This is a genomic window from Gracilibacillus oryzae, assembly GCF_009498735.1.
GTDB classification, from domain to species: domain Bacteria; phylum Bacillota; class Bacilli; order Bacillales; family Amphibacillaceae; genus Gracilibacillus; species Gracilibacillus oryzae.
In genome coordinates, this window is record NZ_ML762441.1 from 27,885 (window position 1) to 74,659 (window position 46,775).

A 46,775-nucleotide genomic window follows, 5' to 3' on the forward strand; every position below is an offset into this window, starting at 1 on the left:
TTGCACACACGCATTGCTGTACAGCATTCTACATTAAATAAAGCAACATTTACTGAGGAACAACAAGGCAAATTACTGATTACAACAGTAGGGAAACTGATCTTTAATAACATGTTACCTGAATCATTCCCATATATGAATGAACCAACTCAAAAGAACTTAGAAGAAGTAACACCAGATAAATACTTTGTTGAAAAAGGTGTGAATATCAAAGAAGAAATCACTAGTCGTGAACTTATTCCGCCATTCAAGAAAGGTATTCTTGGAGATATCATTGCAGAAGTATTCAAGAAGTTTAAAATCAGCGAAACTTCCAAAATGCTTGACCGTATGAAAGATCTAGGATTCGCTTATTCAACGAAAGCCGGTATTACAGTAGGTGTAGCTGACATCGTGGTTCTTGCTGAGAAGGAAGAAATCCTGACTGCATCACAGGCGAAAGTTGATAAGGTTCTGCAACAATTCCGCCGTGGTTTAATTACGGATGAAGAACGTTATGATCGAGTTATTTCTATCTGGTCACAAGCGAAAGATGATATCCAAGAACGACTCATGAAAACATTAAATCCGCGAAACCCAATCTTTATGATGAGTGATTCCGGTGCCCGTGGTAATGCTTCCAACTTTACTCAGTTAGCGGGTATGCGTGGTCTAATGGCCAACCCGGCTGGTAGAATTATTGAGTTACCGATCAAATCAAGTTTCCGTGAAGGTTTAACAGTACTAGAGTACTTTATTTCCACACACGGTGCGCGTAAAGGTCTTGCCGATACGGCACTTAAGACTGCTGACTCTGGTTACTTAACGAGACGTCTGGTTGATGTTGCACAAGATGTTATCATCCGTGAAGAAGACTGTGGTACAGACCGTGGATTGACAGTTTCATCTATAACAGAAGGTACTGAATTAATCGAACCATTAATTGACCGATTAATCGGAAGAACAGCATTCCAAAATGTCTACCATCCGGAGACGAAGCAATTAATGGTCGAGAAAAATGAAGTTATTACAGAAGATATTGCCAAAGAGATTGAAGAAGCGGGTATTGAAGAAGTTACCATCAGAACAGTATTTACATGTAACACAAAACATGGAGCATGTAAAAAATGTTATGGCCGTAACTTGGCAACTGGTGAAGAGGTTGAAGTTGGTGAAGCTGTCGGTATTATTGCAGCACAATCAATCGGTGAGCCAGGTACACAGTTGACAATGCGTACATTCCACACTGGTGGGGTAGCAGGTAGCGATATCACACAAGGTTTACCGCGTATTCAAGAGATCTTCGAAGCGAGAAATCCAAAAGGTCAGGCAGTTATCTCTGAAATCTTCGGTATTGTTAAAGATATTACGGAAGTAAAAGACAAACAGGAAATTGTCATTCAAGGTGCTATTGAAACAAAAGCCTACACTGCGCCATACGGTTCCCGTCTGAAAGTTGCGATCGGGGATGACGTAGAAGCTGGTCAGCCTTTAACAGAAGGTTCAATCGATCCGAAAGAACTGTTGAAAATTAAAGGTATTGATGGAGTGCAGTCTTACTTGCTGAAGGAAGTACAAAAAGTATACCGTATGCAAGGGGTAGAAATTGGTGACAAGCACGTTGAGGTAATGGTTCGTCAAATGTTACGTAAAGTTCGTGTAGCAGACGCTGGAGATACAGAAGTATTACCAGGTTCATTACTTGAAATTCACCAATTCAGGGAATCAAACAAGCAAGCACTATATACAGGTGGTCAGCCTGCTGTTGGTCGCCCGGTATTATTAGGTATTACAAAAGCGTCACTGGAAACAGATTCATTCTTATCTGCCGCATCATTCCAGGAAACAACAAGAGTTCTGACAGATGCTGCGATCAAAGGTAAGCGAGATGAGTTACTGGGACTTAAGGAAAATGTTATTATTGGTAAGCTTGTTCCAGCTGGTACTGGTATGCAGCGTTATCGCCGTATTAAAGAGAAAATGGCTGAAGAAGCAATTGCCAAAGAAACAATAACTGACGAAGTAACACCATAAGATAATTAAAATAATATTGGATAAGTGCTCAATCTTTGGGCACTTATCCATATAGTTAAAATTCACTTGATATTCAACAAGGTGATCATACGGAAGAACTTGAATGAAAAAATGTTGATTTTTCAAAATAAAAGTTGACATTGAATTTATAGGATGATAGTATATTTAAGGTGCTTCCGTTATCCTTGTGACTTTGGAGGATATAATCGATGTCTTATGAAAAAGTGGCACAGGTAAATATCGAGAAGATTATCGGAACAAAACAAGTTTTAAAAGCCATTAAGAATGGTGAAGCAACAGAAGTGATTATTGCAAGTGATGCAGATACTCAACTCATGGGAAAAGTATCGCAAGCTGCAAAGAATCACAATATCCCTATCTCATATGTTGATTCTATGAAAAAACTAGGAAAGACATGTGGTATTGACGTAGGGGCTGCAACGGTAGCAATCAAACAGTAAAGTTTTGGCAAACATCAGAAGTTTGTGAAAACTTTGTTTTTTGCTTTAATATGAACCACCTGGATGTGTGGTATTACATTTCATTTTTGAGAGGAGGAAATATTCATGCCAACTATTAATCAGTTAGTACGTAAAGGTCGTGTTTCTAAAACAAAGAAATCAGATTCACCAGCACTTAACAAAGGTTATAACAGCCGTAAAAAAGTTGCTACTGATCAGTCTTCACCACAGAAACGTGGAGTTTGTACTCGTGTAGGTACACTTACTCCAAAGAAACCGAACTCTGCATTACGTAAATATGCCCGTGTTCGTTTATCTAACCAGATCGAGGTAACTGCGTACATTCCTGGTATTGGTCATAACTTACAAGAGCACAGCGTTGTATTAATCCGCGGTGGACGTGTAAAAGACTTACCAGGGGTTCGTTATCACATTGTTCGTGGTGCACTTGATACATCAGGTGTAGAAGGACGTATGCAAGGCCGTTCAAAATACGGTGCAAAAAGACCTAAAAAATAATTGAATTGATAAAATGAAGGGAAGGAGGGAAAGATATGCCACGTAAAGGACCAGTAGCAAAACGTGATGTCTTACCAGATCCGTTATATAATTCTAAACTTGTAACACGTTTGATTAACCAAATTATGGTTGATGGAAAAAGAGGGAAAGCTCAAAAAATTCTTTATAGCGCGTTTGAATTAGTTCAACAACGCAGTGGACAAAATGCGATGGAAGTATTTGAACAAGCAATGAAGAATGTAATGCCTGTACTTGAAGTACGTGCTCGCCGTGTAGGGGGTTCAAACTACCAAGTGCCTGTCGAAGTTCGCCCTGAACGCCGTCAAGCGTTAGGTCTTCGTTATGTTGTGAATTATTCTCGCTTACGCGGAGAAAAAACAATGGAAGAACGTTTAGCGAATGAAATCTTAGATGCTTCTAACAACACAGGAGCAGCTGTTAAGAAACGCGAAGATATGCATAAAATGGCAGAAGCTAACAAAGCATTTGCTCATTATCGTTGGTAAAATAGTCTATGCCTTGTTCAGCCCCAAAAAAGTGTGTAACTCTGGAGGGGCTAAGCAGGTGCTGCAGGCAGCCAGCAAATAAACCAAACTATACTTAATATAGGAAGGAGAAAGAATCATGCCTAGAGAGTTCTCCTTGGAGAAAACACGTAATATCGGTATCATGGCCCACATTGATGCTGGTAAAACAACTGCAACAGAGCGTATTTTATTCTATACTGGTCGTATCCACAAGATTGGGGAAACACACGAAGGTGCTTCTCAAATGGACTGGATGGAACAAGAGCAGGAACGTGGAATCACGATTACATCTGCTGCAACAACTGCACAATGGAAAGGTCACCGTATTAATATCATTGATACACCAGGACACGTAGACTTCACAGTAGAGGTTGAGCGTTCATTGCGTGTACTTGATGGTGCGGTAACTGTACTTGATGCACAATCAGGTGTTGAGCCACAAACAGAAACAGTATGGCGCCAGGCAACAACATATGGTGTACCTAGAATCGTGTTCGTTAACAAAATGGACAAAACAGGTGCTGACTTCCTATACTCTGTAGGTACTCTAGGGGATCGCCTGGGAGCAAATGCGCACCCAGTACAACTTCCTATCGGTGCTGAAGACGAGTTTGAAGGAATCATTGACCTTATCAACATGGAAGCATACTTTTACTTAGATGATCTAGGAACTCGTGCTGAAGCGAAACCAATCCCTGATGAATACAAAGAACAGGCAGAGGAATATCGTACAGCATTAATTGAAGCTGTAGCAGAATTAGATGAAGAGATGATGGAACGTTATCTAGAGGGAGAAGAATTTTCTAACGAAGAACTTAAAGCAGCTGTACGTAATGCTACATTAAGTGTAGAATTCTATCCTGTATTCTGTGGTTCAGCCTTCAAAAACAAAGGTGTTCAGTTATTGATTGATGGTGTAGTAGATTACTTACCAGCTCCAACTGATATCCCGCCAATCCAAGGTATTGTTCCACAAACTGAAGAAGAGGTTGTTCGTAAGGCAGATGACAACGAACCATTCTCTGCGCTTGCATTTAAAGTTGCAACAGACCCGTTTGTTGGTAAACTTACATTCTTCCGTGTATATTCCGGGACATTAAAATCAGGTTCTTATGTTAAGAACTCTACAAAAGATAAACGTGAACGTGTAGGACGTATCCTGCAGATGCACGCAAACTCTCGTGAAGAGATTGATGAAGTATTTGCTGGAGATATCGCTGGCGCTGTTGGTTTGAAAGATACTAGTACTGGAGACACTTTATGTGACGAAAAGAGCTTAGTTATCTTAGAATCAATGGAATTCCCAGAACCAGTTATCTCTGTAGCGATTGAGCCTAAATCAAAAGCTGATCAGGATAAAATGGGTATTGCATTAGGTAAGCTAGCTGAAGAGGATCCTACTTTCAGAACTGAAACAAACCAGGAGACTGGTCAAACAATCATCTCTGGTATGGGTGAACTTCACCTTGATATCATTGTGGATCGTATGAAACGTGAGTTTAAAGTAGAAGCAAACGTTGGTGCACCACAAGTATCTTACCGTGAAACATTCCGTGCTTCAGCGGAAGTGGAAGGTAAATTCGTTCGTCAATCTGGTGGTCGTGGTCAATATGGTCACGTTTGGATTAAATTTGAGCCAAACGAAGAAGGCGCTGGATTTGAGTTTGTTAACAAGATTGTTGGTGGGGTTGTACCGCGTGAATACATTCCATCTGTTGAGGCTGGTATTAAAGACTCGATGGAAAATGGTGTATTAGCAGGTTATCCACTTATCGATGTGAAAGCTTCATTATATGATGGAAGCTACCATGATGTTGACTCGAACGAGACTGCGTTTAGAGTAGCTGCTTCTATGGCACTTAAAGCTGCGAAAAACAAATGTAACCCAGTACTATTGGAACCTATGATGAAAGTAGAAGTAGTAATTCCAGAAGAATACATGGGTGATATCATGGGTGATGTAACTTCTAGACGTGGACGTGTAGAAGGTATGGAAGCTCGTGGTAACGCACAGGTTGTTAAAGCCTTTGTTCCACTTGCAGAAATGTTCGGATATGCAACAGCACTTCGTTCAAACACGCAAGGTCGTGGAACATACACTATGCACTTCGATCACTATGAAGAAGTACCGAAGAGTGTTGGTGAAGAAATTATCAAGAAAAATGCAGGGGAATAATTGATTTTTCTTGCAATCTAAAGTATAACTTGTATTATAGGCTTAGAAAAGATTTTCGGATCTTTTCTAGCTGAGATACATTTAAATATAATAATACATTTCATTTAATTTAAAGGAGGAAATACACATGGCTAAGGAAAAATTTGACCGTTCCAAAGACCACGTTAATATTGGTACTATTGGACACGTTGACCATGGTAAAACTACATTAACTGCTGCAATTACTAATGTACTTTTCAACAAATTTGGTAGAGGGGAAGCTCGTGCATACGATCAAATCGATGGAGCTCCTGAAGAAAGAGAACGTGGTATCACTATCTCAACTGCACACGTTGAGTATGAAACAGATACTCGTCACTATGCACACGTTGACTGCCCTGGACACGCTGACTATGTTAAAAACATGATCACTGGTGCTGCACAAATGGATGGTGCGATCCTTGTAGTATCTGCTGCTGATGGTCCAATGCCACAAACTCGTGAGCACATCTTACTTTCTCGTCAAGTAGGTGTTCCTGCGATCGTTGTATTCTTAAACAAATGTGATATGGTAGATGACGAAGAGCTTCTTGAATTAGTAGAAATGGAAGTGCGTGATCTATTATCTGAATATGATTTCCCTGGTGACGATGTACCAGTAATCAAAGGTTCTGCACTTAAAGCTCTTGAAGGTGAAGAGCAATATGTAAATGCAATCCTTGAACTTATGGATGCTGTTGATGAGTATATCCCTCGTCCAGACCGTGATACTGAAAAACCATTCATGATGCCAGTTGAGGATGTATTCTCAATCACTGGTCGTGGTACTGTTGCAACAGGACGTGTTGAGCGTGGTGTTGTAAAAGTTGGTGACGAAATCGAAATCATCGGTCTTGCTGAAGAAGCTGCTAAAACAACTGTAACAGGTGTTGAAATGTTCCGTAAGCTTCTTGACTATGCTGAAGCTGGTGACAACATTGGTGCACTTCTTCGTGGGGTTTCTCGTGAAGAAATCAACCGTGGTCAAGTATTAGCTAAGCCAGGTACAATTACTCCTCACACTAACTTCAAAGCTGAGGTTTATGTACTATCTAAAGAAGAAGGTGGACGTCACACTCCATTCTTCACAAACTACCGCCCACAGTTCTACTTCCGTACTACGGATGTAACTGGTGTTGTTCAACTTCCAGAAGGTGTTGAAATGGTAATGCCTGGAGACAACGTTGAAATGACTGTTGAACTTATCTCTCCAATCGCGATTGAAGAAGGTACTAAATTCTCAATCCGTGAAGGTGGACGTACAGTAGGCGCTGGCGTTGTTGCTACAATCACTAAATAATTAGTTTTATAAAAAAAGGCAGATAGTCTCTACTATCTGCCTTTTAATTTTAAATATGCCACTTTGACAACTGTTGGCATAGGCAGTTATTTAGTGTCATAATCTTTTGGCTTCATCACTATTTTGCTACGGACATTATCAGGGAAGAAGGACAGACAATGGGAAAGAAAATAATCAAATATTTATTTCTTAGTATAGCGGTGCTACTGGTTGTCGGAATAGCAGGTTTTTATATTTGGTCCCAACAAACCTATCAGGCATCAGAAAATCTAGAAAAATTAGTTGATAATAATCCAAAAGAAGAAGATTGGCTGCTGTTTGAGCCGAACGTCGAAACTGAAACAGGGATTATCATTTATCCTGGTGCAAAGGTTGAACCTGAAGCATATAGTTATCTGGCACAGGAGTTGAGCAAACAAGGTTATTTAGTTGGTATTCCAGAAGTCATGCTTAATTTTGCAATTCTGGACAGCAACAAGGCAGATGAATTAATTAAGGAGAGAACAGATATAAGCCGGTGGTATATTGGAGGGCATTCTTTAGGTGGAGTTTCGGCGTCCAGTTATGCTATAGAGCAAATTGATAATATTGATGGACTTTTCTTTTTAGCTTCCTACCCAACTGCAAATAGTGATCTCTCTGCAACAGAATTGCCGATCCTTTCGATATATGCAGAAAATGATGGGTTAAGTACAGTAAATGAGATAAAAAAGAATGAAGTCTACTTATCAAGTAATGCAACATTGTATAAGATAGATGGGGGAAACCATGCACAGTTTGGTTTATACGGAAAACAAAAAGGTGATAATGATGCCACTATCTCCCCGAAACAACAGCAAGATGAAATTATCAAAGTACTCAATGATTGGCTGGATAAACAGTCAAGTTATTAACATTGAAAACAGTTCTGACAGCAGCTATATTGCCTTCCTTATACAAGATTTTATAAAAACAAAAAAAATTCATAGAATATCTTATTTTACCTTGCAATTTATTGCCTAATTATATATAATAAACAATGTTGGTCATAAAACAGGCGATGATGCGGAAGGTTGTTGGCACACCCGGCCCCTTTGCCATGGCTAGTGTGTTAAGGAATTTCCGCGGAGAAAGTCTATTATAAAATGGGCGAAAAGGAGGGAAAATAATGGCAAAAGAAAAAATTAGAATTCGTTTAAAAGCGTATGATCACCGTATTTTAGATCAATCTGCAGAGAAAATTGTAGATACAGCAAAAAGATCTGGTGCAGGGGTATCTGGACCAATCCCGTTACCGACTGAAAAATCAGTTTACACGATCCTTCGTGCGGTACACAAATACAAAGATTCTCGTGAGCAGTTCGAAATGCGCACACACAAACGTCTAATCGACATTGTAAGTCCAACACCAAAAACGGTTGATGCATTAATGCGTCTTGATTTACCGTCAGGTGTAGACATTGAAATCAAATTATAATATATATAACATTCTAGGAGGTGTTACGGATGACGAAAGGAATCTTAGGTCGCAAAATCGGCATGACTCAGCTTTTCTCAGAAGAGGGCGAATTAATCCCTGTAACAGTAATCGAAGCTGAACCAAACGTTGTGCTGCAAAAGCGTACACAAGAAAATGACGGATATGAAGCAATCCAGATTGGTTTTGCTGATCAGAAGAAAAACCGCACAAACAAACCTGAACAAGGGCATGCTGAAAAAGCAAGCACTACCCCTAAGCGCTTCATTCGTGAAGTCCGTGGCGTTAATCTTGATGAGTATGATTTAGGTCAAGAAATTAGCGTAGAGGTATTTCAAGCAGGAGATGTAATTGATGTAACAGGAACTTCTAAAGGGAAAGGTTTCCAGGGTGCTATCAAGCGCCATAACCAATCACGCGGACCAATGAGTCACGGTTCTCGTTACCATAGACGACCTGGTACAATGGGTCCAATTGATCCTATGCATGTTTTCAAAGGTAAAAAATTACCAGGGCAAATGGGTGGAGAGCAAATCACTATCCAAAACCTTGAAATTGTAAAAGTTGACGCGGAACGCAATCTTCTTTTAATCAAAGGAAATGTTCCAGGTGCAAAAAAATCATTCGTTAAAATTACGAGTGCATTAAAGGCTAACTAATTATTAACTGAAGGGAGGATATGTCATGCCTAAAGTAGCACTATTTAATCAAAGTGGATCACAAGTAGGTGATGTGGAAATCAGCGATGCAGTGTTTGGAATTGAACCAAACGAACATGTACTACATGATGCTGTATTAATGCAACGCGCATCACTTCGTCAAGGAACACATGCTGTAAAGAATCGCTCGGAAGTACGTGGTGGTGGACGTAAACCATGGCGTCAAAAAGGAACTGGACGCGCGCGTCAAGGTTCAATCAGATCACCACAATGGGTAGGCGGTGGAACAGTTTTCGGTCCTACTCCAAGAAGCTACAGCTATAAACTACCTAAGAAAGTTCGTAGATTAGCGCTTAAATCTGCTCTTTCTTCAAAGGTTAAAGAAGATAGCTTAGTTGTTTTAGAAGGTATCGCATTTGATGCGCCTAAAACGAAAGAAGTAGTAGCAATTCTTTCTTCATTAAATGCAGACACAAAAGCATTGATCGTTACTGCGGATACGGATGCTGTATTAGTGAAATCAGCAAACAACCTACAAAATGTAAAAGTTTTATCTGTAAGTGAAGTTAATGTATTAGACTTGCTTACGCATGACAAGCTGGTTATTACAAAAGAAGCAGCTGAAAAAGCAGGGGAGGTGCTTGCATAATGAAGGATCCTCGTGATATTATTAAGCGCCCTATCATTACTGAAAACACTGCAGATTTAATGGCTGACAAAAAGTATACTTTTGAAGTGACAAAAGAAGCTAACAAATCTCAGATCAAAGATGCTATTGAAGAAATTTTCGGTGTTAAAGTAGTTAATGTAAATACTTTAAGCCGTAAAGGTAAATTCAAGCGTATGGGACGTTACGGTGGATATCGTCCAAACCGTAAAAGAGCTATTGTACAATTATCAGAAGACAGCAAAGAACTAGATTTCTTTGAATCATTATAATCTTATTTAAAAAGGAGGGAAAAAGATGGCGATTAAAAAATACAAACCAACCACTAACGGTCGTAGAGGTATGACAGTATCTGATTTCTCTGAGATCACAACAGATCAACCGGAAAAATCGTTACTAGCACCTTTAAGCAAAAGAGGTGGACGTAACAATCAGGGTAAATTAACTGTTCGTCATCAAGGCGGTGGACACAAGCGTAAATATCGTATCATCGATTTCAAACGCGACAAAGATGGAATACCAGGAAACGTTGCTACAATCGAGTACGATCCAAACCGCTCTGCAAACATTGCATTAATCCATTATGCTGATGGAGAAAAACGTTATATTCTTGCACCAAAAGGATTACAAGTTGGGCAACAAGTATTCTCAGGAGCAGATGCTGATATTAAAGCAGGTAACGCATTACCACTTATCAACATTCCTGTAGGTACTGTTATCCATAACATCGAGCTTAAACCAGGTCGTGGTGGCCAATTGGCAAGATCAGCTGGTGCTCAAGCGCAAATCCTTGGTCGTGAAGATAAATATGTACTTGTTCGTTTATCATCAGGAGAAGTTCGTTTAGTTCTTGCAACTTGCCGTGCTACAGTAGGTCAAGTAGGAAACTTAGAACACGAACTAATCAATATTGGTAAAGCAGGACGTTCTCGCTGGTTAGGCAAGCGCCCTACTGTTCGTGGTTCTGTAATGAACCCTAACGATCACCCGCACGGTGGTGGTGAAGGACGCGCACCAATCGGTCGTAAATCACCAATGTCACCATGGGGTAAACCAACACTTGGTTACAAAACGCGTAAACGCAACAAACCATCAGATAAATTTATTGTACGTAAACGTAAAAAATAACGGGGTTGAACGACGGGAGATAACACCCGTCCGCCAATCGCGAAGGGAGGCTTATCCATGGGTCGTAGCTTAAAAAAAGGACCTTTCGCAGATGACCATTTGATGAAAAAAATCGACGCTTTGAACGAAGGAGATAAGAAATCAGTTGTGAAAACTTGGTCTCGTCGTTCTACAATCTTTCCAAACTTTGTCGGTCATACGATTGCGGTATATGATGGTCGTAAACATGTGCCAGTATATGTAACAGAAGATATGGTTGGACACAAATTAGGCGAATTCGCTCCAACACGCACGTATAAAGGGCATGCTGGGGACGACAAGAAAACAAAACGTTAATTGAGAGGAGGTACTCCTAATGCAAGCTAAAGCTGTTGCGAAATCAGTTCGTATTGCTCCTCGTAAAGTCCGCTTAGTCGTTGATTTAGTTCGCGGTAAGAATGTCGGAGAAGCAATTGCGATTTTAAAACACACACAACGCGGTGCATCACCAGTTGTAGAAAAATTAATCAACTCTGCTGTTGCGAATGCAGAGCATAATTATGAAATGAACCCAGATAATTTAGTGATTTCTGAAGCATTTGTGAACGAAGGGGTTACATTGAAACGTTTCCGCCCGCGCGCACAAGGTCGTGCAACACAAATCAATAAACGCACGAGCCATATTACAGTGGTTCTATCTGAGAAAAAGGAGGGATAATCTGTGGGTCAAAAAGTAAATCCAACGGGTCTTCGTGTCGGAGTTATCCGTGATTGGGAATCTAAATGGTATGCTGGTAAAGATTATGCGGACCTTTTACATGAAGATATTAAAATCCGTGAATATATCGAAGGACGTTTGAAAGACGGAGCTGTATCTAAAGTTGAGATTGAAAGAGCGGCAAACCGTGTAAACATCTCTATCTCTACAGCTAAACCTGGTATGGTAATTGGTAAAGGTGGTTCTGAAGTAGAAGCACTTCGTAAAGCACTAAATGACTTAACAGGTAAAAGAGTACACATCAACATCGTTGAAGTGAAAAAAGCTGATTTAGACGCGAAATTAGTTGCAGAAAACATCGCTCGTCAATTAGAAAACCGTGTTTCATTCCGTCGTGCACAAAAGCAGACAATTCAACGTGCAATGCGTGCTGGAGCTAAGGGTATTAAAACTCAGGTTTCTGGTCGTCTTGGCGGTGCTGATATGGCAAGAGCTGAACACTACAGTGAAGGAACTGTTCCACTTCATACTTTACGCGCTGATATCGATTATGGTACAGCAGAAGCAGACACCACTTACGGTAAACTAGGTGTTAAAGTATGGATCTATCGTGGTGAAGTCCTTCCAACAAAAAACAATAAGTAAGGAAGGGGGAAGACGCATTATGTTAATGCCTAAACGTGTAAAACATCGTAAACAACATCGTGGTAATATGAAAGGTAAAGCGAAAGGCGGTACTACTGTTGCATTTGGTGAGTTCGGTCTTCAAGCAACAGAAGCCTCTTGGATTACTAGTCGTCAAATCGAATCTGCTCGTATAGCGATGACTCGTTATATGAAGCGTGGTGGTAAAGTCTGGATTAAAATTTTCCCTGATAAGCCATATACGAAGAAACCTCTAGAGGTACGTATGGGTTCTGGTAAAGGTGCTCCTGAAGGATGGGTAGCAGTAGTAAAACCAGGTAAGATAATGTTTGAGATTGCAGGTGTATCTGAAGAGGTGGCTCGTGAAGCACTTCGTCTTGCTGCTCACAAATTACCTGTTAAAACGAAATTCGTAAAACGAGAAGAAATTGGTGGTGAAATCAATGAAGGCTAATGAAATTAGAGAACTAACCACTGCCGAAATTGAACAAAAGATTAAGTCTTTAAAAGAAGAGCTTTTCAATTTGCGTTTCCAACTTGCAACAGGTCAATTGGAAAACACTGCACGTCTTCGTGAAGTGCGCAAATCAATTGCACGTATGAAAACTGTTGTTCGCGAAAGAGAGCTAAGCGTAAATAACGGATAAATAAAGGAGGTTAGCCTCAGATGAGTGAGCGTAATAATCGTAAAGTTTATACTGGACGTGTCGTATCTGACAAAATGGATAAGACCATTACAGTTTTAGTTGAGACATATAAGTTTCATAAATTGTATGGCAAACGTGTTAAGTATTCTAAGAAATTTAAAGCTCATGATGAAAACAACCAAGCTAAAATCGGCGATATTGTTAACATCATGGAAACTCGTCCGCTTTCGGCTACAAAACGTTTCCGTTTAGTAGAAGTTGTGGAAGAAGCTGTAATTATCTAATATAAAGTTCGCTCGGAGAAGTTCCGAAGGGAGGTACACGAATATGATTCAACAGGAATCTCGGTTAAAAGTAGCAGATAACTCTGGTGCGCGTGAGGTACTTACTATTAAAGTATTAGGTGGATCAGGTCGTAAAACAGCGAATATCGGTGATGTAATTGTTTGTACGGTGAAGCAAGCAACACCAGGAGGCGTTGTTAAAAAAGGTGAAGTAGTAAAAGCTGTTATTGTACGCTCTAAAAGTGGTGTAAGACGTAAAGACGGTTCTTACATCAAATTTGATGAGAATGCAGCTGTTATTATTCGTGACGATCAAAGTCCAAGAGGTACTCGTATTTTTGGTCCAGTAGCACGTGAATTACGTGATGCTAAGTTTATGAAAATCGTATCTCTAGCTCCAGAAGTACTATAAGGCACGTAACGGAAAATACCGTGTAAGGAGGTGCGAATAGCATGCATGTAAAAAAAGGTGATAAAGTTCAAGTTCTTTCTGGTAAAGATAAAGGAAAGCAAGGGGTAATCCTGGCTGCATTCCCTAAGAAGGATCGTGTACTTGTAGAAGGTGTAAATATCGTTAAGAAACACGCAAAACCGTCTCAAGACAATCCACAAGGTGGTATTATTAATCAAGAGGCATCGATTCATGTTTCTAATGTATTGCCAGTTGATCCTAAATCTGGCGAACCAACTCGTGTGGGATATGAAGTTCGTGATGGAAATAAAGTACGAATCGCTAAAAAATCTGGTGAAGCTTTAGATAAATAGGATTAGCGATGAAAGGAGGTTTACGTGATGAACGCATTAAAAACAAAGTACAATAAAGAAATTGTTTCTTCATTAGTAGAGAAATTTAATTATAAATCCGTAATGGAAGTACCTAAAGTTGAGAAAATCGTGATTAACATGGGTGTTGGTGATGCTGTGCAAAACTCTAAAGCACTAGACGCTGCAGTAGAAGAATTAGCACAAATCTCTGGACAACAGCCTGTAATTACAAAAGCGAAAAAATCAATCGCAGGTTTCCGTTTGCGTGAAGGAATGCCAATTGGTGCGAAGGTAACTCTTCGTGGTGAGCGTATGTACGATTTCCTTCAAAAATTAATTGATGTATCTTTACCACGTGTTCGTGACTTCCGTGGTATCTCTAAAAAGGCATTCGATGGTCGTGGAAATTACACTTTAGGTGTTAAGGAACAATTAATCTTCCCTGAGATTAACTATGACAAAGTAAGTAAAGTTAGAGGGATGGATATTGTTATTGTTACAACAGCGAATTCCGACGAAGAAGCTGCTGAACTCTTAACTCAACTTGGCATGCCTTTCCAAAAATAAGCGAGAAAGCTAAGATAAGGAGGGAAAAGAGTGGCTAAAAAATCAATGATCGCAAAACAAAAACGCCCTGCAAAATTTAAAGTGCAAGAATATACTCGTTGTGAGCGTTGCGGACGTCCACATTCAGTAATCCGTAAATTTAAACTTTGCCGTATTTGTTTCCGTGAACTTGCATATAAAGGTCAAATTCCTGGTGTTAAAAAAGCAAGCTGGTAAATCCCCGAATAGGGAAGGAGGTAATGAGAAATGGTTATGACAGATCCAATTGCAGATATGCTAACTCGTATTCGTAACGCTAACATGGTGCGCCATGAGAAATTAGAATTTCCAGCGTCGAATCTTAAAAAGGAAATTGCAGATATTTTAAAACGTGAAGGTTTTATCCGTGATTACGAATATGTTGAAGATAACAAACAAGGAATCTTACGTGTATTCTTAAAATACGGTACAAATGAAGAACGTGTAATTACTGGTCTTAAGAGAATCAGTAAACCAGGACTTCGTGTTTATGCAAAAGCTGATGAGTTACCTAAAGTATTAAATGGTTTAGGTATTGCAATCGTATCTACTTCTAAAGGTCTTCTTTCAGATAAAGAAGCACGTACGCAAGCAATCGGCGGAGAAGTACTTGCATATATTTGGTAATATATTTTCAGATGACAGGAGGTGTAAAGCATGTCTCGTATAGGTTTAAAACATTTAGAAATTCCACAAGGTGTGGAAATTAAAATTGATGGTGGTCATGTAACAGTTAAAGGCCCTAAAGGTGAATTGAGCCGACAATTTAGCGAAGATATGACTATCAAAATTGAAGATAACATTTTAACTGTAGCGCGTCCAAGCGAAAGCAAAAAGCACAAAGCTTTACATGGTACTACTCGCAGCTTAATCGGAAACATGGTGGAAGGAGTCCACAAAGGTTACGAAAGAGCACTTGAAATTCAAGGGGTAGGTTACCGTGCGCAAAAGCAAGGTCAAAAGCTTGTTGTGAATGCAGGATACTCTCACCCAGTTGAAATCGAACAAGAGGACGGAATCGAAATCGAAGTACCGGCAAATACAAAAGTAATTGTAAAAGGTATCGATAAAGAAAGAGTTGGAGCTGTAGCTGCTAACATTCGCGCCATCCGCCCGCCTGAGCCGTACAAAGGTAAAGGTATCCGTTATGAAGGCGAATATGTACGTCGTAAAGAAGGTAAAACTGCTAAGTAAGGTTAGGTAGGGAACAGAAAGGAGTGACCTAGATGATCACAAAGCCTGATAAAAATAATGTTCGTAAAAAAAGACATTTCCGTATCCGTAAAAATTTATTCGGTACTGCTGAGCGTCCACGTTTAAATGTATTTCGTTCAAACAAACACATCTATGCTCAAATTATTGATGATGTAAACAATGTAACAATTGCTAGTGCATCAACAGTTGACAAAGATTTTAACTTAGAAGGTACTGGTAACGTGGAAGCTGCGAAACAAGTTGGAGAACTTGTAGCAAACCGTGCGAAAGAAAAAGGAATTACAAATGTAGTATTTGATCGTGGTGGATATTTATATCATGGTCGTGTTAAATCATTAGCAGATGCTGCTCGCGAAGCAGGTCTTGAATTTTAATAAAAAAGGAGGGACATATGTTGCGTACTAACATCGACCCAAATAAATTAGATTTAGAAGAACGCGTTGTAACGATAAACCGTGTAGCTAAAGTAGTAAAAGGTGGACGTCGTTTTCGCTTTGCTGCACTTGTAGTAGTTGGAGACAAAAATGGTCATGTAGGCTTTGGTACTGGTAAAGCACAAGAGGTACCAGATGCGATTAAAAAGGCTATTGACGATGCTAAGAAAAACTTAATCAATGTACCGATCAGTGGTACTACTATTCCACACCAGATCCATGGTCAATTCGGTGCTGGTAATATTCTTTTAAAACCAGCTGCTGAAGGTAGTGGGGTTATCGCTGGTGGACCAGTGCGTGCGGTATTAGAGCTTGCTGGTGTAGGTGATATTTCATCTAAATCATTAGGTTCAAATACGCCAATCAACATGGTTCGTGCAACTATCAATGGACTTAGCGAATTAAAACGTGCTGAAGAAGTAGCGAAACTTCGTGGTAAGTCTGTAGAAGAATTGTTAGGATAGGGAGGGAAAAGATATGTCTAATCAGATAGAAATTACCCTCAAACGCAGTGTAATCGGTAGATCAGAAGTACAAAAAGCTACTGTTCAAACACTAGGTCTTAAAAAGATTCATCAATCAGTAGTCCGTGAAGATACTCCTGTCGTGCGAGGCATGATCAACAAGGTATCACATTTAGTAGAAGTTAAAGAAGTTTAATTAAATTCACTGTAAAGAGGAGGTGCTCGCATGAAACTTCATGAATTAAAACCATCACAAGCGAAAAAGAAGAGAAATCGTGTAGGTCGTGGTATGTCTTCTGGTAATGGTAAGACTTCTGGACGTGGACACAAAGGTCAAAAAGCTCGTTCCGGTGGTGGCGTACGCCCAGGTTTTGAAGGTGGTCAAATGCCTTTATTCCAACGTTTACCTAAACGAGGATTCACAAACATCAACCGTAAAGAATATGCGATTGTGAACTTAGAAACACTAAATAATTTTGATGAAGGTACTGAAGTAACACCTGAACTTTTACTTGAAACAGGTACGATCAGCAAGGTAAAAGCTGGAGTTAAGATTCTTGGTAACGGCAAGGTTGAGAAGAAACTAACAGTAAAAGCTCATAAGTTCTCTGCTTCTGCACAAGAAGCAATCACTGCCGTGGGCGGTAAAACTGAGGTGATCTAATGTTTCGTACAATCTCCAATTTTGTGCGTGTGGCTGATATCAGACAAAAAATTATATTCACACTTCTAATGTTAGTTGTATTTCGAATTGGGACTTTTATTCCTGTACCTTTTACAGATCGAAGTGCAATTAACTTTATGAATGAACAGAATGTTTTTGGATTACTGAATACCTTTGGTGGTGGAGCATTACAAAACTTCTCCATCTTCGCAATGGGGATTATGCCTTACATTACTGCATCCATTATCATGCAATTATTGCAGATGGATGTAGTACAGAAATTTTCCGAATGGAAAAAGCAAGGTGAGATGGGCCGTAAAAAGTTAGCACAAGTTACGCGTTATGCGACAATTGTGCTTGCTTTTATCCAAGGATGTGCTATGGCAATCGGTTTTAATGCAATGTCCGGAGGTATGTTAATTAGTGATCCAGGAGTTGGCAAGGTTCTGGTAATTGCTATTATATTAACTGGTGGTACAGCATTTTTGATGTGGTTAGGGGAGCAAATTACAGCACATGGTGTCGGTAATGGAATCTCTATCCTTATTTTTGCGGGTATCGCAGCAGCAATTCCGAATGGTGTGAATCAAATTTACGCACAGTACTTTGGTTCAGGTGCTGATGATCAATTATTTATTAATATCATTATTGTACTGCTAATTGTTTTACTGATTATTGCTGTTACAGTAGGAGTAATCTTCATTCAGCAAGCACTTCGTAAAATCCCAGTACAATATGCAAAGCGTCTAGTAAACCGTTCACCAGTTGGCGGGCATTCAACGCATTTGCCTCTTAAGGTTAATGCTGCAGGAGTTATTCCGGTTATCTTCGCAGTATCATTTATTCTTGCACCTAGAAGTATCGCTGGATTCTTTGAGGATAATCAGGTTGCAACAACTATTTCCAATATCTTTGATTACACGCAGCCTGTTGGTATGATTATCTATGTTGCCTTAATTATTGCCTTTACGTATTTCTATACGTTTGTTCAAGTAAATCCTGAACAAATGGCAGATAATTTGAAGAAGCAAGGTGGTTATATACCAGGTATACGTCCAGGTCAAAATACGGAAACTTATTTAACTCGTGTAATGTACCGTTTAACTTTTGTTGGAGCACTGTTCCTAGCAGCAGTATCCGTATTACCTATCGCGATTGGTAGTGTAGCTGGCTTGCCTGATGCAGTCCAAATTGGCGGTACTAGCTTGCTAATTGTAGTCGGTGTAGCTTTACAAACGATGAAACAATTAGAAGGACAATTAGTGAAACGTAATTACAAAGGCTTTATTAAGTAAGGATTGTAGCGGAATAGATAGAGAGCGAGGGGAAAATCGTTGAATCTTATCCTAATGGGCTTGCCTGGTGCTGGTAAAGGAACACAGGCAGAAAAAATTGTAGAGAAGTACCAAATCCCTCATATTTCAACTGGAGATATGTTCAGATCAGCAATAAAAGAAGGAACAGAGCTAGGACAAAAAGCGAAAAGCTTTATGGATGAAGGCTCACTAGTTCCAGATGAAGTTACTATTGGCATTGTTGAGGAGAGATTAGGCAAATCTGACTGTGAAACAGGATTTTTGCTTGATGGTTTCCCAAGAACAATCGCGCAAGCTGAAGCTTTAGATCAACTGCTTTCTAAGATGAATAAAAGTTTAGATTATGTGCTGTATGTTGATGTTGATAAAAACGAACTAGTCGAGAGATTAACTGGCCGTCGCATATGCCCAACTTGCGGAGCAACATACCATGTTAAGTTCAATCCCCCTAAACAGGAAGGGATTTGCGATAAAGATGGTACGGAGCTTATTCAACGCGAGGATGACCAACCAGGCACAGTTAAAAACAGACTAGAAGTTAATATTGAACAAACACAGCCTATGCTGGATTTTTATTCAGATAAAGGAAGTTTAGTTACAATCGATGGTTCTCAGCAAATTGATAAAGTATTCCAGGATATTGATGAAAAATTAAAGAACATTTTATGATTTTTTATTGATATTGTTGGTATAATGATAAGGTACACGAATCGTAAGCAGGCTAAACTTAAAACCTAAAGTGTTGGTGATGTTAGTTGAGCGAATCCGAGAGGTATCCGGAATTAGGTCAAGTTGTTCAAATCCTACAAGGACGAGAAGCAGGTCAGTTTGCAATTGTTATAAAAAAGCTAGACAGTCGTTTTGTGTTATTGGCAGATGGAGATAAGCGTAAATATGATCGGCCTAAGAAGAAAAATGTCCAACATATTGCGCCTGCAAATTTTACATCTCCTGAAGTACAAAAGAGCCTTCTCGAAACAGGGCGCGTAACCAATGGAAAATTGCGTTATGCTATTAATAAGTTTGTCACTGAATTCCTGACAGATTTGAAGAAGGGAGATCAACTCGATGGCGAAAGACGATGCAATTGAAGTCGAAGGTACTGTAATTGATACATTACCAAATGCAATGTTTAAAGTAGAATTAGAGAATGGTCATACCGTTCTTGCTCATGTCTCTGGTAAAATCAGAATGCACTTTATCCGCATTCTTCCAGGTGATAAAGTAACGGTTGAACTTTCTCCATATGATTTAACAAGAGGTCGTATTACGTACCGCTATAAATAAAATGCTCCGATACTAGAGGAGGTATGGAAGATGAAGGTAAGACCATCTGTAAAACCTATTTGTGAAAAATGTAAGGTTATTCGTCGTAAAGGAAAAGTAATGGTAATTTGCGAAAACCCTAAACATAAACAAAAACAAGGATAATATTGAAGGAGGTGCACGCATAATATGGCACGTATTGCTGGTGTAGATGTTCCGCGTGATAAGCGTGTAGTAATTGCATTAACTTATATATACGGAATCGGAAAAACAACTGCTCAAAAAGTGTTAGAAGAAACTGGTGTAGATCAGAACACTCGTGTTCGTGACTTAACAGAAGAAGAATTAGGTCAAATCCGCCAAAAAGTCGACAGTTATACAGTGGAAGGTGATCTTCGCCGTGAAGTATCGCTTAACATTAAACGTCTAATTGAAATTGGTTCTTATCGTGGTGTACGTCATCGCCGTGGGTTACCTGTTCGTGGTCAAAAAACGAAAAACAACTCACGTACACGTAAAGGCCCAAGAAAAACTATGGCTAACAAAAAGAAATAAAATAAAGGAGGTATGCTAATTTATGGCTCGTAAAACTAATACACGTAAGCGTCGTGTGAAAAAGAATATCGACACAGGTGTTGCTCATATTCGTTCTACTTTTAACAACACAATAGTAACAATCACTGATGTGCAAGGTAATGCGGTTAGCTGGAGCAGCGCTGGTGCACTTGGTTTTAAAGGTTCACGTAAATCAACACCATTTGCTGCACAAATGGCTGCAGAAGCTGCTGCTAAAGCTGCGCAAGACCATGGTATGAAGTCATTAGAGGTTACAGTGAAAGGACCTGGTGCTGGACGTGAAGCAGCAATCCGTTCACTTCAAGCAGCAGGTTTAGAAGTAACTGCCATTGTTGATGTAACACCAGTTCCTCACAATGGTTGTCGCCCGCCAAAACGTCGTCGAGTATAATATTTGTTAATCTGTCTATAATGGTTTATGATAGCTGAATAGAATGAGAATCTTTCAATTGACACCATTGCAGTCGACAGACGCTAAAAAACAATTGCAGAGTGCAGAAACGGGAACTGCCTACCTGGGGAATGTCGGTTAGACTATTGTCTAACCGGGGTTTCGACGTTTTGAAGGAGGGTTTATGAATGATCGAAATTGAAAAACCAAGAATAGAAACAGTAGAAATCAGCGATGATGCTACTTACGGAAAGTTCGTTGTAGAACCACTAGAACGTGGATATGGTACTACACTCGGTAACTCCTTGCGTCGTATCCTATTATCTTCACTTCCTGGCGCTGCGGTAACATCTGTGCAAATAGATGGAGCACTTCATGAGTTTTCAACGGTAGATGGCGTTGTAGAAGATGTCACTAGTATTATCTTGAATCTTAAGAGGCTTGCCCTTAAGATTTACTCTGATGAAGAAAAGACGCTAGAAGTAGATGTACAGGGAGAAGGAAAAGTTACGGCTGCGGATATCATTTTTGATAGTGATGTCGAAATTTTAAATCCGGATCTTCATATTGCTACATTAGGTGATAATGGTCATCTGAAGATGCGTATTTCAGCAAAAGGCGGCAGAGGTTATCGCCCAGCTGACTCTAATAATCATGACGATCGCCCAATTGGTGTGATTCCAGTTGACTCTATCTTCACACCTGTTCAAAAAGTGACTTATCAAGTGGAGAATACAAGAATCGGGCAGGATTCTAACTTTGATAAACTTACTTTTGATGTAACGACAGATGGAAGTATCCGTCCTGAAGAAGCAGTTTCTTTGGGTGCGAAGATATTTATGGAACATATCAATATTTTTGTCGGATTAACAGATGAAGCAAAAAATGCTGAAATTATGATCGAGAAGGAAGAAGACCAGAAAGAGAAAGTACTTGAGATGACAATTGAAGAGCTTGATTTATCTGTCCGCTCTTATAATTGTTTGAAACGTGCAGGTATTAATACTGTTCAGGAACTTGCTCATAAATCTGAAGAAGATATGATGAAGGTTCGTAACCTTGGTCGTAAATCTTTAGAAGAAGTGAAGCACAAATTAGAAGATCTAGGTCTTGGTTTAAGAAACGAAGACTAATGGAGACATCTTGAAGAACTTTAACGAAGGAGGGGAATTTCCATGGCTAGAAAGTTAGGACGTACAACAGATCAACGTAAAGCTTTACTACGTGGTTTAGCTACTGATCTTATCATTCACGAACGTTTAGAAACAACAGAAGCAAAAGCGAAAGAATTGCGTTCAGTTGTTGATAAAATGATCACTTTAGGCAAACGTGGAGACATCCATGCTCGCCGACAAGCTGCGGCATTCTTATACAAAGCAGAAGCAAATGAAAATGAAGATGCTGTTCAAAAGCTATTAAATGACATTGCTACTCGTTATGAAGAGCGTCAAGGTGGATACACAAGAGTGTTGAAATTAGGACCTCGTCGTGGTGATGGGGCTGAAATGGCGATCAGTGAGCTTGTTTAATTAAATGAGTGAAGCAGGAAGGGGGCAGGGGCCAATCTCAATATGAGGTGCATCCAAGCCCTTTTTTTGTTGTGTTACAATCTTTATAGACACACACTCAGATGGAAGATAGCCAAGTTTTCTTGGCTTTTTTTATTGCTTCCTGTTTCTATGATATGTAATTCAAAAGTATTACTTCTAATAAAATCATTGGTTTTTTTGATACTTTTCTCTCATTTATCGGAAATTTTGAAACATTCTCATTTCCAGACCGGTATATTTCTATATAATATGGAATAGATGAGGAGTGACAAATGTGAAAAAAGTTATTATATTTTTATTCTTAATTTTGTTAATGGCTTGCTCTAATGATGTAGTTGGAGATTCAGCAGGCGAAAAGCAGGAAACAGAAGACAAAGCAGTTGAAGAAAGCAGTGAAGAAACTCAATCGAAATCAGGGATAACCGACGAGATTGTTGAGATATCTTTAGCAACTGACTTTGAGACTATTCAACAATTACCAGCTGGTGTCCTTACAAAAGACATTCCCTATGAAAAAGACACTGCCCAAATATTATTTGGTTTAGACGAACTGGATGAATCTTATCAAAAGGAATTAAAAAATGCTGTTGCTCCAATTGCCGATGAAACCGATGATCCAGAGACAATTGCAAAGTCTTTGATTTATTATGCAGGCAGTCCCAGTCTTGCTAAAATAGCAACAGATCTGGAGAACTTTGAACCGAGTTTCAAAGAACCCCTGCTGCCGCGCCCTGAAAAGGTGCAAAACGGTGGCAAAATAGAAGGGGAAAGCCATGCTTACATATTATTGGATGCAAGTTCAAGTATGCTGTTGGAATCAGAAGGAACGCAAAGAATGCATATTGCTCGTCAGGCTGTCTCAAGTTTTGCTCAGACAATAGGAGAATCCAGCCAAGTTTCATTGGTAGCTTTCGGCCATAAAGGTGATGATAGTGATCAAGGGAAAGCAACATCCTGCTCAGGAATCGAAGAGGTTTATTCACTCGCTGACTATGATGATGAAGCGTTCACTCAGTCAGTTAATACTATCGAAGCAAAGGGCTGGACACCATTGGCAGCAGCAATTGAAAAAGTAAGTGAATTAAGCAGTAACATAGAAGGTCATATCACTATATATATTGTCAGTGATGGTGTGGAAACGTGTGACGGTGATCCGGTTAAAGCTGCAGAGACATTTGCAGGCAATGCAGACAATAAAACAGTGAATATTATTGGTTTCCAAGTGGATCAGGAGGCAGAGGCGCAACTGACCAAGGTTGCTGATGCAGGCAAAGGGGAATACTATGCTGCCAATAATGAAGAAGATCTGCTGTCAACAATAGAGTATGAATGGTTACCATCGACACTTGACTTGGTTTGGGCACCGGTAAATAAGACACCAGACGGTTTTGACATTACCTATGAAAGACAGGAAGTTGATGAGCTTAGTTATGGCTTGAGGGATTCGATGAAACGAGAAAATCACCGGTTTGAAACAGTACTTGATCTCTTGCTGGAAGACGAAATGATTACAGAATCAGTCAAACAGCAAATTGAAGAAATTCTTAGTAAGCGAGAAGAAGAGATAAAAGCCTGGAATGAAGACCTTCGAGAAACCAAAAGAGATGCAGTAGTTAATAAAGCAGATGAGATAAAAGCAAAGGTAGACGCATGGGTGAAAGAGATGGAGGCAATAAAAGAATCAGTTCAATAATCAATCTGCTTCACACTTCATGTAGTGTGAAGTATTTTTTTGTGAAAGGGTAAGTTGATTGAAGGCATGGATTGTGGACATAACTCTTTTTAATATCTTCTTCTATTGGAGTTATACTTTTATATCATCCCCTAATTTTTTTAAAAACTCCCAAACTGGAGTAAAGTAATTCCACTATCTTTTATGATAAAATAAAGGGGTGATTTCCCGGGAAATAATGACTGAGGAGTACAAGAAATGACAAAAATAGAGTTTCGAGATGTATATTTTCGATATAATGAAGACGAAAACTGGGTGCTGAGAAATATCAATCTTTCTATTAATGCTGATGAATCAATAGCGATAATTGGACATAATGGTTCGGGAAAGTCCACGATTGCCAAATTAATCAATGGTCTCCTTATTCCACAAGCAGGGGATATTCTTATAGATGGTGAAAAGATAACAGAACGAAATCTATGGGAAGTACGAAGAAAGGTAGGAATGGTGTTTCAAAATCCAGAGAATCAGTTTGTCGGTACAACTGTAATGGATGATGTAGCATTCGGCCTGGAGAATCGAGGAATTCCCAGAGACGAGATGGTTCACAGGATTGACGAAAGCTTGAGAGAAGTTGGCATGCAGGACTTCTTCCTTCATGAAGCCCACCATCTATCAGGGGGGCAGAAACAAAGAGTAGCGATTGCGTCTGTCATGGCTGTTCAACCTGAGGTTTTAATATTGGATGAAGCAACATCCATGTTAGATCCTTTAGGAAGAAGGGAAATCATCCAAACAATACAACATGTAAGGCAGCAACACGGATTCACAATACTGACGATCACCCATGATTTGGATGAAATCAGTTCTTCGGATAGATTATTGGTGCTTCAAAACGGTAAATTAGTGATTGATACAAAGCCAAGAGATTGGTTTGCACAAACGGAAGATTGGGAAAGCTTAGGTTTAATTGCGCCATTCACGACAAAACTTGCCAATATATTAAAAGATCATGGGTACAGATTCCCCTCACATCCACTAAATCATGAGGAGTTAATAGAAGCGATATGGACATACAATTTGAAAGAGTAAGCTATATATATCAGCCTAATACACCATTTTCCCATCAAGCTTTACATGAGATTGATTTAACGATTGATTCAGGAGAATTTATCGCCATAGTCGGACATACTGGATCAGGGAAATCAACTTTATTACAGCATCTCAATGGACTGCTAATCCCAACAATGGGAACAGTAAAAATAGGTGAGTATGTGTTAAATAAAGATAACAAAAAGCAGGACCTTAAAGCATTAAGGCGAAATGTCGGGATTGTGTTCCAATATCCGGAACATCAGTTGTTTGAAGAAACAGTGGAAAAAGATATTGCCTTTGGACCAAAAAACTTTGGTATTCCAGAAGAGGAGATAAGTCAGCGAATTACTGGTGCGATTCAGGAAGTTGGTTTACAGGAAGCCATTTTAGCAAAATCCCCCTTTGAATTAAGTGGCGGACAGATGAGAAGGGTTGCGATTGCCGGTGTTTTAGCAACAATGCCGCAAGTCCTTGTTCTGGATGAACCTACTGCCGGACTGGACCCATATGGTCAGAAAGAAATGATGGAGTTATTTTTTCGCCTGCACAAGGAGAGAAACCTGACGACGATCTTAGTCACACACAAAATGGAAGATGCTTTTACATATGCTGATCGAATGATTGTTTTAGAGAAGGGGAAGAAATACTTGGTGGGGCCGCCTGCTGAGGTATTCCGGGATCGTTCGCTGCTTAACAATGTCCAGCTTGAGCTGCCGGAAGTTTTATTGTTTTTAGAAAAGATCAAATCAAGTTTTCCTTTTTCCATTGATTATAATGGGCAATCAGTTGAGGAATTAGCGATAGAGCTTGGCCAGCGATTAAAGGAGTTAAAGAGAGAATGAAGTCATGGTTAGTTATTGGCCAATATGTTCCAGGTAACTCTATTTTACATCGTCTCGATCCACGGACAAAATTGTTGTTGATCTTTAGTTATGTCATTATTGTCTTCTTTGCGAATAATCCAGCTAGTTATGCTGTTTTAACATTTTTTGCAATCGGCGCGATCTTTTTATCGAAATTATCCATTTCCTATATTTTAAAAGGTATTACACCAATCTGGTTTTTTATTATATTTTCATTTCTCATCCATTTGTTTTTCACAAGAGATGGTGAGGTGTTATGGCAGTTCCAGCAGATTACCATATACTATGGCGGTTTGATTCAAGGTTTGACTATTTCTTTACGTTTCTTATTGTTAATAATGGTCACCTCACTGCTTACGTTAACTACTTCTCCGATGGAAATAACGGATGCACTGGAAAATCTGTTAGCACCATTGCAAAAATGGAAGGTTCCTGTCCATGAGCTGGCCTTGATGCTCTCCATTTCGTTAAGGTTTATCCCAACATTGATGGATGAACTCGATAAAATATCGAAAGCACAGGCATCCAGAGGTGTTGATTTAAAAACAGGCTCACTTAAAAGCAGGATTTATGCTGTTGTGCCGCTGCTTGTTCCACTATTTATCAGTGCGTTTCGAAGGGCTGAAGATTTAGCAATGGCGATGGAAGCCCGTGGCTATCGCGGTGGAGAAGGGCGGACAAAGTTAAGGCAATTAAAATACACCATGCTGGATTATCAGGCGGCAATCATATATCTAGTGATAATAATCATATTCTTCTATTTGCGGAATTAATGAAAAGGAAGTGAAGGCAATGCGAATGAAAGCAATCATAAGTTATGATGGCACGCAATTCTCCGGTTATCAAGTCCAGCCGAATAAGCGAACAGTACAAGCTGCAATAGAGAGTGTGCTGCAGAAAATGCATAAAGGAGAATTAGTACGCGTGACAGCATCAGGCCGGACGGATCAAGGAGTACATGCGGTTGGACAAGTCCTTCATTTTGATACACCTTTAGAGATTCCGAGTGATGGATGGAAAAGGGCTTTAAACACGATGCTGCCTGCAGATATTGAAGTGAGATATGTAGAACAAGTTTCCGATCAGTTTCACGCCCGTTTTGATGTAGACGGAAAAGAATATCGTTATTTTCTTTCAAATGAGCCTGAACGTGATCTTTTTAAGCGCCATTATCAGCATCATGTACGTGAGCGGCTGGATACAGATGCAATGGAGAAGGCATGTCAACTGCTGATAGGGACACACGATTTCACTTCTTTTTGTGCTGCCAATAGTAATGTCAAAGGGGATAAGATCCGCACCATACACCATGCTAGTTTAATAAAAGATGGAGCTCAGATTGCTTTTCAAGTCAGAGGGAACGGTTTTCTTTATAACATGGTACGGATCATTGTTGGGACATTAATCGAAATTGGGACAGGGAAAAGAGCGGCAGAAGATATAGTGACAATTATTGATGCAAAGGATCGCGGCAATGCAGGGCACACAGCACCGGCACAAGGGCTGTATCTTTGGAAAGTAGATTATAAAACGAATGTTGACAAATTACCAAATCACCCTTGACCTTGACGTTGCGTAAAGGTATATGATGAGTACAGTCAAGGAGGAAATGCGATGGAATACACAGTAAGCCAACTGGCAAAGTTATCTGGTGTGAGCGGCCGCACATTAAGATATTATGACCAGATCGGATTATTAAAGCCTGCATATGTTAATGATTCTGGTTACCGGATTTATGGAGAAAAAGAGACAGATTTGCTGCAGCAGATCCTCTTTTTCCGTGAATTAGAGATTAGTCTGGAAGATATCAATAAGATTATCAACCAGCCGGACTTTGATCAAACTGAGGCTCTGAGAAACCATTATGATGAGTTACAGAAAAAGCGTGATCGCCTTGACAGTATCATCAGTACAGTTGCAAAAACACTTGCAGCTAGAGAGGGTGGAATGGAAATGTCGAATAAAGATAAGTTTGATGCATTTAAAGAGAAATTAATAGAAGAAAACGAACAAAAATATGGGGAAGAGATCCGGGAGAAATACGGTGATAAAACGATCAATGAGAGTAACGCCAAATTGAGAGGGATGTCGGAAGAAGACTTTGAGGTTATGAATAAATTAGAAGGTGAGATCATCACTCTGCTGGAGAAGTCATATAAGACTGGAGACCCGGCATCGGATTTAGCACAAGAGCTTGCTCATAAGCATAAGGAATGGTTAATGTATTCATGGCCATCATATTCCGAAGAAGCACATGCTGGATTAGTGGATATGTTTGTTGCGGATGAGAGGTATACTGCTTATTATGATAAGCATGTAAAAGGCGGGACAGCTTTTTTGCGTGATGCTGTCCTGAATTATCTTGATAAGAAGTAAATGGTGACAGAGCGGCTCAAAATATTTCCATTGAGCACTCTGTTTTTTTGCTTATAGCCTTGACATTTAGGCTAAATTGTTATAATATGATCTATGGCATTTTATTTCTAAACCACGAATAGCCCCGGAAAGTTACTCGTGTTAGAATATAAATCGGATTAGATAAGCGTTATCGCTTAATAAAAATTAGACAATGGAATTACAGATACAGGAGGTAAACCAATCATGCGTACAACTTTCATGGCAAATGAAGCAAATATCGAACGTAAATGGCTTGTTGTAGACGCTGAAGGTCAAACGTTAGGTCGTTTAGCTAGTGAAGTAGCATCAATCCTTCGCGGTAAGCACAAACCAACATATACACCGCATGCAGATACTGGTGATTATGTAATCATCATCAATGCAAGCAAGATCCATTTAACAGGTAAAAAATTAAGTGACAAGCTATACCGTCGTCACTCTAACCACCCAGGTGGATTAAAAGAACGTACTGCAGGCGAAATGCGTGAAAAATATCCTGAGCAAATGTTAGAACTAACAATCAAAGGGATGTTACCTAAAGGAAGCCTTGGCCGTAAAATGGGTAAAAAATTACACGTATACAGAGGCGCAGAGCACAAACATGAAGCACAAAAACCAGAAGTTTACGAACTTCGCGGATAATTAAAAGGAGGTCTATATAGTGGCACAAGTACAATACTACGGTACCGGACGCCGTAAAAGTTCAACTGCTCGTGTACGTTTAGTACCAGGTACTGGACGTATCGTTGTAAATAACCGTGATGCGGAAGATTACTTCCCATACGAAACACTTCGTACAATCATTAAGCAACCTTTAGCTGCAACTGAAACTGAAGGCAGCTATGATGTATTAGTAAACGTTGATGGTGGAGGTTTCACTGGTCAAGCTGGTGCAATCCGTCATGGTGTTTCTCGTGCATTATTAGAAGCTGATCCAGAATACCGTTCAACTTTAAAACGTGCTGGATTCTTAACTCGTGACGCTCGTATGAAAGAACGTAAGAAATACGGTCTTAAAGGCGCTCGTCGTGCACCACAGTTCTCAAAACGTTAATATTTCAACATATAAAGCACCTTTTCCAATTTGGATTAGGTGCTTTTTTCATGCGGAAAATTAGTTTATGACTCCATTTTTTCTTCCAGATAGATATTCAAATATATAACTTTCAAGTAAACATAATAAATACTAATAGGTGGCTAACAGTTATTTGTGATTTTTTATTTTTAAAATGAACGATTTCCCCCAGTTAGTCGTATTACATATAAATCATTATTGTATGGAGTAGATCTCATGGATGAAAAGGAATTAATTCGAAAGGCGAAAAAAGGAGATACATTGGCGCTTTCGAAACTGCTGCAACAGAATTATTCGTTCCTCGTAAAGTATTTAATGAAAGTTACCCTTCATCCACAAATCGCTGAGGATTTAACACAAGAGACGATGATGAAGTGTATTGAAAAAATCCAGCTGTATAATGGTGAATCCAAGTTTTCCTCATGGCTCATTACGATTGCAACGAACCTTTTTATCGATCAACAGCGCAGAAAGAAGCGGGAGAAAAACTGGCTGAAGCAGGAACAAGCCCTCCGAAAAATGAAATGGAATACAGCCAATAGGAACGAAGAATGGACGGATGTCATTGATGTACTTGCTCGAATTAATGAAGAAATACGTATGCCAATCGTGTTAAAGCATTATTACGGATATTCATATAAGGAAATTGGAAAAATGATGGGTATTGCAGAAGGGACAGTAAAATCCCGAGTTTCAAATGGTCTAAAAAGTGTACGAAAGGAGTTGGGTGAAATTGAAGAAGCAGGATCCTGAAAAAAGTAATTCTATGTTGGATGATGAAGATGAAGTAACGGTTAAGCAATTAATAGATGGTTTAGAAAAACTGGAACAAATAAATCCAGTATCTGCTCCAAACTTACAATGGTTCCAGCAGCATGTTGAATTAGAGAAAAAGAGAATACGAAAAAAACAATGGAAAGACCTCCTTGCGTTTATCTCTTTTGCCGTATTTATGCTTTCGGTTGTGATTGCTGTCGTTTATCGTCAGCCAATTCTATTTCTTTATTTTCAGCTTGTGGGGATTATCTTATTGCCATTAGCTCTTAATAACACTAGAAAGAAGGTCAGTAATGAATGAACTCAACTGAACTAAGCAGCATACCGCTTTTGTTATGGATCGTGATTGCATTCATTCTGATTTGCCAGGGTTCATGGTTGTTTTGGGATGCTCGGAAGAGGGGACACAATGCTTGGCTATGGGGATTTTTAGGCCTTATTCAATTTCCTACGTATCTTATTATCTATCTTATTTTTATAAGAAAAATATTAAAAAGAAAAATCTCAGGAGCAGATTCCTGAGATTTTTTTTGCAGTAAAGAAAGTATAAACGGAAATGTCTAGCTCCAAGCGCCTGCCCCTCGAGATCTTAAGCGATCCTGCTATGTGGCAAAGATCGCCACGTCGCAGTTTCGCTTAAGCTTGTCGGGGCAGAACGGGCGCTTTGCGCTTTTCTAACGTAAGTGAACGATTAGACAAACGTAATCGTATTAAGAGTAAATAAACAATTAGGAGGGGAAAAAATGAATGTATCGTTAAATGAAATCCCTTGGGGAGCGATTGCGCCAATTATTGTCTTACAGTTAATTCTTATGATAACCGCATTAGTCTCTTGTATTAGAGAAGAAAAAACGAACGGCCCCAAATGGATGTGGATTCTTGTTATTCTCTTTATCAGTTTACTAGGACCGGTGATTTACTTTGTTGTTGGGAGGAGAAATGATTAATGGAATTATTAAAGGCATGCGATTTAGCAAAAAGCTTTGGAAATACCCATGCTGTGAAAGGAATCAATTTTCATATTGAAGAAGGCAGGTGTGTTTCATTACTTGGACCAAATGGGGCAGGAAAAACAACGACATTAAAAATGTTATCTGGGTTGTTGGAACCGACTTCAGGCAGTATTGATTTTAAAGGGGAAAAAGCAAAGGATTTAAGGGAGTTTATCGGATATTTACCTCAGTACCCTGCTTTCTATAATTGGATGAGCGGAAAGGAGTTTCTTGTTTTTGCGGGACAATTGGCAAAGCTCAATCGTAAAGAAGCAGAAATAAGAAGTGAAGAATTACTGGAACGAGTGGGTCTGACGAATGCGAAGAAAAGAAAGATAGCGGGTTATTCTGGTGGAATGAGACAGCGCCTCGGATTGGCACAGGCACTGATTCATCGCCCGAAATTACTAATGTTAGATGAACCTGTTTCAGCACTCGATCCACTTGGCAGACGGGAAGTGCTGGACATGATGAGAGAGATTAAAGAGGAAACAACGATTCTCTTCTCCACTCATGTCCTTCACGATGCAGAAGAAATAAGTGATGACATTCTTATTATAAATGCCGGGGAAATTGCGGTATCAGGCAGCCTGGGAAGTGTAATGGAAAAGTATCGACAACCTATTCTACACATTGAATTCGAATCACAGGCTGCCGATTGGCTTAAGAGTATAACAAGTTATAGCGTTGTATCGGAAGTAGACATTCAAGGTAATAAAGTCAGCATCGTATTAAACGATATGGTAAATGGGAAGCAAACAATATTACAAGATATCGTCGATAGAAAACTTCCGATTCTTAAGTTCGAGACTTCTCAAACAACATTGGAAGATTTATTTATGAAGGTGGTGAAGGCATGACACAATGGACTGTTCTTTATCGAAAAGAAATGACAGAAATGGTGCGGAATTATAAAATTTTATGGGTTCCAATTGTCTTTATTCTGCTAGGCGTCATGCAGCCGGTTAGCTCGTATTATATGCCGGAAATTCTGGACACTTTTGGCGGGCTACCAGAAGGGACAATCCTTGAAATGCCTACTCCAACTGGGGAAGATGTATTAATGCAGGTTCTTTCTAATTATGGGATGCTCGGTGTACTTATCCTTGTTTTGAGTGCAATGGGTGTCGTATCCGCAGAAAGACAGAGTGGAGTAGCAGGGATGGTGATGATTAAACCAGTGCCATATTCCTCGTATATATTATCGAAATGGGCTGGGTTACTGACAATTACACTTATTACATTGTTTATTGGATATGCAGCTTCCTGGTATTATACCAGTTTACTTATTGAAACAGTCGATTTTGAGCGCATTTTTCAAAGTGTATTGATCTATAGCATATGGTTAGTTTTTGTTGTTACATTGACGCTCTTTTTTAGTACGATAATGAAAGGAAATGGCGGTGTTGCTTTTGTTACCATTTTTGTGGTCTTTGGCCTTTCGGCGGTTACATCCATTCTGGGGGAGAATATGAAATGGAGTCCGGCTGCAATGACGGAGCACACAGGACAGGTCTTGTTGTCAGGAGAACCAGGTTCTGGTTTCTTGCTAGGTTTTATTACAACTATTGCTATTATCATTGTCGTTCTCATCGCATCCATACAAATCTTTAAGCAAAAAGAGCTATTGGAATAAAGAAGGTATCCTGCCTTTTGTATTCTCTTTTGTAAATTTTTCCAGGAGGACCTTAAAGGCATGATATGAATAGTCGTAGAAAGAATCCTTTAATATAATTGAAGTAAAGAGAATATGGAGGATAATAATGGATAAAGACAAAGTATTGCAAGAGACAGAAAAAATGGTGAAAACAGCACTGATAGATGAGAAATCTGGTCATGACTGGTTACATATTAAGCGAGTGAAGGGAACGGCAATAGAAATTGCACAAAAGGAAGGGGCAGATGTCTTTGTTGTGACGCTTGCTGCATTATTGCATGATTTAGCTGATGAAAAGATTGTAGAGAGCGAAGAAAAGGCTTTATCTGAGATTAGAGACTTTCTTCTTGAATTAGGTGTAGATGGAGAAGACATCGAACATATTCTAACTATTATTACCACAATGTCCTTTAAGGGAGGAAATAATCGGCCAGTTGAGAGTCTCGAAGCCCAAGTTGTCCAGGATGCTGACAGGCTGGATGCTATCGGAGCAATAGGTATTGCGCGCTGTTTTACTTATTCAGGCAAAGTTGGTCAACCAATCTATAATCCTGATTTGGGAGTTAGAGACCAAATGACTATCGAGGAATATAGAAATAATAAGTCCAGTGCCATTAATCACTTTTACGAGAAGCTGTTGAAACTAAAGGATCTGATGAACACGGAAACAGCCAAAGAGTTAGCAGCCTCCCGCCATGATTTTATGGAAAAGTTTTTGGAGCAATTTTATCAGGAAACCAGGGAGCAAAGACCTTAGATCAATGGTGGAAATCACCTTTTAACGAAACCATTCTGTCAAAAGAATCATGGTGATAAAGCCAAAAATAAAGGCAATGGTAGCCATCCGCTCATTTCCGTCACCATGACTTTCTGGAATTAACTCCTTATAGACAACAAAAAGCATCGAACCTGCTGCAAATGCTAAGCCAAAAGGTACAATATTCTCAAAAGCACTCCCAAAGAAGATGCCGATAAAGCCTGAGCACATCTCAATCAATCCGGTTAAACTGGAAAGAACAACGGCTTTTAATGGCTTTACATTTTGTGTTACTAAAAATAATGCTACTAAAAATCCATCAGGTATATTCTGCAGTCCAATCGCAAAGGCAACAAGGGAGCCGATGCCTTCCTCATTATTATAATTACTAATGCCAACAGATAACCCTTCAGGTAAGTTATGGATGGACATGGCAATCAGAAACAAAAATACGATTCTGGGATTGGCTGATGACTGATTAGCAGAATGGTCTAAATCGGTATGCGGGAGCAGGCTTTCGATAAGTGTAAGCACAAAGGTACCTATTAGCATTCCGATTACCAAAACAGTAAGATTGGACAGTTTAATAGCAGACGGTATCAGCCCATAGGCAGATGCCGCAACCATAATTCCCGCTGTATATGCTAATAACGTATCTTTCCCTTTATGTGAAACATCCTTTATTAAAAAGGCTGGCAATGCACCAAGGCTTGTACAAAGTGATGAAATAATAATATGGGTTATAGACATATAAATCCTCCGATAATAATTGGAATGAATGCATTAAGGAACTAATCCCTAGAGTATATGTATTAACAGATTGCAAAAAATATGATGATGTTAAAATACATCTAATCATTAACGAGCAGAATAACATTTTTCAACTCTAGATATAGGAATGTTTACCATTATTCCATTCGTGGTAGAAGTAGAAATGTAAGATATAACACAAAACTATTATTAGAGGAGTGTTGTTTAAAGATGGCTAGGATAGCAACAGTAATTACCGACGATTTTGAAGACGTAGAATATACGGATCCGGCGAAAGCATTTAAAGATGCTGGACATGAAGTTGTGACAATTGAGAAAGAGCAGGGCAAAACAGTGAAAGGTAAACAAGGAGATGCTAATGTAACAATTGATAAGGCAATCGATGATGTATCACCAAATGACTTTGATGCATTATTTATTCCAGGTGGTTTCTCTCCAGATCAATTAAGAGCAGATGACCGTTTTGTAAAATTCGCCAAACACTTTATGGATGAGAAAAAGCCTGTATTCGCAATCTGTCACGGTCCACAGCTGTTAATTACAGCAAAAACTTTAGAAGGCCGCGATGTAACAGGATTCAAATCAATTCAGGTTGATTTAGAGTATGCTGGCGGAAAAGTGCAAGACAAAGAAGTGGTTGTCTGCCAAAACCAGCTGGTTACAAGCAGACAGCCAGATGATATCCCTGCGTTTATTGAAGAATCAAAAAAACTATTGAAATAAGATCATGAACCTGTCGAGCAGGCAAGCGAAGATTGAATATGTAAGTAGAAAGTGGCCTTTTCCCGATAACCGGGGAAAGGCCATTTAATTTTCCGGATGCCAAAACAAAATTCGTCAAAATTTATCTAATGGTAACTGTTTTCCGTGTAAAAACCTCCAAAATCCCCACAAACAATTATCCCAAAATGGAATAAAACGTTTTTGTATATAAATTATAAGATCGGTTTGTTGTTAACGCTTACAATATTGGTTATTTTGAAATGGTAAGCAAATTATTTATTTGAAAGGAGGAACGAAATCCACTTTGTAAATGGTCCCAGTCTGGAAAGAGAAGGATGCACGAGAACTTAATAAAAATGGAGGGATAGAATGAAGCGTTGTGCTTACATTGTGATTTGTCTGATTGTCTGTTTTTCAATTTTCCCAGCCTATAGCCCGGTGTCAGAGGCAACGGAAGAAAAAGAGCTACTGGCATTCCCTGGTGCGGAAGGTTTCGGTCAATACTCTAAAGGTGGCCGAGGAGGTGAGGTATATCATGTCACCAGCTATGAATTGACTGGCCCTGGTACCTTCCATGATGCACTTACAACAGCAGGAGATACCCCTCGGACGATTGTGTTTGACATATCTGGTGAAATTACCATCCCTCAAATTATTGTGCGGAACAAAGCAAATATTACAATAGCCGGACAAACTGCACCTGGAGATGGTGTGACAATAAAGGGCAATAATGTCCGTTTTGTTGATAGTCATGATATTATTATTCGCTATATGCGTTTTCGCCTTGGAAAAAATGACTTCCAGGATGACGCCTTGTATTTTGAAGATTCTCAAAACATCATCATCGATCACTCTTCTTTTTCATGGGGAACAGACGAAAACTTATCGATTCTAAGTAAGGAATATGAAAACCCGAAATCGAAAAATATTACAGTTCAATGGTCGATTATTTCAGAAGGGCTTTTGACACATTCAATGGGCGGGCTTATTGAGATGAATCCAATCACTATGCATCATAATCTGTATGCCCATAATAATGATCGCAACCCGAAAACAAAAGGTCAAATCGATTTTGTTAATAATGTTGTCTATAACTGGGGCGGCTATCCTTATGTAGCAGGTGGAGAATCTGGTACGAAAGGATATGGCAATGTTGTCGGTAATTACTTTATTGCCGGAATAAATTCAGCAAATCCGGAGTATGCAGTCGTACGTGGTAATGAAAACTACAGCTTATATCTTCAGAACAACCGGATTGACAGCAACAAGAATGGTATCCTGGATGGAAGAGACACTGGGACAGATATGATGGAGAAGGAGAGACCAAGTGTTATTGTCAATGAGCGTTTTGCCTATCCTCTGACGAATGTCGAAGAACCAGAACAAGCCTATGAACATGTTCTGGGGTATGCTGGAGCTTCTCTAGTCAGGGACACTGCAGACCAGAGGGTAGTATATGATGTGAGAAATCAGACGGGTGCCATTATTGGAGAAGAGGGCGATGTTGGCGGTTATCCAGTGTTAGAAAAAGGAACTGCTCCCGCAGATACGGACAGAGACGGTATGCCTGACGAATGGGAGTTAGCCAATGGGCTTAATCCGAACAACCCTGAAGACAGAAACGGCGATAACAATAACAATAGTTACACAAACTTGGAAGAGTATCTAAATGAGTTAGCGGCACCAGCTTTCCCGGAAAATTATCCGATGGAGCCTCCTGTATGGAATGAGGATCCTTTTGTGCCGCCTGTGGTGCAGCCTGAACCAAAACCAGAGCAAAACCCTGAACCTGCACTCTTACTGGATGGAGAGATAATAAAAAATGTTGTTATAAATGATAACAGCGGCAATGGTGCAGAAAATGCGAGTAAATGGTCGGTTGAACAAGATATGAAAGAGGGTGATCTTGTAGCCGGAGACAGAAGTGCCTATCGTTTTACCTCTATCCCAAGTGAATTGCAAGGTGTGGAGTGGATACGGTCAGCTGTTAATTCAAGAAGTGCTACAAGTGAGGATTTGGTATCCTTCTATCTAACAGCAGATGCCTATGTTTATGTTGCTCATGACTCACGAATTAGTTCAAAGCCGGAATGGTTATCGTCTTATGAAAACACTGGTCAAACTATTCAGGATGATCAGCCAGTGACATTTGAACTTTACCGAAAGCATTACCCGGCAGGAACACAAGTTGTGATGGGACCGAATAACAATAGTAAGAGAATGAACTATTTTGTATTAATACAGCCTGCCGATGATAATCATGAGGCACCTAGTGAGCGTCCTTCTGATTTGGCAGCTGAGGAATCTGCAACGAAAGTTTCGCTGAATTGGTCTGCTGTAGATGGAGCTTCAGGTTATCTGATTTACCGCTCTTCCTCGAAAGATTCGAACCTTAGAGCTATTGCAAGCTCGGATACGAATTCATTTACAGACAATGGGGTGGAATTGGGAGTACATTATCACTATCGGATTTCCGCAATAAATTCGGGTGGAGAATCAGCTTTATCTGATTCAGCAGAACTTTTTGTCTATGATCAAAATGAACCTGCACCTGTTGCGCCGAATAATGTGGCAATCACTGAAACAAAAAGCATTACCGTTGGACTGGAATGGGAGCCTGTAGAAGAAGCGATTAGTTATAGTGTATACAGATCTGCAGAGCCAGATGGAGAATTTACTAAAGTAGCGAGTACAACGTCAGCTGTTTATACGGATAAACCTGTAGAACCTTCCACTACCTACTATTATAAAGTAGCAACAACTGGTATCGGTGGGGAATCTGAAATGTCTGGTACTGTCAGTACGACAACAAAAGAAGCAATTAGTTTGCCTGGAATACCAAATGGCCTGACATCAGGAGAAGTTAGCACCACTTCTTTAGAATTAAAATGGGAAGCGGTAGTAGATGCGGAGAGCTATGATATATATCGAAAGGCAAACAGTGAAGCTAATTACAGTAAGGTAGCAAGTATAAATAAGACATTCTATAAGGATACAGGTGTCAGTGCCGGCCAAACAGGCTACAGCTATAAAGTGGTTGCAGGGAACGAGATGGGAGAATCAGGTTTTTCAGAAGAATTATATGTGGAAATGCCATTACCTGATGCGCCATCTGAGTTAAAGGTCACTTTAGTTGGAGAGGACTTTGTTGGATTAACTTGGACATCGAACGGCGGGGCTGATCAATATAACATTTACCGAAAAGCAGGTGAAGAGGTTGAACATGTTGGTTATGCGAAGGTGGACACTTTCTATGACCGGACAGCGGAGCCTGGAGTTAATTATACGTATTATGTTAAGGCAGCATATGCCGATAGAGAATCAGAGTCATCAAACTCGGTAGAAGCAAAACCAGGATACTTGACGGTTTTAACTCATTACATGCAGCAATTCGAACAATCCGGAGACTTGGTTGGGCCTGCTGTAGCTCAACTAAACAATTCGCTAAAGCAAGTGGATCATCATCTGAAGAAGGATTCAACTAAACAAGCGAGCAAATTTCTATCTAAATATACAGATCAACTGGATAGGCAGAATCAAAAAGGAAATATCTCACCATTAGCAAAATCCTTATTACTTCATTATGCTGATGCGTTCCTGGAGGATTTGAACAGATAATTCGATTATGGGAGTATGAGGTTAAAAATCCCTGTTCTGTTAATAGAGGACAGGGATTATCTTTTCGCTATTCCGCTCTTTTTTCTTTTTTGACTTTCCTTAACGTATGTTTTGTTCCCCAATCATGCATTGCTTCTAAAATCGGCTGCAGACTTCTCCCATACTCTGTGATCGAATATTCCACTTTTGGCGGCACTTCTGGAAAAATCACTCTTTCTACAATATCTTCTGCTTCTAATTCTCTTAATTGCTTTGTTAACATTTTTTGTGTGATCCCGGGTATACTTCTCCTAAGCTCATTAAAACGCTGAGTACCGTGATTTAATAAATGTAGCAATATAATTGGCTTCCATTTGCCGACAAGAATACTTAAGGCATCTTCTACACGACAGGCATTAGGCTCATATTTCATTTTCATACCTCCTGACAGTATCATTTAGGATACTATATATCTTTAAAGTGCGTACTTACATCTTTTGCTTATAGCATCCATAATAACATATGTAAAGAGTCATAATAACAAGTTTTCCTTAAAAGAAAGGTTGTGCAAAATGGAACAATTTCGGATTAATCCAAGCAAAGGATTAGAATTTGGTATATATACATTAGGCGATCATTTGCCGAACCCAGCAACTGGTGAAAGAATTTCGGCAAAGCAGCGGCTTGATGAAATCATTGAATTAGCCAAGCTTGCTGATGAAGCGGGAATTGATTTTTTTAGTGTCGGTGAAAGTCACCAGGAGTATTTTACAACACAGGCACACTCTGTTGTCTTATCAGCTATTGCGCAGGCTACAGAGAAGATTAAGATTGCAAGCTCCTCTACTATTATCAGTACATTAGATCCTGTCAGGGTTTATGAGGATTTTGCTACAATTGACTTGATCTCAGGCGGGCGTGCAGAGATTATTGCTGGCAGAGCTTCACGTGTCGGAAATTTTGAACTATTAGGCTATGACCTCCATGATTATGAGGAGTTGTATGAAGAAAAGTTCGATTTGCTGCTCAAGATTAATAAAGAAGAAGTGGTTAACTGGAGTGGTAAATATCGTGCGCCATTAAGAGATGCAAAAGTATTGCCGCGACCATTAAACGGTTCGATGCCAATCTGGCGGGCAGTTGGAGGACATCCCACAAGTGCGGTCAAAGCGGGATATGCTGGTGTTCCGATATTCCTTGCATCACTTGGCGGTCCTGTCTCCATCTTTAAACGAACAATTGATGCATATCGAGATGCATTAACACAGGCAGGGCATGACCCAGCCAGGTTCCCTGTGGCGACTGCTGGATTTTTCTATTTAGCAGAAACGACACAGCAAGCACAGCGGGATACGTATCCATCTGTCAATGAAGGAATGCAGCTTACCAATGGGCGTGGTTTTCCAAAACAGCATTTCGCACAGGGTGCAAGCCCGCGTGATGTGATGAATATCGGCAGTCCACAAGAGGTAATTGAGAAAATCCTCTATCAGCATGAAATGTATGGTCATCAGCGCTATATTGCACAAATGGACTTTGGTGGCATCCCTTTTGAAAAGTTAAGAAAAAACATTGAGTTAATCGGCAAAGAAGTATTGCCTGCAATAAGAAAATATACAGCGAAGCAGGAGGGTCAGCAATGAAAGTAGTCTTTCTTTCAGGTTCCATTGTTGGTTCCAAAACAAAAACTGCCATAAGCTATGCGATGAATAAATTGGCAGAAGCCTATCCGGATACAGAAGCAGAGCTGTTAGACTTGGCAGAATATGAAATCCAATTTAGTGATGGCCGAAACTACTTAGATTACAGTGGAGATACAAAGTATGTAACAGAAACATTGATGAATGCAGATGCTATTGTAATTGGAACACCAATATTTCAGGCCTCGATACCAGGTACCCTGAAAAATATATTTGATCTATTACCAGTTAACGCATTTCGAGATAAAGTTGTCAGCATGATAATTACGGCTGGTTCTGCAAAGCATTATTTAATTGCGGAACAGCAATTGAAACCAATCCTTGCCTATATGAAGGCGCAAATTGTTCAGACATATGTCTTTATTGAAGAAATAGATTTTCATCGTAAAGAAATCGTTAATGATGATGTCATTTTTCGGGTTAATCGCCTGGTAGAAGATACAATGGTATTAGCTGAAACTTATCAAAAAATTAGAGAAGCGCAAGAAGCAAGCTACGATTTTTAAATAAGTTAGGCATAACCGTTTTGCTTGTCCCATATAGTTTAATTAAGAATGGCAGTATGGGGGGAAGCGGTATGCCGCGTGCAGTGAAGATTTTTCTCTGGTTAACAGGACTTTTGGTTTTAATTATATTAATTCAATATCCAATGCAGAATGCAATGGATTCATGGCGGACATGGTCTCTGCCACTTGCAGGGAAGACAATTGTGCTTGATCCGGGCCATGGGGGAGCAGATGGCGGTGCGGTCGGCTCTGATAAAACACAAGAAAAAGAAATCGCGTTAAATGTTACGAATATACTTAGAGACTACCTTCAGCAAGCTGGTGCTACCGTTTATCTGACGCGTGAAGGGGATTATGACTTAGCGGCAGAAGACACAAAAGGATTGTCGCGTAGAAAATCAGAAGATATTCAGCAACGAGTAGAGTTTATCAATGAAAAGGAAGCGGACTTTTTTCTAAGTATTCATTTAAATGCATTATCTGACGGCAGGTGGAAAGGTGCCCAGACCTTTTTTCATCCAGGCAGATCGGAAAATGAACAGCTGGCAAAATTTATTCAGGCAGAAATCATCCGCAATCTGGAAAATACCAAAAGGGTAGCTTTGCCAATCCATCAAATCTTTATTCTTAAATATGCGGAAGCACCTGGAGCACTTGTAGAAATCGGTTTTTTGTCTAATAATGAAGAATTAAGGTTATTAACATCGGATGAGTATCAACGTAAAATGGCTGCAAGTATTTATGAAGGGGTATTACGATTTGTGACCGAAGGGGAGATAGAGGATTAAATAGTGTATGGTTTTAGCGGGTTCCATTGCCCGCTTTTTTACATATAAGAAATGTATGGATTGGCCAGTCAGGAGGATGGAAGCAATGAAACTTACGACAATTGGATTTTGGGGGGCATATCCCAGTAAGAATGAAGCTACTTCGTGTTATTTGCTGGAAGAGAAGGGTAAAAAGATAGTGATTGATTGTGGAAGCGGTGCTTTAGCGAAATTACAAAACCATATAGAATTAACCGACTTGGATGCAGTTATTATTAGTCATATCCATCCAGACCATATTGCAGATTTATATTGTTTGGAATATGCCATGTTAATTCAACAGCAATTAGGGAATCGGCAGAAGCCGTTAGATGTTTTTATATATACAGAAAATGTAAGTCATCTTCCTTTCTCCTATCCAGATATTTTTCAAGTAAAACAAATTAAGGAAGATAGTCAACTGCAAATTGGAACGCTTAGCTTCTCTTTTCATAACAACCTGCATGAGATTCCGTGCTGTGCGGTAAAAATAACAGATCAAGCCGGGAAGTCTTTTGTCTATTCCGGGGATACAGGCTATACAGAAAGTTTCGTTCAGTTTGCTCGTAATGTCGATACATTATTAATCGAATGCAGTTTCTTTCTAGAGCAAAAAGGGCTTGTAAAAGGGCACTTATCAACAGTGGAAGTTGCGGAGATTGCAGAGAGGGCTGATGTAAAACATGTGATACTCACGCATTTTCCTCACTATGGCAGCATCGAACAGTTAGTAAAAGAAGTACAAGCACTTAGCAGTAAATCTGTTGATTATGCCAAGGAAACCTTGTCTATTACTATATAGTGATTGTTTAGCAACTTATGTTTTACGTTGTAAGTCAGTACGTTTAGTATTCAGAGAATTTATCACAGAAGCTAATCATCCTGACAAGTTACACAAATGAGCTGTGGAGGATTTAATTCCCCCAACTGATCAAAGTCTCACTTTATGTTATACTAGCACTTAAGAAGATAAGATTAAAATTGAGGTGACCTATTTTGCTTACGGAACAAAATGTTATCGAACTCTTACACAAAATGAAGGATCCGTTTTTGCATAAAACATTTAAAGAAACGGGAGGCATTGAAGAGGTATCGATTAAGTCAGATAAAAATCATGTCAGCGTGAAATTAGCAATTGCTAAAACGAATACAGGAGAGCAAATGCAACTGCAGCAGGAACTGGTAGGGACTTTGAAGCAATTGGGAGCGGCTACTGTTGGTCTTAGATTCTCTCAATTACCTGATGAAGTGATAGCTAAATTCCAGCCAACAAAAGAGGAAGACCCTTCTTTGTTAAGTGAAAGCTCAAAGACAAAGTTCCTGGCAATTGCCAGTGGTAAAGGCGGTGTCGGTAAATCGACTGTGACTGTTAATACAGCAGTAGCACTTGCCAGGCTGGGAAATAAAGTTGGGATAATCGATGCCGATATATATGGCTTCAGTGTACCTGATATGATGGGTGTTGAGGAAAGACCGAAACTGAAAGGCAATAAAATTGTCCCTGTTGAGCGTTTTGGTGTAAAGATCATTTCAATGGGATTCTTTGTTGAAGATAATTCACCGGTTATCTGGCGCGGTCCTCGACTTGGGAAGATGCTGGCTAGTTTCTTTAAAGAAGTGGAGTGGGGAGAACTGGACTATCTATTATTAGACTTGCCTCCTGGGACAGGGGATGTAGCATTAGATGTCCATAATATGATTCCAAGCTCGAAAGAAATTATCGTAACTACACCACATCCTACTGCTGCATTTGTTGCAGCTCGTGCAGGTCAAATGGCAATCAATACAGATCATGAAATCTTAGGTGTTATTGAAAACATGTCTTACTTCGAGAGCAAAGTAACAGGTGAGAAGGAATATGTTTTCGGTAAAGGTGGCGGAGATAAACTTGCGGAAGTATTGAATACAAAGGTTATCGGCCGTTTATCTTTACAACAGCCATATGAGGAAGAAGGCGTCTTTGCACCTTCTGTTTATCAGGAAGATCATCCAAATGGACAAGAGTATTTAGAAGTGGCGAAACAAATTATCGAGAAATTATAAGATATAACAAAAAAGTCTAGCGGAAAAGCTAGACTTTTTTGCTGTATGAAATGAAGAATTAGCTGCTTTGTTGTTCCTGGCTACCTTCTCCGGATTGCCCGCCTTCACCGCCACCCTGGCCGCTCTGACCGCCTTCCTGAGATTCGCCGCCCCCATTGTCAGCAGGTTTCATTTCTTTGGCTGCATTCATTAACAATTCCGCAATTTTTGCCTGAAACATTGGAGAACTAAATGTTTCTTCCATTAATTTTTCTAAGTGGGAACGGAATTGCTGCCCTGTTAAAACCTGTAATGTTATCTTTTCCATATCAGGGTTGCTGAATACTTCCATGAGTTTCGTCTGGTATTCCGGGTCGCTCATCAGTTTTTTCATTACGTCTTCTTGTTTTTCCTGGAGAGCTAATGCGAATGATTCGACAAATTTAGGATCCTGGAACATTTTAGACCAGAACTCTTTTCCTTGGTCAGACGATAGTGCACCTTCAACAGAATCCTTTACTACTTTTGCATCAATTACGTAGGTCTGTTGCATATCATCACTTGCAAGTACCTCTGTAATGGCCTTTTTTCCTTCATCTGTTTTTAAAATATCTGCAACCATCTTTTTTGTACCTTCATAATTGCCTTCTTCTTTCCCTTCTGTGTTACCACCACCGCCGCATGCTGTTACGAAAAGCATGATTATAATTAAATATATATAGACTTTATTAGCATTCATACATACCTCTACCTTTCTGTATGTCAAATCTGTGTACTAATAATATGGAACTTATCAAAATTTCTATGTATGAACAGCGCAAAAAAAAATGGTTCATGGTAAAATGTTTGGAGGAATGGAAATAGAGGTAGGAGGATTTTGTCTTGAAAAGCCGTAATGTTGTTCGCTTGTTTTTTTCTACATTGCTAATAGGGGGTTTTTCTACTCTTATTACAAGTTTTTTTGTGAAAACGGAAGCTTATATCAAATTTATGAATCCGTTTGATTGGTTTGAAGTATTTGGACTGGTGATATTTTTCCTTGCACTGGGATTTGTGTTCAGTTTAATTAGTCAAATGGGTTACTTTGCATACCTGACAGTTAATCAATTTGCTTTAGGATTGTTTCGAAGTATTTGGCCATTATTGCAGGTTGTACTCATTGTCTTTGCTCTTTTTGATTTAGTTTATTTCCGTTATCGTTCTGTAGAAGATGGATCTCTCGGTATTTTTATCATAACTGCAATTGCTTTACTTGTTTATGGATTGGTTATTGCTGCAATTAAAGCTAAGGAAACAAACAGGAAAGCATTTATTCCGGCCTTGTTTTTTATGATAGTGGTAACATCAATAGAATGGGTGCCTGGACTAAGAACAAGTGGTGGAGACTATGCCTGGTTAATGATCGTACCACTTATTATTTGTAATACTTACCAGCTGTTAATTTTACACCGGTTGACGAAAGACAAAAAATAGACCTCTCCTTCAGGAGGTCTATTTTTTGGCAGGCTCTAATTCCTTTTGTGTACCTTCAGCATGTGTAATTAACTCTGAAATAGTCAGAAGGCTTAATTTTTGCTGTTTTAGTTGAGGGATAACGGTTGCTAATGCCTTATCCGTTTGTTTTACCGAATCGGAAGCATGCAGCAAGATAATGGAGCCAAACTTCACTTCTGATAATATGTGTTCAGTAATAACAGCTGTTCCAGGATTTTTCCAATCATTTGGGTTAATGCTCCAATGAATCATTTTTAAGCCTTGATTTTCTATTATTTGAAGCATTTCTTTGTTCAAAAAGCCATTTGGCGTTCGAAATAAGTATGTTTCCTCATAACCGAGCTTTTTAAAGGTTTCTTTTGCTTTGGCAATATCTGATCTGATCTTTTCGATATCTTGTTCTTCGTATGGCGCATAACGGTAACCAAGCATCCCAATTTCGTGCTTTGATTCTTTTATCATGTCTAGTAAGTCCGGATGCCGCTCTGCCCATTCACCACTCACAAAAAAGGTAGCAATGGCATCAGATTTTTTTAATTGGTTGAGGATAGGTTCAACTTGTTCAGAGCCATGGCTAATATTAAAGGTTAATGCAATGGATGGATGATCCTTGTTACCGGTGTTCAATGCTTTAGGCTCCTCTTGGTCAGAGAAAACAGTAAAAGAATAATTAGTACCAAGAAATATGAAAATGGCTGCAAATAATGCTATCGGGATGATAATAAATAGTTTCTTTTGTTTTTTTATATCTACTATATAAAGTCGTCGCATTTGCTTCCTCCCTTTATTAGGCTTGTTTCATTCTATGAAGAAGGATTTCTAATTATGATGTCTAATTATGTTTAATTTTGATAAAAACAAGGAATAAAGGAAATAGTAATAGAGGACGAGGTCGTTAAAGGTAGGGAGTGATAGTAATGCTGGGATTATTAATCAGCGACAAAGAACAAAATGAATTAGAGCATGTAATTAAAAGAGAGTTAGAAGAACTGTTATTAGATCTAGAGGATAATCGTATTGATCAATTAGTGAAGCAAGCAATGCGTGAAAGATATAAGGTTCTATTTCGATTATTTGCAAGAGTGGCAGCAGAAGATGAAATAAAAAGATACATCCCCAAACAAGTTAAGATTGAATAGTTTCCCAAGAAACTGTGCTTAATGAATAATATTAGGCATAGTTTTATTTTTTTTAAAAAAACTCTTGCCTGACTCTGAAATATATGATATATTATTTTTTGTCGTCACGAGATGACGGAAAAATGCTTTGAAAATCTTAGTGAAATAAGTGTTAAAAGTTCTAAAAAAAATGATTGACAACTTTTCAAAAGCATGATATATTATATTTCGTCGCAAAAAACGACAAACAAATAATTGATCATTGAAAACTGAACAAAACAACCAGTATGAAAGAATATTTAAGAAACAAGCTAGCTTTTAGAAGCGAGC

Annotated in this window: 63 protein-coding genes and 1 pseudogene; 60 read left to right on the forward strand and 4 right to left on the reverse strand. The window is 39.3% G+C overall.

Features of this window, described 5'->3' with window-relative positions; genetic code table 11:
• The 51 genes and pseudogenes from F9U64_RS23140 to F9U64_RS17325 all read left to right on the forward strand — a co-directional run.
• A pseudogene (locus F9U64_RS23140) lies at nucleotides 1–2,013 on the forward strand (DNA-directed RNA polymerase subunit beta'); the annotation flags it as partial.
• 209 nt (nucleotides 2,014–2,222) lie between these two features.
• Nucleotides 2,223–2,474 (forward strand): 50S ribosomal protein L7ae-like protein, encoded by a 252-nt coding sequence (locus tag F9U64_RS17080; protein WP_153406123.1) that lies wholly within the window; start codon nucleotides 2,223–2,225, stop codon nucleotides 2,472–2,474.
• Nucleotides 2,475–2,579: 105 nt separating this feature from the next.
• Nucleotides 2,580–2,993 carry a 30S ribosomal protein S12 gene (gene rpsL / locus F9U64_RS17085; RefSeq protein ID WP_153406124.1) on the forward strand — a complete coding sequence of 138 codons (414 nt, stop codon included), beginning with the start codon at nucleotides 2,580–2,582 and terminating at the stop codon, nucleotides 2,991–2,993.
• Nucleotides 2,994–3,028: 35 nt separating this feature from the next.
• Nucleotides 3,029–3,499 carry a 30S ribosomal protein S7 gene (rpsG, locus tag F9U64_RS17090; protein ID WP_153406125.1) on the forward strand — a complete coding sequence of 157 codons (471 nt, stop codon included), beginning with the start codon at nucleotides 3,029–3,031 and terminating at the stop codon, nucleotides 3,497–3,499.
• A 118-nt stretch (nucleotides 3,500–3,617) separates the two neighbouring features.
• The gene (gene fusA, locus F9U64_RS17095) at nucleotides 3,618–5,696 is read left to right on the forward strand and encodes an elongation factor G (RefSeq protein ID WP_153406126.1); all 2,079 of its coding nucleotides are present in this window, start codon (nucleotides 3,618–3,620) and stop codon (nucleotides 5,694–5,696) included.
• Nucleotides 5,697–5,823: 127 nt separating this feature from the next.
• Complete coding sequence (gene tuf / locus F9U64_RS17100) at nucleotides 5,824–7,014, forward strand: elongation factor Tu (RefSeq protein ID WP_153406127.1); 1,191 nt, start codon at nucleotides 5,824–5,826, stop codon at nucleotides 7,012–7,014.
• A gap of 158 nt (nucleotides 7,015–7,172) precedes the next feature.
• Nucleotides 7,173–7,907 carry an alpha/beta hydrolase gene (locus F9U64_RS17105; RefSeq protein ID WP_153406128.1) on the forward strand — a complete coding sequence of 245 codons (735 nt, stop codon included), beginning with the start codon at nucleotides 7,173–7,175 and terminating at the stop codon, nucleotides 7,905–7,907.
• Nucleotides 7,908–8,161: 254 nt separating this feature from the next.
• Nucleotides 8,162–8,470: a 30S ribosomal protein S10 gene (gene rpsJ / locus F9U64_RS17110; RefSeq protein ID WP_089743697.1), complete on the forward strand. Its 309-nt coding sequence runs from the start codon at nucleotides 8,162–8,164 to the stop codon at nucleotides 8,468–8,470.
• 29 nt (nucleotides 8,471–8,499) lie between these two features.
• On the forward strand, nucleotides 8,500–9,129 hold the full coding sequence (rplC, locus tag F9U64_RS17115) for a 50S ribosomal protein L3 (RefSeq protein WP_153406129.1): 630 nt from the start codon (nucleotides 8,500–8,502) through the stop codon (nucleotides 9,127–9,129).
• A gap of 25 nt (nucleotides 9,130–9,154) precedes the next feature.
• Nucleotides 9,155–9,778 carry a 50S ribosomal protein L4 gene (gene rplD / locus F9U64_RS17120; protein WP_153406130.1) on the forward strand — a complete coding sequence of 208 codons (624 nt, stop codon included), beginning with the start codon at nucleotides 9,155–9,157 and terminating at the stop codon, nucleotides 9,776–9,778.
• The gene (gene rplW, locus F9U64_RS17125; protein WP_153406131.1) at nucleotides 9,778–10,068 is read left to right on the forward strand and encodes a 50S ribosomal protein L23; all 291 of its coding nucleotides are present in this window, start codon (nucleotides 9,778–9,780) and stop codon (nucleotides 10,066–10,068) included. The genes rplD and rplW overlap by 1 nt, the downstream gene beginning before the upstream one ends.
• Before the next feature lie 25 nt (nucleotides 10,069–10,093).
• Nucleotides 10,094–10,924: a 50S ribosomal protein L2 gene (gene rplB, locus F9U64_RS17130; RefSeq protein ID WP_153406132.1), complete on the forward strand. Its 831-nt coding sequence runs from the start codon at nucleotides 10,094–10,096 to the stop codon at nucleotides 10,922–10,924.
• A gap of 57 nt (nucleotides 10,925–10,981) precedes the next feature.
• A complete protein-coding gene (gene rpsS, locus F9U64_RS17135; protein ID WP_153406133.1) occupies nucleotides 10,982–11,260 on the forward strand; it encodes a 30S ribosomal protein S19 in 279 nt (92 codons plus the stop codon).
• A gap of 19 nt (nucleotides 11,261–11,279) precedes the next feature.
• Nucleotides 11,280–11,621 carry a 50S ribosomal protein L22 gene (rplV, locus tag F9U64_RS17140; RefSeq protein WP_153406134.1) on the forward strand — a complete coding sequence of 114 codons (342 nt, stop codon included), beginning with the start codon at nucleotides 11,280–11,282 and terminating at the stop codon, nucleotides 11,619–11,621.
• 3 nt (nucleotides 11,622–11,624) lie between these two features.
• Nucleotides 11,625–12,266: a 30S ribosomal protein S3 gene (gene rpsC / locus F9U64_RS17145; RefSeq protein ID WP_153406135.1), complete on the forward strand. Its 642-nt coding sequence runs from the start codon at nucleotides 11,625–11,627 to the stop codon at nucleotides 12,264–12,266.
• 19 nt (nucleotides 12,267–12,285) lie between these two features.
• Nucleotides 12,286–12,720 carry a 50S ribosomal protein L16 gene (gene rplP / locus F9U64_RS17150; protein WP_153406181.1) on the forward strand — a complete coding sequence of 145 codons (435 nt, stop codon included), beginning with the start codon at nucleotides 12,286–12,288 and terminating at the stop codon, nucleotides 12,718–12,720.
• Nucleotides 12,710–12,913, forward strand: a complete 204-nt coding sequence (gene rpmC / locus F9U64_RS17155) for a 50S ribosomal protein L29 (RefSeq protein ID WP_035724125.1) — start codon at nucleotides 12,710–12,712, stop codon at nucleotides 12,911–12,913. The genes rplP and rpmC overlap by 11 nt, the downstream gene beginning before the upstream one ends.
• A 20-nt stretch (nucleotides 12,914–12,933) precedes the next feature.
• Nucleotides 12,934–13,197, forward strand: coding sequence for a 30S ribosomal protein S17 (rpsQ, locus tag F9U64_RS17160; protein ID WP_153406136.1), 264 nt, complete (start codon nucleotides 12,934–12,936; stop codon nucleotides 13,195–13,197).
• A 43-nt stretch (nucleotides 13,198–13,240) separates the two neighbouring features.
• The gene (rplN, locus tag F9U64_RS17165) at nucleotides 13,241–13,609 is read left to right on the forward strand and encodes a 50S ribosomal protein L14 (protein ID WP_153406137.1); all 369 of its coding nucleotides are present in this window, start codon (nucleotides 13,241–13,243) and stop codon (nucleotides 13,607–13,609) included.
• A 41-nt stretch (nucleotides 13,610–13,650) separates the two neighbouring features.
• Nucleotides 13,651–13,962, forward strand: a complete 312-nt coding sequence (rplX, locus tag F9U64_RS17170; protein WP_153406138.1) for a 50S ribosomal protein L24 — start codon at nucleotides 13,651–13,653, stop codon at nucleotides 13,960–13,962.
• Nucleotides 13,963–13,989: 27 nt separating this feature from the next.
• A complete protein-coding gene (gene rplE / locus F9U64_RS17175) occupies nucleotides 13,990–14,529 on the forward strand; it encodes a 50S ribosomal protein L5 (protein ID WP_153406139.1) in 540 nt (179 codons plus the stop codon).
• Nucleotides 14,530–14,559: 30 nt separating this feature from the next.
• Complete coding sequence (gene rpsN, locus F9U64_RS17180) at nucleotides 14,560–14,745, forward strand: 30S ribosomal protein S14 (RefSeq protein WP_054787917.1); 186 nt, start codon at nucleotides 14,560–14,562, stop codon at nucleotides 14,743–14,745.
• 30 nt (nucleotides 14,746–14,775) lie between these two features.
• Nucleotides 14,776–15,174 (forward strand): 30S ribosomal protein S8, encoded by a 399-nt coding sequence (gene rpsH, locus F9U64_RS17185; RefSeq protein ID WP_153406140.1) that lies wholly within the window; start codon nucleotides 14,776–14,778, stop codon nucleotides 15,172–15,174.
• Between the two features lie 30 nt (nucleotides 15,175–15,204).
• Complete coding sequence (gene rplF, locus F9U64_RS17190; protein ID WP_153406141.1) at nucleotides 15,205–15,741, forward strand: 50S ribosomal protein L6; 537 nt, start codon at nucleotides 15,205–15,207, stop codon at nucleotides 15,739–15,741.
• Nucleotides 15,742–15,773: 32 nt separating this feature from the next.
• Nucleotides 15,774–16,136, forward strand: a complete 363-nt coding sequence (rplR, locus tag F9U64_RS17195; protein ID WP_153406142.1) for a 50S ribosomal protein L18 — start codon at nucleotides 15,774–15,776, stop codon at nucleotides 16,134–16,136.
• Nucleotides 16,137–16,153: 17 nt separating this feature from the next.
• Nucleotides 16,154–16,660 carry a 30S ribosomal protein S5 gene (rpsE, locus tag F9U64_RS17200; protein ID WP_153406143.1) on the forward strand — a complete coding sequence of 169 codons (507 nt, stop codon included), beginning with the start codon at nucleotides 16,154–16,156 and terminating at the stop codon, nucleotides 16,658–16,660.
• Between the two features lie 13 nt (nucleotides 16,661–16,673).
• Nucleotides 16,674–16,856 (forward strand): 50S ribosomal protein L30, encoded by a 183-nt coding sequence (gene rpmD, locus F9U64_RS17205; RefSeq protein ID WP_153406144.1) that lies wholly within the window; start codon nucleotides 16,674–16,676, stop codon nucleotides 16,854–16,856.
• A 30-nt stretch (nucleotides 16,857–16,886) separates the two neighbouring features.
• Nucleotides 16,887–17,324 (forward strand): 50S ribosomal protein L15, encoded by a 438-nt coding sequence (gene rplO / locus F9U64_RS17210; protein ID WP_153406145.1) that lies wholly within the window; start codon nucleotides 16,887–16,889, stop codon nucleotides 17,322–17,324.
• Nucleotides 17,324–18,619, forward strand: a complete 1,296-nt coding sequence (gene secY, locus F9U64_RS17215) for a preprotein translocase subunit SecY (RefSeq protein ID WP_153406146.1) — start codon at nucleotides 17,324–17,326, stop codon at nucleotides 18,617–18,619. Before rplO ends, secY begins: the two co-directional genes overlap by 1 nt.
• Before the next feature lie 39 nt (nucleotides 18,620–18,658).
• Nucleotides 18,659–19,309 carry an adenylate kinase gene (locus F9U64_RS17220; protein WP_153406147.1) on the forward strand — a complete coding sequence of 217 codons (651 nt, stop codon included), beginning with the start codon at nucleotides 18,659–18,661 and terminating at the stop codon, nucleotides 19,307–19,309.
• 86 nt (nucleotides 19,310–19,395) lie between these two features.
• Nucleotides 19,396–19,731, forward strand: a complete 336-nt coding sequence (locus tag F9U64_RS17225; RefSeq protein ID WP_153406148.1) for a KOW domain-containing RNA-binding protein — start codon at nucleotides 19,396–19,398, stop codon at nucleotides 19,729–19,731.
• Complete coding sequence (infA, locus tag F9U64_RS17230; protein ID WP_018934234.1) at nucleotides 19,709–19,927, forward strand: translation initiation factor IF-1; 219 nt, start codon at nucleotides 19,709–19,711, stop codon at nucleotides 19,925–19,927. Before F9U64_RS17225 ends, infA begins: the two co-directional genes overlap by 23 nt.
• 30 nt (nucleotides 19,928–19,957) lie before the next feature.
• Entirely contained in the window at nucleotides 19,958–20,071 is a 114-nt protein-coding gene (gene rpmJ / locus F9U64_RS17235; protein WP_003156543.1) for a 50S ribosomal protein L36, read from the forward strand.
• A 24-nt stretch (nucleotides 20,072–20,095) separates the two neighbouring features.
• Nucleotides 20,096–20,461 (forward strand): 30S ribosomal protein S13, encoded by a 366-nt coding sequence (gene rpsM, locus F9U64_RS17240; RefSeq protein ID WP_153406149.1) that lies wholly within the window; start codon nucleotides 20,096–20,098, stop codon nucleotides 20,459–20,461.
• Between the two features lie 22 nt (nucleotides 20,462–20,483).
• A complete protein-coding gene (gene rpsK, locus F9U64_RS17245) occupies nucleotides 20,484–20,873 on the forward strand; it encodes a 30S ribosomal protein S11 (protein WP_153406150.1) in 390 nt (129 codons plus the stop codon).
• A gap of 188 nt (nucleotides 20,874–21,061) precedes the next feature.
• Nucleotides 21,062–22,006 carry a DNA-directed RNA polymerase subunit alpha gene (locus tag F9U64_RS17250; protein WP_153406151.1) on the forward strand — a complete coding sequence of 315 codons (945 nt, stop codon included), beginning with the start codon at nucleotides 21,062–21,064 and terminating at the stop codon, nucleotides 22,004–22,006.
• A 42-nt stretch (nucleotides 22,007–22,048) separates the two neighbouring features.
• On the forward strand, nucleotides 22,049–22,402 hold the full coding sequence (gene rplQ / locus F9U64_RS17255; RefSeq protein ID WP_153406152.1) for a 50S ribosomal protein L17: 354 nt from the start codon (nucleotides 22,049–22,051) through the stop codon (nucleotides 22,400–22,402).
• Nucleotides 22,403–22,697: 295 nt separating this feature from the next.
• Nucleotides 22,698–24,116 carry a vWA domain-containing protein gene (locus tag F9U64_RS17260; protein WP_153406153.1) on the forward strand — a complete coding sequence of 473 codons (1,419 nt, stop codon included), beginning with the start codon at nucleotides 22,698–22,700 and terminating at the stop codon, nucleotides 24,114–24,116.
• Between the two features lie 237 nt (nucleotides 24,117–24,353).
• Complete coding sequence (locus F9U64_RS17265) at nucleotides 24,354–25,187, forward strand: energy-coupling factor transporter ATPase (protein ID WP_153406154.1); 834 nt, start codon at nucleotides 24,354–24,356, stop codon at nucleotides 25,185–25,187.
• Nucleotides 25,163–26,032 carry an energy-coupling factor ABC transporter ATP-binding protein gene (locus F9U64_RS17270; RefSeq protein ID WP_153406155.1) on the forward strand — a complete coding sequence of 290 codons (870 nt, stop codon included), beginning with the start codon at nucleotides 25,163–25,165 and terminating at the stop codon, nucleotides 26,030–26,032. The genes F9U64_RS17265 and F9U64_RS17270 overlap by 25 nt, the downstream gene beginning before the upstream one ends.
• The gene (locus tag F9U64_RS17275; protein ID WP_153406156.1) at nucleotides 26,029–26,826 is read left to right on the forward strand and encodes an energy-coupling factor transporter transmembrane component T family protein; all 798 of its coding nucleotides are present in this window, start codon (nucleotides 26,029–26,031) and stop codon (nucleotides 26,824–26,826) included. Before F9U64_RS17270 ends, F9U64_RS17275 begins: the two co-directional genes overlap by 4 nt.
• Nucleotides 26,827–26,845: 19 nt before the next feature.
• A complete protein-coding gene (truA, locus tag F9U64_RS17280) occupies nucleotides 26,846–27,616 on the forward strand; it encodes a tRNA pseudouridine(38-40) synthase TruA (RefSeq protein ID WP_153406157.1) in 771 nt (256 codons plus the stop codon).
• Between the two features lie 51 nt (nucleotides 27,617–27,667).
• The gene (locus F9U64_RS17285) at nucleotides 27,668–28,429 is read left to right on the forward strand and encodes a MerR family transcriptional regulator (RefSeq protein WP_153406158.1); all 762 of its coding nucleotides are present in this window, start codon (nucleotides 27,668–27,670) and stop codon (nucleotides 28,427–28,429) included.
• Nucleotides 28,430–28,654: 225 nt separating this feature from the next.
• Nucleotides 28,655–29,092 carry a 50S ribosomal protein L13 gene (rplM, locus tag F9U64_RS17290; RefSeq protein WP_153406159.1) on the forward strand — a complete coding sequence of 146 codons (438 nt, stop codon included), beginning with the start codon at nucleotides 28,655–28,657 and terminating at the stop codon, nucleotides 29,090–29,092.
• A gap of 19 nt (nucleotides 29,093–29,111) precedes the next feature.
• The gene (rpsI, locus tag F9U64_RS17295; RefSeq protein ID WP_153406160.1) at nucleotides 29,112–29,504 is read left to right on the forward strand and encodes a 30S ribosomal protein S9; all 393 of its coding nucleotides are present in this window, start codon (nucleotides 29,112–29,114) and stop codon (nucleotides 29,502–29,504) included.
• A gap of 237 nt (nucleotides 29,505–29,741) precedes the next feature.
• On the forward strand, nucleotides 29,742–30,278 hold the full coding sequence (gene sigY / locus F9U64_RS17300) for an RNA polymerase sigma factor SigY (protein ID WP_153406161.1): 537 nt from the start codon (nucleotides 29,742–29,744) through the stop codon (nucleotides 30,276–30,278).
• The gene (locus F9U64_RS17305) at nucleotides 30,259–30,603 is read left to right on the forward strand and encodes a YxlC family protein (RefSeq protein WP_153406162.1); all 345 of its coding nucleotides are present in this window, start codon (nucleotides 30,259–30,261) and stop codon (nucleotides 30,601–30,603) included. The genes sigY and F9U64_RS17305 overlap by 20 nt, the downstream gene beginning before the upstream one ends.
• 442 nt (nucleotides 30,604–31,045) lie before the next feature.
• The gene (locus F9U64_RS17310) at nucleotides 31,046–31,249 is read left to right on the forward strand and encodes a PLDc N-terminal domain-containing protein (protein ID WP_153406163.1); all 204 of its coding nucleotides are present in this window, start codon (nucleotides 31,046–31,048) and stop codon (nucleotides 31,247–31,249) included.
• Complete coding sequence (locus F9U64_RS17315; protein ID WP_153406164.1) at nucleotides 31,249–32,154, forward strand: ABC transporter ATP-binding protein; 906 nt, start codon at nucleotides 31,249–31,251, stop codon at nucleotides 32,152–32,154. The genes F9U64_RS17310 and F9U64_RS17315 overlap by 1 nt, the downstream gene beginning before the upstream one ends.
• Nucleotides 32,151–32,930 carry an ABC transporter permease gene (locus F9U64_RS17320; protein WP_153406165.1) on the forward strand — a complete coding sequence of 260 codons (780 nt, stop codon included), beginning with the start codon at nucleotides 32,151–32,153 and terminating at the stop codon, nucleotides 32,928–32,930. The genes F9U64_RS17315 and F9U64_RS17320 overlap by 4 nt, the downstream gene beginning before the upstream one ends.
• A gap of 127 nt (nucleotides 32,931–33,057) precedes the next feature.
• A complete protein-coding gene (locus tag F9U64_RS17325; RefSeq protein WP_194287426.1) occupies nucleotides 33,058–33,708 on the forward strand; it encodes an HD domain-containing protein in 651 nt (216 codons plus the stop codon).
• A gap of 21 nt (nucleotides 33,709–33,729) precedes the next feature.
• Here the strand turns inward: F9U64_RS17325 and F9U64_RS17330 are convergent, their stop codons facing one another.
• Nucleotides 33,730–34,458 carry a ZIP family metal transporter gene (locus F9U64_RS17330; protein WP_153406167.1) on the reverse strand — a complete coding sequence of 243 codons (729 nt, stop codon included), beginning with the start codon at nucleotides 34,456–34,458 and terminating at the stop codon, nucleotides 33,730–33,732.
• A 231-nt stretch (nucleotides 34,459–34,689) separates the two neighbouring features.
• On the opposite strand from F9U64_RS17330, the gene F9U64_RS17335 reads away from it, so the two are divergent.
• On the forward strand, nucleotides 34,690–35,202 hold the full coding sequence (locus F9U64_RS17335) for a type 1 glutamine amidotransferase domain-containing protein (protein ID WP_153406168.1): 513 nt from the start codon (nucleotides 34,690–34,692) through the stop codon (nucleotides 35,200–35,202).
• 369 nt (nucleotides 35,203–35,571) lie between these two features.
• On the forward strand, nucleotides 35,572–38,820 hold the full coding sequence (locus F9U64_RS17340) for an FIMAH domain-containing protein (protein WP_153406169.1): 3,249 nt from the start codon (nucleotides 35,572–35,574) through the stop codon (nucleotides 38,818–38,820).
• A 67-nt stretch (nucleotides 38,821–38,887) separates the two neighbouring features.
• Here the strand turns inward: F9U64_RS17340 and F9U64_RS17345 are convergent, their stop codons facing one another.
• Entirely contained in the window at nucleotides 38,888–39,232 is a 345-nt protein-coding gene (locus F9U64_RS17345; RefSeq protein ID WP_153406170.1) for a winged helix-turn-helix transcriptional regulator, read from the reverse strand.
• Nucleotides 39,233–39,371: 139 nt separating this feature from the next.
• On the opposite strand from F9U64_RS17345, the gene F9U64_RS17350 reads away from it, so the two are divergent.
• From F9U64_RS17350 to F9U64_RS17370, 5 genes are all read left to right on the forward strand, one after another.
• Nucleotides 39,372–40,442, forward strand: a complete 1,071-nt coding sequence (locus tag F9U64_RS17350) for an LLM class flavin-dependent oxidoreductase (protein ID WP_153406171.1) — start codon at nucleotides 39,372–39,374, stop codon at nucleotides 40,440–40,442.
• Complete coding sequence (locus tag F9U64_RS17355; protein WP_153406172.1) at nucleotides 40,439–41,005, forward strand: NADPH-dependent FMN reductase; 567 nt, start codon at nucleotides 40,439–40,441, stop codon at nucleotides 41,003–41,005. Before F9U64_RS17350 ends, F9U64_RS17355 begins: the two co-directional genes overlap by 4 nt.
• Nucleotides 41,006–41,076: 71 nt before the next feature.
• Entirely contained in the window at nucleotides 41,077–41,793 is a 717-nt protein-coding gene (gene cwlD / locus F9U64_RS17360) for an N-acetylmuramoyl-L-alanine amidase CwlD (protein ID WP_153406173.1), read from the forward strand.
• Nucleotides 41,794–41,878: 85 nt separating this feature from the next.
• Nucleotides 41,879–42,613 carry an MBL fold metallo-hydrolase gene (locus F9U64_RS17365; RefSeq protein ID WP_194287427.1) on the forward strand — a complete coding sequence of 245 codons (735 nt, stop codon included), beginning with the start codon at nucleotides 41,879–41,881 and terminating at the stop codon, nucleotides 42,611–42,613.
• A gap of 194 nt (nucleotides 42,614–42,807) precedes the next feature.
• Nucleotides 42,808–43,854, forward strand: coding sequence for an Mrp/NBP35 family ATP-binding protein (locus tag F9U64_RS17370; protein ID WP_153406175.1), 1,047 nt, complete (start codon nucleotides 42,808–42,810; stop codon nucleotides 43,852–43,854).
• A gap of 58 nt (nucleotides 43,855–43,912) precedes the next feature.
• Here the strand turns inward: F9U64_RS17370 and gerD are convergent, their stop codons facing one another.
• Nucleotides 43,913–44,572 carry a spore germination lipoprotein GerD gene (gene gerD, locus F9U64_RS17375; RefSeq protein WP_153406176.1) on the reverse strand — a complete coding sequence of 220 codons (660 nt, stop codon included), beginning with the start codon at nucleotides 44,570–44,572 and terminating at the stop codon, nucleotides 43,913–43,915.
• A gap of 143 nt (nucleotides 44,573–44,715) precedes the next feature.
• Between gerD and F9U64_RS17380 the strand changes: the two genes are divergently transcribed.
• Nucleotides 44,716–45,306, forward strand: coding sequence for a KinB-signaling pathway activation protein (locus F9U64_RS17380; protein ID WP_153406177.1), 591 nt, complete (start codon nucleotides 44,716–44,718; stop codon nucleotides 45,304–45,306).
• Nucleotides 45,307–45,324: 18 nt separating this feature from the next.
• Here F9U64_RS17380 and F9U64_RS17385 read toward each other — a convergent pair whose 3' ends face one another.
• Nucleotides 45,325–46,098 (reverse strand): polysaccharide deacetylase family protein, encoded by a 774-nt coding sequence (locus F9U64_RS17385; RefSeq protein WP_153406178.1) that lies wholly within the window; start codon nucleotides 46,096–46,098, stop codon nucleotides 45,325–45,327.
• Between the two features lie 146 nt (nucleotides 46,099–46,244).
• Between F9U64_RS17385 and F9U64_RS17390 the strand changes: the two genes are divergently transcribed.
• Nucleotides 46,245–46,466 (forward strand): hypothetical protein, encoded by a 222-nt coding sequence (locus tag F9U64_RS17390; RefSeq protein WP_153406179.1) that lies wholly within the window; start codon nucleotides 46,245–46,247, stop codon nucleotides 46,464–46,466.
• The last annotated feature ends 309 nt before the right edge of the window (nucleotides 46,467–46,775 follow it).

What these genes read in the sequence shown, in the direction of transcription:
- F9U64_RS17080 (WP_153406123.1), top strand. Translation starts at nt 2,223, where the DNA reads ATGTCTTATGAAAAAGTGGCACAGGTAAATATCGAGAAGATTATCGGA.
- rpsL (WP_153406124.1), top strand. Translation starts at nt 2,580, where the DNA reads ATGCCAACTATTAATCAGTTAGTACGTAAAGGTCGTGTTTCTAAAACA.
- rpsG (WP_153406125.1), top strand. Translation starts at nt 3,029, where the DNA reads ATGCCACGTAAAGGACCAGTAGCAAAACGTGATGTCTTACCAGATCCG.
- fusA (WP_153406126.1), top strand. Translation starts at nt 3,618, where the DNA reads ATGCCTAGAGAGTTCTCCTTGGAGAAAACACGTAATATCGGTATCATG.
- tuf (WP_153406127.1), top strand. Translation starts at nt 5,824, where the DNA reads ATGGCTAAGGAAAAATTTGACCGTTCCAAAGACCACGTTAATATTGGT.
- F9U64_RS17105 (WP_153406128.1), top strand. Translation starts at nt 7,173, where the DNA reads ATGGGAAAGAAAATAATCAAATATTTATTTCTTAGTATAGCGGTGCTA.
- rpsJ (WP_089743697.1), top strand. Translation starts at nt 8,162, where the DNA reads ATGGCAAAAGAAAAAATTAGAATTCGTTTAAAAGCGTATGATCACCGT.
- rplC (WP_153406129.1), top strand. Translation starts at nt 8,500, where the DNA reads ATGACGAAAGGAATCTTAGGTCGCAAAATCGGCATGACTCAGCTTTTC.
- rplD (WP_153406130.1), top strand. Translation starts at nt 9,155, where the DNA reads ATGCCTAAAGTAGCACTATTTAATCAAAGTGGATCACAAGTAGGTGAT.
- rplW (WP_153406131.1), top strand. Translation starts at nt 9,778, where the DNA reads ATGAAGGATCCTCGTGATATTATTAAGCGCCCTATCATTACTGAAAAC.
- rplB (WP_153406132.1), top strand. Translation starts at nt 10,094, where the DNA reads ATGGCGATTAAAAAATACAAACCAACCACTAACGGTCGTAGAGGTATG.
- rpsS (WP_153406133.1), top strand. Translation starts at nt 10,982, where the DNA reads ATGGGTCGTAGCTTAAAAAAAGGACCTTTCGCAGATGACCATTTGATG.
- rplV (WP_153406134.1), top strand. Translation starts at nt 11,280, where the DNA reads ATGCAAGCTAAAGCTGTTGCGAAATCAGTTCGTATTGCTCCTCGTAAA.
- rplP (WP_153406181.1), top strand. Translation starts at nt 12,286, where the DNA reads ATGTTAATGCCTAAACGTGTAAAACATCGTAAACAACATCGTGGTAAT.
- rpmC (WP_035724125.1), top strand. Translation starts at nt 12,710, where the DNA reads ATGAAGGCTAATGAAATTAGAGAACTAACCACTGCCGAAATTGAACAA.
- rpsQ (WP_153406136.1), top strand. Translation starts at nt 12,934, where the DNA reads ATGAGTGAGCGTAATAATCGTAAAGTTTATACTGGACGTGTCGTATCT.
- rplN (WP_153406137.1), top strand. Translation starts at nt 13,241, where the DNA reads ATGATTCAACAGGAATCTCGGTTAAAAGTAGCAGATAACTCTGGTGCG.
- rplX (WP_153406138.1), top strand. Translation starts at nt 13,651, where the DNA reads ATGCATGTAAAAAAAGGTGATAAAGTTCAAGTTCTTTCTGGTAAAGAT.
- rplE (WP_153406139.1), top strand. Translation starts at nt 13,990, where the DNA reads ATGAACGCATTAAAAACAAAGTACAATAAAGAAATTGTTTCTTCATTA.
- rpsH (WP_153406140.1), top strand. Translation starts at nt 14,776, where the DNA reads ATGGTTATGACAGATCCAATTGCAGATATGCTAACTCGTATTCGTAAC.
- rplF (WP_153406141.1), top strand. Translation starts at nt 15,205, where the DNA reads ATGTCTCGTATAGGTTTAAAACATTTAGAAATTCCACAAGGTGTGGAA.
- rplR (WP_153406142.1), top strand. Translation starts at nt 15,774, where the DNA reads ATGATCACAAAGCCTGATAAAAATAATGTTCGTAAAAAAAGACATTTC.
- rpsE (WP_153406143.1), top strand. Translation starts at nt 16,154, where the DNA reads ATGTTGCGTACTAACATCGACCCAAATAAATTAGATTTAGAAGAACGC.
- rpmD (WP_153406144.1), top strand. Translation starts at nt 16,674, where the DNA reads ATGTCTAATCAGATAGAAATTACCCTCAAACGCAGTGTAATCGGTAGA.
- rplO (WP_153406145.1), top strand. Translation starts at nt 16,887, where the DNA reads ATGAAACTTCATGAATTAAAACCATCACAAGCGAAAAAGAAGAGAAAT.
- secY (WP_153406146.1), top strand. Translation starts at nt 17,324, where the DNA reads ATGTTTCGTACAATCTCCAATTTTGTGCGTGTGGCTGATATCAGACAA.
- infA (WP_018934234.1), top strand. Translation starts at nt 19,709, where the DNA reads ATGGCGAAAGACGATGCAATTGAAGTCGAAGGTACTGTAATTGATACA.
- rpmJ (WP_003156543.1), top strand. Translation starts at nt 19,958, where the DNA reads ATGAAGGTAAGACCATCTGTAAAACCTATTTGTGAAAAATGTAAGGTT.
- rpsM (WP_153406149.1), top strand. Translation starts at nt 20,096, where the DNA reads ATGGCACGTATTGCTGGTGTAGATGTTCCGCGTGATAAGCGTGTAGTA.
- rpsK (WP_153406150.1), top strand. Translation starts at nt 20,484, where the DNA reads ATGGCTCGTAAAACTAATACACGTAAGCGTCGTGTGAAAAAGAATATC.
- F9U64_RS17250 (WP_153406151.1), top strand. Translation starts at nt 21,062, where the DNA reads ATGATCGAAATTGAAAAACCAAGAATAGAAACAGTAGAAATCAGCGAT.
- rplQ (WP_153406152.1), top strand. Translation starts at nt 22,049, where the DNA reads ATGGCTAGAAAGTTAGGACGTACAACAGATCAACGTAAAGCTTTACTA.
- F9U64_RS17265 (WP_153406154.1), top strand. Translation starts at nt 24,354, where the DNA reads ATGACAAAAATAGAGTTTCGAGATGTATATTTTCGATATAATGAAGAC.
- F9U64_RS17270 (WP_153406155.1), top strand. Translation starts at nt 25,163, where the DNA reads ATGGACATACAATTTGAAAGAGTAAGCTATATATATCAGCCTAATACA.
- F9U64_RS17275 (WP_153406156.1), top strand. Translation starts at nt 26,029, where the DNA reads ATGAAGTCATGGTTAGTTATTGGCCAATATGTTCCAGGTAACTCTATT.
- truA (WP_153406157.1), top strand. Translation starts at nt 26,846, where the DNA reads ATGCGAATGAAAGCAATCATAAGTTATGATGGCACGCAATTCTCCGGT.
- F9U64_RS17285 (WP_153406158.1), top strand. Translation starts at nt 27,668, where the DNA reads ATGGAATACACAGTAAGCCAACTGGCAAAGTTATCTGGTGTGAGCGGC.
- rplM (WP_153406159.1), top strand. Translation starts at nt 28,655, where the DNA reads ATGCGTACAACTTTCATGGCAAATGAAGCAAATATCGAACGTAAATGG.
- sigY (WP_153406161.1), top strand. Translation starts at nt 29,742, where the DNA reads ATGGATGAAAAGGAATTAATTCGAAAGGCGAAAAAAGGAGATACATTG.
- F9U64_RS17310 (WP_153406163.1), top strand. Translation starts at nt 31,046, where the DNA reads ATGAATGTATCGTTAAATGAAATCCCTTGGGGAGCGATTGCGCCAATT.
- F9U64_RS17315 (WP_153406164.1), top strand. Translation starts at nt 31,249, where the DNA reads ATGGAATTATTAAAGGCATGCGATTTAGCAAAAAGCTTTGGAAATACC.
- F9U64_RS17320 (WP_153406165.1), top strand. Translation starts at nt 32,151, where the DNA reads ATGACACAATGGACTGTTCTTTATCGAAAAGAAATGACAGAAATGGTG.
- F9U64_RS17325 (WP_194287426.1), top strand. Translation starts at nt 33,058, where the DNA reads ATGGATAAAGACAAAGTATTGCAAGAGACAGAAAAAATGGTGAAAACA.
- F9U64_RS17330 (WP_153406167.1), bottom strand. Translation starts at nt 34,458, where the DNA reads ATGTCTATAACCCATATTATTATTTCATCACTTTGTACAAGCCTTGGT.
- F9U64_RS17335 (WP_153406168.1), top strand. Translation starts at nt 34,690, where the DNA reads ATGGCTAGGATAGCAACAGTAATTACCGACGATTTTGAAGACGTAGAA.
- F9U64_RS17340 (WP_153406169.1), top strand. Translation starts at nt 35,572, where the DNA reads ATGAAGCGTTGTGCTTACATTGTGATTTGTCTGATTGTCTGTTTTTCA.
- F9U64_RS17345 (WP_153406170.1), bottom strand. Translation starts at nt 39,232, where the DNA reads ATGAAATATGAGCCTAATGCCTGTCGTGTAGAAGATGCCTTAAGTATT.
- F9U64_RS17350 (WP_153406171.1), top strand. Translation starts at nt 39,372, where the DNA reads ATGGAACAATTTCGGATTAATCCAAGCAAAGGATTAGAATTTGGTATA.
- F9U64_RS17355 (WP_153406172.1), top strand. Translation starts at nt 40,439, where the DNA reads ATGAAAGTAGTCTTTCTTTCAGGTTCCATTGTTGGTTCCAAAACAAAA.
- cwlD (WP_153406173.1), top strand. Translation starts at nt 41,077, where the DNA reads ATGCCGCGTGCAGTGAAGATTTTTCTCTGGTTAACAGGACTTTTGGTT.
- F9U64_RS17365 (WP_194287427.1), top strand. Translation starts at nt 41,879, where the DNA reads ATGAAACTTACGACAATTGGATTTTGGGGGGCATATCCCAGTAAGAAT.
- gerD (WP_153406176.1), bottom strand. Translation starts at nt 44,572, where the DNA reads ATGAATGCTAATAAAGTCTATATATATTTAATTATAATCATGCTTTTC.
- F9U64_RS17385 (WP_153406178.1), bottom strand. Translation starts at nt 46,098, where the DNA reads ATGCGACGACTTTATATAGTAGATATAAAAAAACAAAAGAAACTATTT.
- F9U64_RS17390 (WP_153406179.1), top strand. Translation starts at nt 46,245, where the DNA reads ATGCTGGGATTATTAATCAGCGACAAAGAACAAAATGAATTAGAGCAT.